Here is a 57,671-nt window from a genome sequence, read left to right as displayed (position 1 = left end):
TTTAAGATTCTCTATTGGTATTTCTTTGAGTGTGTTTCCCTGCTTCAGGAAAGCTGTCTTTGGTGATAAATTACCTAATGCTTTGATAGATTTTTCAGCTCTATTCATGGCGTAATGTTCTAAAGCATGCCCCAAACTAAATAGGAATAACAAAAGTGAGCCTTCTGCCCAACTTCCAATATAGGCTGCTCCTAGAGCCGCTGCAATCATTAGAAAATCGATTTCAAACAAGCCTCTTCGTAATTTATGATATGCTTCAATGCTAATAAAATAGGCGCCAAAGCCATAGGAAATAATATAGCTAACTACAATTAAGGTATCAGATAGCTGGCTCAATTTATCCAATAAAAAACCGGTTGCCAGAAAGACTCCGCATAAAATTGAGAAATACAATTCGGTACGCTTACCAAATATTAAGAGTGTATGTTTATGATTTTCTGACATGGTTTAATGAATTAGTGACTGTGGCCACCTTCAGCCTCATTAAGTAGCATACTCGTGCCTTTAATAATTATGTTGCTTTTAGTGAGCTTTTCAGGATGTAATATTTGTAAATAATTTTCTGTTTGCTTGCCAATTGCTACTTCTTTTTTGTGAAAAATGTAACCGTCCTGGGTTTGTTTATCCAAGACTAAAATATAATTTTGATTACCTGATTCAATAACTGCTTCTTCAGGTAAAGCCCATGCAGTTGCTTGATTTAAATGAATGTCTGCTTCTACAAACATACCAACGATAAAATTAGTTTCTTCATTATTAAGATGGCCATGAACTTTAACGCGTCTGCTAGTTTCATCTATTGTGGTGCCAACCAAATGCACATCAGCTGTATAGACTTTGTCAGATGCTTCAGGAATTGTAAACGTTATTTTCTGACCTTTTTTTATTTTCATAATGTCCTTTTCAAATACCGATAGCTCTAAATGAATGTGGTCTACATCTACAAGTTCCATAATTTCATCGCTAGCAGAAACAAACATGCCATTACTAACATTTACTCTAGTTACAGAACCTTCAATAGGCGCATAGATATTGATAGTTGTTGTAATACGACCATCTAAAACTGCCTTCGGATTTAAATTAAGCATTTCTAACTTTTTTGCCAATCCATTGGCATGGGCTAAACTACTTTTGTATGTACTTTCGGCTTTCAGATAGTTTTTTTCGGAGGTTATCTTTTCATCAAACAAGGTTTTTTGACGTGTATATTCATTTTTTAAAAAGTCTAATTGTTCGGAAACCTGTAAATATTCTTGTTGCAATTCTACATATTCCGTGTTTTCCAACGTTACTAATAATTGCCCCTTTTTAACACGGTCGCCAACCAATAAAGGTGTTTTGGTAACATAACCACCCATATAAGTGGTTATACGAGATTTGTTATGTGGAGGTACATCAATCATCCCGTTTACTCGTACTGTTTCATCAAAAGCGTGTTCGGATAGAGTACCAAGTTCCATACCTTCGCTTTTAAATTGAGCGTTTGTTATTTGAATTTCATCAGTGTGAGTGGCCGATGTTTCTGTTATCTGTTCTGTTGTTTCTGTATTTCCGCAAGCTGTTAAAAGTCCAGAAATTAGAATTATATATAAGTTTTTCATCGTTTTCTATGTTATAAAATTAAGTAATTTAAGGTGATAACCGTTTGATTATATGTATTCAAATTGTCAAGATATTCTAATTCCATATCTTTTGCCGTTTCAATACTCTGTATGTATTGAAAGAAGTCAATTTCACCTTCTTGAAAAGAGCGATTGGCAGTTTTTATAATTTCTTCTGAAAGTTTTTCGCCTTGAGTTTCGTAGTATAAAATGGCAGCATGATGCTGTTCTAACTGTTCCAATAATTTTTGATAATCACTCTGTAGCTTTAACCTATAATCTATTTGTTGCATGCTTATAACCTCTTCAGCTATTTTTGAAGCTTTTATTCGTGATGCATTTCCAGAGAAGATTAACGGAATTTTCAATCCAATTTGATAGCCTTGAATATTGGTGTTAAGTCCACTATTACTTCCTACAAAGTATTCTGCTGAAATGTCTGGTAATAACGCCTGCTTTTCTTTGTTTTTAAGCGCTTGATAATAGTTTTTAGTTTCTTCAAAATAGGCTAAACCAGGATTATTATCAGAAATAGGTAATGCCGTTACTGTAAGTTTTTCTAATGGTTCTGATATTGTTTCTAAAGAATCTGTTTGGACTACTTTAAGTAATTGCTGTTTTTTAACTAAAACATCTTGCTTGGCTTGAATGTAGCGTGTTTGCATTTGCCGTTCTTTAGATTCGGCTGTTATCATTTCCAAATAATTGGTTTCTCCTAATTCAAAACGTCGTTTCGCATTTTTAGAAAATTGCTTGTAAAGGCTATCTAAAAATTGATAGGTTTTAGCCTTATTTTTTGCATAACTTAATGCGTAATAATTAGAATAAACCTCCTGCTTCAATTTTAAAAGCGCCATATTATGTTTGGATAGTTGCATATTATATACCGCTTTATTTACCCGTTTTTCAGCAAAATATCGTGTTGGGAATAGAAAATCTTGCGAAACACCAAATACTTTTAACGGTTCATTATTTATAGCTAAATTATTTTCGTCATAGCTGTAATAAAAGGCTGTTTTATCAAAACTGAAAGCGCTTTCAATGCGTGCATCTAATTCGTCTATTTCCAAATTAGAAACTTTGATAGCTGCATTATTTTTGACAGCCAATGCTAATGTTTCTGAAATATTCAATGGGTTTTCTTGAGAAAAACCTACCATTGATATTAGTAGAATAACGACTGTTGACATTTGTTTTTTGTTCATTTTAAGTTGTTTTCGTTCTTCAATCCATGCATATAAAACTGGTAAAACTACCAAGGTTAAAAGGGTTGCTGTTATTAAACCGCCAATGACAACTGTTGCAAGAGGTCGTTGTACTTCGGCTCCTGCATTTGTAGAAACTGCCATTGGAAGAAATCCTAAAGCTGCTGCTAAAGCGGTTAATAAAACAGGACGTAAACGCTCTGTTGTTCCGCGTTTTATGCGTGTTTCAATATCTGTTACACCTTTTAATTTCAGGTCTTTAAAATGTTCAATAAGTACAATGCCATTTAAAACGGCAATACCAAACAACGCAATAAAACCAACACCTGCAGAAATGCTAAACGGCAAATCTCGTAGCCAAAGTAGAAGTATACCACCAACAGCAGCCAAAGGGATAGCTGAATAAACCATTAAAGCATCTTTTACAGAGTTGAAAGCAAAGTAGAGCAGAATAAAAATGAGTACGAGCGCCACAGGAACTGCAATTAATAATCGGTCTTTAGCACTCTGTAAATTTTCAAATTGACCACCATACGTTATATTGTAACCTACAGGTAATTGGATGCTTGAATTAATACGCGATTGAATATCATTGACAACCGATTGTAAATCTCTATTTCTAACATTTACGCCAACAACAATTCGGCGTTTGGTATCATCTCTCGAAATTTGAGCAGGACCTGTTGTGTATGAAATATCGGCTAACTCGCTTAATGGTATTTTTCCTCCTGAAGGTATGTCTACATATAGATTTTGCAAATCTGTTAGATTTTGTCTGTTTTTTGCATCGAGTCGTATTGCTAAATCAAAGCGTTTTTCGCCTTCAAAAACTTGACCAACTACATCTCCTGCAAAACCCATGGAAATAATCTGGTTTAAATCGGCAATATTTAGTCCGTAACGCGCTATTTTAGAACGGTTATAATTCACGCTCATCTGTGGTAAACCTTCTACTTTTTCAACAATAATATCTGACGCTCCTTCTACATCGCTAATGGCTGTTTTTATGGCTTCAGCTTTGGTGGCAAGTATTGATAAATCTTCACCAAAAATTTTAATAGCTACATCAGCGCGAACACCAGTAATAAGTTCATTAAAGCGCATTTCAATAGGTTGAGTGAATTCCAGTTCCATATTAGGAATGATTTCTAAAGCTTCTTTAAATTTTTCAGCAAGTTCATCTTTACTAGAAGCAGAAATCCATGTGTTTTTAGGATTTAGTTTTATAATCACATCACTTTGCTCCATGGACATGGGGTCTGTTGGAACTTCGGCAGCGCCAATACGGCTCACCACTTGGGCTACTTCAGGGAATTTATCTAGTAGGATGTTTTCAATTTTAGTGGTAATTTCAATGGTTTTGCCCAATGAGGTTCCTGTTTTTAAAACGGGTTGAATTACAAAATCACCTTCATCTAAAGTTGGTACAAATTCACCACCCATTTTATTAAAAATTCCAATGCTAACCATTAAAAGTACTGCAGCCAAACCAACAACTAAACGCTTGTTCTGTAAAGCCCAATGAATAATTGGGCTGTACCATTTATTGATGGTGTTCATAAGTTTAACCGAAATGTTTTTAGGCGATGGTTTAGAAGGTTTTAAAAATAAAGACGATATAACAGGAACATAGGTTAAACATAACATCATGGCGCCAACTAAAGCAAAACTGAAGGTTAGAGCCATAGGTTTAAACATTTTACCCTCAATTCCGCTTAAGGATAGAATAGGAATAAAAACAATAAGAATAATGAGCTGACCAAAAATTGCAGAATTCATCATTTTAGAGGCACTCTGTAAGGTGATACTATCAATAGCTTCCTTTGAAATTGTTTTTAATTTAGCGCTTTGAGCCGTAATTTGAAAGGCTATAAATTCGACTATAATCACAGCGCCATCAATAATAATTCCGAAATCGATAGCGCCTAAACTCATTAAATTTGCATCCACTCCAAAAATGTTCATGAGTGAAATAGCGAAAAGTAAACTTAACGGAATAACGGAAGCTACAACCAATCCGGAACGCCAATTACCAAGTAATAAAACCACTACAAAAATGACGATTAATGAGCCGAGAATTAAGTTTTCGGCAACGGTAAATGTTGTTTTATTTATAAGCTCACTACGTTCTAGAAAACCATTGATATAAACACCTTCTGGAAGTGTTTTTTGAATGCTTGTAACGCGTTCTTTTACAGCATCAATAATTTGTTTGGAATTTCCGCCTTTCAGCATCATAATTTGTCCAAGAACTTTTTCGCCTTCACCATTTCCTGTAATGGCGCCAAATCTGGTAGCGTGACCAAAGCCAACGTTGGCAACATCTTTAATATAAATTGGTACGCCATCATTTTTTACAACAATGTTTTCAATGTCCTTTAAGGAGGATACCAATCCCTCACCACGAATAAAATAAGCTTTATTGGTTTTTTCTATATAGCCACCTCCAGCAACACTGTTATTTTTTTCTAAAGCTTCATATACAGACGAAATAGAAATATTCATGGCTGTCAACTTTTTCGGGTTGATAGCCACTTCATATTGTTTTAAAAAACCTCCCCACGTATTGACTTCAACCACACCAGGAATTCCCGATAATTGGCGCTTAACTACCCAATCTTGAATACTGCGCAAATCGGTAATGGTATATTGGTCTTTGAATTCAGGTTTAACATCTAATATGTATTGATAAATTTCACCTAAACCTGTGGTAATAGGACCCATTTCTGGTACACCAAAACCTGCTGGAATTTTTTCGGTAGCTGATTTTATTTTTTCAGCAATCAGTTGACGCGGTAAATAGGTGCCTAAATTGTCATCGAAAACAATGGTAACCACTGAAAGTCCGAATTTTGATACGGAACGAATTTCTTGAACACCAGGTAAATTGGCCATCTCTAATTCTACGGGATACGTAATAAATTGTTCTACATCTTGGGTAGATAAATTTCGCGATGTGGTAATTACCTGTACTTGGTTATTGGTTATATCTGGAACGGCTCCAATAGATATTTGGGTTAGGGATACCATGCCAAAACCTACAATGGCAAGTACACCTAATAGAATTATCAGCTTATTCTTTAAGCTGAATTTTATGATTTTTTCTAACATAATTCATTTTAAATAGTGTTGCTAGCTATCCAAAAATGAATAGACTAGTGATTAAAAAAGATAAAACGGAATTATGCTAATTTGGGTGGTTGAAAAACGGATGGTTTTTCGAATAAGGAAACAGACTCCTGATAATGAGAATTAAGTCTGATTTCAATAAAAGGCTCATGAGAAATATGATAGTCTTGAGCAGTTAAGGTAAAAACAATAGCGCTATGGGCACAAGCTTGATGATGTTCCTTAAAGGGTAAGTCTTCATGCTCTTTATGGGAGCTAGCTGGGTGAAATGCTGAATCACCATAATGCTCGGCTAAAAATTCAAAAAAGGAATCGCCATATTGCTTTTGGTGATAGTCTGCATGGTCTAGCAAGACGCTTAAACGTGAAAAATCTTCAAAAGAAATATTAAAGCTCTGAAAAAGAACTAAAAAGGAAAATGATATGGCTACTAATTTTTGCATGCTAAACAAATGTACAAAATTTTTTGAGCTCATCTGTAACATCTGTTACATGGTTTAGAAATAAGCTTTTAATTGTACATTACCTGTATGAATTACTTTGCTCGTTTCGCTTTTTCTGCCGTAATAGGTAAGGTTTAAATCTAAAAAGCTGGTTAGTTTTTTCTGTGCTAAAATACTCCATGTATAGTTTTTTCCAGGTTGCAATCCCTCCATCATTTGGTAAGCTACAGCTGTATTGGCGCTTCCTGTAAAATTATTATCAAAATAGTTGAATTCGCCACTTATGGCTGCTTGTTGGTAATTAGCAAAGGTAAACGCAGCTCCATATTTCTGTTGTTTTAAAGTTTCAAAATTGCTAATAGTGTTTTCTTTGCTTGTGTATTGATAAAACACATCAAAGCGTGTATTATCATTCAATAAATAGGAAATTTTCGGATTGATATTGGATTCATTAATATCAAAATTTTTACTGGCATAATTCTCGCTTATACTAATGTTGTTGTTGAAACTCGATTCCAAATTGGCTAACCAACTTGTTGCAAATTTATGTGTAAATTGTAATTTGTGACTTTGTAAATCGTTTTCAATAAAACCAAACGACAAGGTATTCTGCGATTTATTACTTAAATATGTGTAAGATGTTGTGTAACGCTGTTTACCACGATTAAAAAATAGTACATTTCTAAAATTTAATTGTAATGCTAATTTGTCTGCTTCATTACCTTCAAAGGGGTTTAAATTGAAACTGCTTCCAGAACGTCGTTCTTTTCGGTCAACTAAATAAGAGGTTTGGTTATGAAAGTGTGAAAGGAATTTTTTAAAACCGTTATCGCTGTCAATCCATTGCTGTGGATTTAACGTTAATAATTGACTCAATCTATTTTGATGGGTTTTAATGAACACTTGGTTGGGCAATAATACACGAATAAAATCAGCTTCATCTGGAAATTGTGAAATTTCAAACTCCTCTAATTCCTGAATGCCGTTATTGTTGTAGTCTATCCATGTGTAAATTCCCTGTCCAGATTCAACTTCTACGTATGTAAATTCTTGTTGCGGAAGCGTTCCAGAATTGGTTTCAAAAACTGTATTCCAATAAATGAGTTGCCCTATAAAACGTTGGCTAAAAATGAGGCGTGAGTTTAATGAGTTTTCATTATTTTCGGTGTTTTCTACATCTTTTAATATTCTGTAATTAGCAAAAATGGATAAGTTTGTTTTAGAATTTTGAATTATACGTGAATCTATATAAAAGGTATTCGACGTATTTACTTTCTGTAAATTTCCATTTCGAATACTGTCGTTTACACGATGTTTGTATCCAATTTCGGCAAAAACTTTTGTGCTATCGCCAATTCCTGAAAAAACTTCATAAGATTCAAATCGCTGACTTAATGCTGTGTATTCATTGGTAATTTTGCTTTTTTGTTCATTGTCTTCTAGTGCTAACCTGGTGCCAATCCAAGCCTTATTTAAACTATAAGTAACCCGATTATAGGAACGTAGAAAGTTGGATGTTGAGCTAGTAGAGTTAGCCGTTAAATAACTGGAATTTGAAAGAATTTGCCAGTTATTCAAACGTAAATCAGCAAAAGTAATGTGTCTGTTACCGTTAAAATTATCGGTGTAATTCAGGTGTTCAAATTGATAACTTGCTAGCCCCTTTTCTGGATGAAAGGTGCGTAATCCTGTTTTAAAAAATAATTGATTTCCAGGCTCTTGGATTCTTTGGTTGGCAGTTGCTTGGTCTAGATTCCAATCCCGATTAAATTCTGCATTGTAAATACGTTGTATGGATCTAAAATTTTCTTGAATATAATCTGTGTCCACCATTGCGTTTAAGTTCCATAAACTATCTTTTTTTATGATGGCTTGATCAACTTGTATTTTCCCAGCAAAACCATCGTTATCATTATTGTCAATATCTGAAAATAGGTTGAGGTCATTTTTGCTCCCTGCCAACTCAAAACCGACCTTGGTTTTTTCAGTTGGTGTAAAAAGGCCATTAACAATTGCTAATTGTAATTTGGTAGGTGCCACCAATTGAATAATTGGCTCAAAATTTCCTTGTGGTTGGCCAGCAATGGGTTCAACGTATTTGTAAATGGTGGAAATGGCATTAATTTGTTCGCCGTTAAATTCATTATCAATGATATAATTTCCTTGATTATCGCCAACTAACGTAAACTGAACACTAAATAATTCATCGTCTGGATTATTTGAAAACACAAAGGCTTCTACGCCATTTATGACTTCTTTTTTATATAGAATTCTATTTTCATTATAGGCTTCTGGTGAGCTTGAAGGGGCAACCATTAGACTTCTGTCGTCTCCTGCATTTGCAAGAATTTCTACCTGTTCTTCAGATAGGTTTTGTTGCAGTGGACTATTTTTTGAATCATTTTCACTGTATATTGAAAAACCAAGTTTTAATTTTTCGCTGTTATAATTGCTCCCACCATAAACAACTAACCGGGAATAATTACGCTCGCTAAACTGATAGTCAACCGTAATGCGCATTTCAGAAGTTATGGGAAATGTTGGGTTGAAGATAATTTCGCCAGCATTATAATTAATGATATAATCTTTATTTTCGCCACGTTCCAACGGAATACCATTAACATAAACAGTTTCACTACCTGAAACGATTAAAACATACAATTCTTCATTAGGCCCTTTTAATTTATAAGGCCCTTGATTGCCTTCTTGGGCATTAAATTGACTGGTTGTAAACTGGCCACGGACCAAAGCACCAGCCGCAAATAGGTTGGTGGTTGATTCTGGATGATTTAATTTGGCATTAACAGATAAGCCTTGAACGCGTTTGCTGAAATTTCCAAAGTAAGAAGTCGTGTTTTCCAAATCCACATCACCAGCCCTAATTTTCCAGTTATCGCTAAATAATTCTATAAAAACCTGATCAAATTCGTCCAAGCGTTGCGAATATCCTGATTCTTGAAGTGGTACGTTGGCATCTTGAATAGATGCGCGAAGTGATACTTTATCATTGAGTTTCCCTGTAATTTGTAAATCCAATTCGCTATTTAAAACCGAGTTTTGATTATTTCCAATAACGACACCCCTGGAAATACTGCCTGTTGTTGTTAAACCATCAAACGGTTTGAAAGTTGATTTTTCGCTTGCTTGACTTAATTTATAAAGTTGTTGTTGTTTATTGGTATTTGCTAAAATGACGTTATCATCTAATTGGCGATAGGTTTTTGTTAAGAATTCAGGGTAAGCCAAGTAATTGATGACTATAGAATCCGCCTCAATAGGTTTTTTGAGTTTTAGAAGGGCTTTGGTGAAATCTACTTCATAAAATGATTCATCAACAAAAGTAGCATCTAATGTTTTAAGTGAAAAAAAGCTAGAATTGATACTCACACTATCAATAATTATGGAATCTTTTACAGCAACTGTTTTTGTTTTGTAATTAGAATCTGGCTCTTGCGCAAAAGCACAAAAGCAGATAAATAATAAGAAACAAGTAAAACTGTATTTCATGTTCTTCTAAAACTGCGTAATCTGGATTTTATTTTGTTGATAGTTTATGTTAAATCGGCATTAAATTAATAGTGTAAAAGTAACGCATTATTTATTTTAGCTGAAATTAATTCGGTATGCCTAAAAAAGCATCGGTAAAGGCGCAGTTTAGCGCAAAAAAATAGAAGATTCATGAAGATTATTTCTTACAACGTAAATGGAATTCGCGCAGCATTAAATAAAGGGTTTATAGATTGGTTGGTAGCCGCAAATCCAGATGTTATTTGTTTACAAGAAATAAAAGCCAACAAAGAGCAATTAAATTTAGAGCTCTTTGAAGAAGCAGGCTATATTTATCATTATTGGTTTTCGGCAGAAAAAAAAGGATATAGCGGTGTGGCTATTTTAAGTAAAATAGAACCCAATCATGTGGAGTATGGAACTGGTATAGAATCCATGGATTTTGAAGGTCGAAATATTCGTGCTGATTTTGACAGTGTTTCCATTATGAGTTTGTATTTGCCATCTGGGACTAATGACGCCCGTTTACAACATAAGTTTGATTATATGGATATGTTTCATGAGTATGTAAATAACCTACGGTTAAAAATCCCGAACCTTGTTATCTGTGGCGATTATAATATATGTCATGAAGAAATTGATATTCATAATCCGAAAATGAAAGGTGTGTCTGGATTTTTGCCAGAAGAACGTGACTGGTTAGGTAATTTTATAGATAGTGGATTTATTGACTCATTCCGGTATTTACATCCTGACGAACAAGTGTTTAGCTGGTGGAGTTATCGTGCTAATTCCAGAGCAAACAATAAAGGTTGGCGTTTGGACTATGCTATGGTTTCAGAACCCTTACAAGAAAAGATAAAAAGAGCCGTTATACTTACGGATGCCGTTCATAGCGATCACTGTCCCATTTTATTAGAACTAGAAAAGTAACACCCCAAATTAAAAAATTAAAATATGAAACATTATATATTAGTTTCGGTACTTGTAGCTGCTTTAACAACGGCATGCGTATCACCAAAAGTTTACAATGATTTAGAAAGTAAGTATAATACGCTTAAAAAGCAGAATAGTAAATTATCTGCGGATAATACTGATTTGACTTCGGCGAAAAATAAAGCCTTGAATGATTTAGACGCACTTCAAAAAAACTACAATGAAACCGTTGCCCAACGTGATAAACTGCAAAAAGACTACGATGGTTTAAAATCTCAATTTGATGTGCTAAAAGCTTCGTATGATGCTTTAGAAACAAATAGTTCAGCTTCTATTGCAGAAAACACAAAAAAGAATCGCGAATTATTAGCGCAATTGGAAGCTAAAGAACAAGCTTTGGCTGCCGAAAACGCACGTTTAGAAAAACTTAAAAAAGAATTAGGTGAACGCTCCAGTCGTGTAGCCGAATTAGAAGGTATGATAGCGGCCAAAGATGCCGATATGAAACGTTTAAAAAATGCTATTTCTAGTGCCTTAACGGATTTTGAAGGTAAAGGTTTAACAGTAGAGCAGCGTGGAGGAAAAGTATATGTGTCCATGGAAAATAAATTGTTATTTCAATCTGGAAGTTGGGCCGTTGGAACGCAAGGAAGACAAGCCGTAAACCAATTAGGAGCTGTGTTAGCTGATAATCCAGAAATCGCCATTTTAATTGAAGGTCATACAGACAATGTGCCTTACAGTGGAAATGGCCAATTAAGTGGTAACTGGGATTTATCAACCAAACGCGCAACAGCCATTGTAAACATATTACGTGAAAATGACGCTATTAATCCCGAGAATTTAACCGCTGCAGGACGTGGTGAATATGCACCTATAGCAACCAACGACACAGCTGAGGGTAAAGCAAAAAATAGACGTATAGAAGTGATTCTAACACCTAAATTGGATGAAATTTCTAAATTATTGAATGATATATAATCAATTCCTACGTATGCAGGAATCTCTAAAATAAGAAAGCCTTAATAAGCATTTAAATTTTTAAAAGGTTTTTTATAGACAAATAAATTAAGTTTAATTAAAAAGGACTCCTGTTTTCACAGGAACTAAAGATGAAATACACGACCTTACCACAAACCGATATAAAAGTCAGTAAACTTTGTTTAGGAACCATGACTTGGGGTAATCAAAATACCCAAGCCGAAGGGCATGAACAAATGGATTATGCATTGGATCAGGGAATTAATTTTTTTGATACGGCTGAATTGTATCCGGTTCCGGCTACTGCTGAAACCTATGCTGAAACCGAACGGATTATTGGAAACTGGTTTCAAAAAACAGGTAATCGTGATAAAATAGTATTGGCTTCAAAAATAGCAGGTCCTGGAGATTACACAGCCCATATTAGAACCAATGGTTTTAGTCCCGATGCTTTAATAGATGGTGTCAACCAAAGTTTAAAACGCTTACAAACGGATTATATAGATTTGTACCAACTGCATTGGCCAGAGCGTCAAACCAATACTTTTGGAATTAGAGACTATAAACATCATTTAGAAGACCAGTGGCAAGATAATTTTAATGAGGTACTAAACACGCTTCAAGGTCTTATCAAATCTGGAAAAATTAGGCAAGTTGGTATTTCAAATGAAAAGGCTTGGGGAACGATGCGTTATCTGGAAGAATCTAAAAAGCATGATTTGCCAAGAATGATTACCATTCAGAATGCCTATTCCTTATTAAATCGGGTTTTTGAAGGTGATATGGCAGAAATAGCTATTCGTGAAGAAATTGGTTTATTAGCATATTCGCCTATGGCTTTTGGTGTATTATCAGGAAAATACATTAAAAATGAGGCAGCCGAAAATGCACGATTAAAACTCTTTCCACGTTTTTCAAGATACAGTAGTCATCAAGCAACGGAAGCTACAAAGCTGTATTTAAAGGTGGCAGAAGAATATAATGTAAGTTTGGCGCAAATGTCATTAGCATTTGTAACGCAACAGCCCTTTATAACCAGCAATATTATAGGTGCGACTAATATGGATCAACTTAAAGAAAATATAGAAAGTATTCATTTAGAATTGAATGATTCTTTATTAGCATCCATTAATAAAGTTCATGAAATTTTCCCCAATCCGGCACCTTAATTTCAATTTTGCACGAAATCTTCGATGAACTGTATGATTTCATCGAAGCTTTTTTCAATTCATCGATTAAATAAGTAGTTAATCTATTAACCTTATGTTAAATGATTGTTGACAGAGTTTTTTTATAATTTTAGGAATTAAATTATGAAAGAATCAACAATATAAATTAAAGGACATTGTCTTGTTTTCCCTCAAATTTGGAGCCATTCAGCGTGTGTTTGTTAATTTATAATTTGATAATCAATTGATTAACTAACTTATATTTAAACAATGAAAAAAATTACCCTTTCAATTCTATTTGGAATCATATCCTTCTGCGGATTTTCTCAAATTGGATTAGTTGAAAATTTCGATGCAGGTTTAACTTTGCCTCCAGGATGGACAGGGAGTGGCTATACGGGATCCGTATTCCAACCTTGTAGTGTTGTTTCCTTAAGAGCTAATTTAAGTCCCGATAACTTAACCGATGATTTAGTATCACCTAATATAGTTGGTCAATCAAATGGTACAGATTTAACAGTCGCTTTTGATTATAAGATTGTAGATTGGGCAGCTGCCGTAGATCCTACAAACCCTGGTTGGGGAGAACTTAATGTTGATTACTCTACCAATGATGGTGGTACTTGGACTACTATGGGTACAATTAATGATGCAAATCACCAAACTGCAAATACCTGTGCAAATATAAGTTTTGTTTTACCTGCAGCTAGTGTGCCGACAGGGTCAGATATCAAATTAAGGTTTGTTAATACTTATTTTTCAGGTAATTATTATTTTTATATTGATAATGTAACTGCAACACAAGTAGTTGTAGATCCGCCGTCGTGTTCAAATTTAATTGAACCAACAAATGGTCAAACAGGTGTTGCCATTACGTCTAATTTAAGTTGGCAACCTGCCACTGGTATTCCATCAGGATATACGCTATCTGTAGGTACAACACCAGGTGGAACGGAAATTGTTGACAATTTAAATGTTGGTCTTTCAACCACATATGACCTTCCAGAATTAGAATATTCAACGACCTATTATGTTACCATAACACCATTTAACAGTAATGGTAATGCCACTGGATGTACCGAGCAAACGTTTACAACTGGAGCAGATCCTAATGCGCCAGTAGATTGTGGTTCAGGAATTCCAATAAACACCGTTTTTTGCTACACAAATAATGATACAACAACCTTTAGTTTTGCTAGTAGTGACGGTTCACCATTAGTAGTTGTATTTAATTCAGGTAGTACTGAAAACAACTGGGATGAATTAGTAGTCACGGATTCTGATGGCACACAATTATATAGTGGTTATGGAAATGCTGGTAATTTAGCTGGTTTAACATTTACGTCATCGGGAGATACCATTACTATTGGTGTAACGTCAGATGGTTCAGGTGTGAGTTGTACCAATAATCCATGGAATTTTGATGTGTCTTGTTTAGATACAACAGCAGTTCCAAATTGTAATGCGGTTTTAACAGCGCCTGTAAATGGTGCAGTTGATGTTAATGAAAATATTGATTTAACTTGGAGTTCGGCAACTATTTTTGTGACAGGCTATTTCATAAATATGGGAACAACGCCTGGTGGAACTGATATTGCAAATAATGTGGATTTAGGTGATGTGTTAACTTACGATCCTGGAACTTTGGATTATGACCAAACATATTATGTAACTATTATTCCATACAACGATAACGGACCAGCAACAAATTGTAACGAAGAGAGCTTTACAGTACGTTCCGATCCAAATCAAATTATCGATTGTGCTGCAAATCAAATCTTAAATACGGTTTTCTGTTATGAAAATGGGAACAATGCTTTCCAAGAGATTTTTAGTTTCCAAAGTTCAGATGGAAGCCCATTAAATATGTTCTTTAATTCTGGAACTATTGAATCGTGCTGTGATAATATTAGAATACAAGACGGAAATGGAACGATTATTTTTGAAGGTAACAATGGTGGCGATTTAGCTGGATTATCCATTGTTTCCATAACAGATAGATTGGTGATGTTCTATGAAGCCGATAGTTCTATCAGTTGTGAAAGTGGTTCAAGAACACCTTGGGATTTTGATGTGTCTTGTGTGGATACAACCGCTGTTCCAAATTGTAATGCAGTGCTTACAGCACCTTTAGATGGTGAAGTTGGCGTGGACGAAGATGCAGATTTAACTTGGAGTGCAGCAAGTATTTTTGTTACGGGTTATACCATTGATATGGGAACCACTCCTGGTGGTACCGATGTTTTAGACGGTGTAGATGTAGGAAACGTTTTAACTTACGATCCAGGTACATTAATGTATGAAACAACTTATTATGTAACTATTATCCCTTATAATGATAATGGTCCTGCAACAGGTTGTATAGAAGAAAGCTTTACGGTAAGAGCAGATCCTAATCAAGTTGTAGACTGTGACTCTAGCCAAATAGTTAATACCGTTCACTGTTATGAAAACGGAAATAATCAATATGTAGAGATATATAGTTTTGTAAGTTCCAATGGTAATCCATTAAATATTTTCTTTAATTCAGGGACTATAGAAACCTGTTGTGATACTATAAGAATTGAAAATGGTGATGGAACGGTAATATATGAAGGTACAGGAGATGGTGCTGGAAACCTTGCAGGTCTTTCTTTTAATTCAACAGGAGACACGATAGTCGTTTTCGTGGAAGCTGATGGTTCTGTTAGTTGCGAAAGTGGTGCTGATGATGAGTGGGATTTTGATGTATCATGTATTGACACAACTGCGGTTCCGAATTGTAATGCAGAATTATTAATACCTGCAAATGCATCTGTTGATATAGATGAAAATACAGATTTAACATGGAGTCAAGCTTCTGTTATCGTTACAGGTTATTTCTTATCAATTGGAACAACACCAGGCGGTACTGATATCCTTAATAATTTTGATGTTGGTAACGTTTTAACATACGATCCTGGAACGTTAGCTTATGACACCACTTTTTATGTAACTATTACACCTTATAATGATAATGGTTCGGCAACTGGCTGTACGGAATATAGTTTTACAACAAGACCAGATCCAAACCAAATTGTAGATTGTGATTCTGGTGTTCCTTTAAATACAACATATTGCTACACGCCTAATGATGATACAGAATTTAATTTTGCTAGTTCTACTGGTTTTCCATTAGTTTTAGAATTTAACGCTGGTCAAGTTGAAAATAATTGGGATGAATTAATCATATTGGATTCTGATGGAACGGAGCTTTATAACGGTTACGGGAATGCGGGAGATTTAACAGGTTTAACGTTTACATCTTCTGGATCTACTTTAACTATAATCATTCAATCAGATGGTTTCGGAAGTTGTTCAACTAGTGGTTATACACCTTGGGATTTTGATGTGTATTGCCAAACATGTTTACCACAAACGGTACGTTTTGATGTGGTGAATGGTGATTGTATAACAGATCCTAATAACCCTGTTTTTGAAGTAGAAGTAGATATTACAGATTTAGGAGATGCAACGAGCTTAACACTAACTGATAATCAGGGTAGTGCTCCAGTTGTGGTTACAGAAACAGGAATTTTAAACTTTGGTCCATATACAGCTGGTACAAATGTAGTTGTTACAGTTGCTAATACAAACGATCCTAACTGTACAGTTATAAGTAACCCATTAGCGTTCATATGTCCACCACCACCAAATCCGTGCTCTATTGTTTTTGCCGGTGATGATACGGGTGTAGATTGTAATACGCCAGAAGTTACACTATCAGGAAACTTCCATTTGTATGGTCAAGACACGAATAATTATGAAATAAACGCTATTGATACCTGTCCAACACCTCCAGTGGATGGCGCAACACCAACAAGTATAAACGTTGATGATACATGGTCTGACGTTTTAGAACTTGGATTTGATTTCTGTTTCTATGGTGGTGTTTATGACCAAGTAATTATTGGCTCTAATGGTGTTATTAGTTTTGAGGTAGAGAATGCAGGTGGATTTAATGGATGGGCACTTGGTGCTGGAGATACTTTGCCAAATGCTACAAACGCAACGATTACAGAAGCAAATATTTTCGGCGTAGGTCATGATATAGACCCTTCGGTTTGTGGTAGTATAGATTATGTAGTTTTAGGTTCTGCGCCTTATAGACAGTTTGTTGTAAACTATAATGCTGTTTGTCATTTTGGTAGCCAATGTAATTCAAACACATCTACATCTCAAATCATACTTCACGAATCATCAAATAATATTGATATTCATGTATTAAGCAAGCCAACTTGTACGTCTTGGAACGGTGGTAGAGCTGTTATTGGATTGCAAAATGTTGATGATACCGCTGCTACAACACCTCCAGGTAGAAATACGGGTGTTTGGACAGTGACGCAAGAAGAATCTTGGAGGTTTTCACCGTCAGGAGTTCCAAATTACGCATTACAATGGGTAGACCCTGCAGGAAATGTAATTGGGACAGAAGACACCGTAACAGTGTCTCCAACTCAAAATTCAACTTATACCTTTGAAGTAACATATGATTTATGTACGGGTGGTCAAGCTACTGTTGTAGATGAAGTTGAGGTTACTTACACCAACCTTTCTACAGCTGATGGAACATTTGAAATGGATTTAGACTGTACGGGAGCAACTGCTACTATTCTTGGAGACACCGGAGGAACATTTGCTTTCAACCCAGAACCTACGGATGGCGCTATTATTGACCCAACAACCGGAGAGATTACTAATGGTACCTCTGGAACAACTTATAATGTACAATATACAGTAGGAGAGGCTGGTTGTCCGGCTATTGTTACGGAAATTATAACATTGCCAGCGGCAGGAGATCCATCATTTACGTTAACACCTACATGCGATGGTGCTACCGCAACTTTAGTAGGCGATTCTGGTGGTGAATTTACCTTTAACCCAGAGCCTAACGATGGTGCAACTATAGATGCTACTACAGGTGAAATATCTAACGGTGTTAGTGGAGCAACCTATACTGTAGATTACACGATTTCTGGAACTTGTCCAGTAACACAAACAGAGTCAGTAACGGTATTAACAGGTAGCGATGCCTCCTTTACAATGACGGCAGACTGTGATGGTGCTATAGCTAATATTACGGGTGATTCTGGTGGTGTATTTGCTTTTAATCCAATACCTACAGATGGTGCAACTATCAATCCTGTAACAGGTGAAATTTTAAATGGTATCCCAGGCACAACATATACTGTAGAATATACAACAGTAAGTGCGTGTCCTGCAACAACCACTCAAATGGTAACAATCCAAACTATAGCAGATGCGTCCTTTGAAATGACAACTTCTTGTACTGGTGCAACTGCTACGATACTTGGTGATACTGGAGGAACCTTTACATTTAATCCATTACCAACTGATGGTGCTGTTCTAGACGCAACAACTGGAGAAATTACAAATGGTGTTCCAGGAGCAACTTACACAATTGAATATACTGTAGGTGTGGATAGCTGTGAAGCTGTAACCACAGAGACAATTACCTTACCAACCGTAGGTGATGCCTCATTTACCTTAACCGCTAATTGTACTGGTGCTACGGCAACGATAACAGGTGATACAGGTGGTACATTTACATTTGACCCAATGCCAACGGATGATGCTTCAATAGATGCTGTAACTGGAGAAATAACAAATGCTACAGGAGGAGAAACTTACACAGTTGTTTATACAACATCTGGGGTTTGTGCAGAAACAGAAACGCAAACTGTAACGGTATTATCTGGTGGTAACGCTTCGTTTACCATGACAGCAAATTGTGATGGTGCTGTTGCTACCATAACAGGAGATGTTGGAGGTGTATTCACATTAAATCCAATACCTACTGATGGTGCAACAATAGACGCTAATTCGGGTGATATTATGAATGCTACACCAGGTGCTTCGTACACTGTTGAATATACAACTGTAGGAGCTTGTGCAACTACAGAAACAATGACAGTATCGATTCCAAATGAAGAAAATGCAGCCTTTACTCTAACACCTAATTGTGGTGGAGCTACTGCAACAGTGATAGGAGATACTGGAGGTACTTTCTCATTTGGGAATAATCCAACAGATGGTGCTCAAATTGATTCAGACACTGGAGAAATAACTGGAGCTTCTGGAAGTAATTCTTACACAGTTGTATACACTACTGGTGGTGATTGTCCAGCTACAAGTTCAGAAACTGTTAGACCTGAAAATTGTGTCATTCCACAAGTTATTACACCAAACAACGATAACTTTAATGACAGCTTTGATTTAAGTGGTTATGATGTGAGTAGTTTAGAAATATTTAACCGTAATGGAACGAAAGTATTTAGTAAAACAAATGGATACACTAACGAGTTTAGAGGAATAGCAGACAATGGAGATGAACTTCCAGTAGGAACCTACTTCTACGTCATGAAATATCAAGGCGGTAAAGTGAAATCGGCATGGGTATATATCAACAAGTAAACGAACACAACCAAAATTTAATAATGAAAAAACTATATATAATTTTCGTATTCTTATTGTCAGCATCCTTTATGCATGCACAACAAGATCCGCAGTACACACAGTATATGTATAATATGAATGTGGTTAACCCAGCTTATGCTGGTTCCTTTGAAGGAATTGCCATTGGTGCACTCTACAGAAGCCAATGGGTTGGTTTAGAAGGTGCGCCTAACACGGGAACACTTTCTATTAGCGCACCTGTTGGGAAACGTGTTGGTCTCGGTTTGTCATTTATTAACGATGAAATTGGACCAGTAAGAGAAAATAACGCCTATGCCGATTTCTCATACACCTTACCTTTAGGTGGCGAGCATAAATTAGCCTTTGGTGTTAAAGCTGGAGCAACATTTCATAAAGTGGGATTAACTGGTCTAGCTGTACTTGACACTGGCGATCCTTTTCTTCAAGAAAATGTAGATGGTGTAACACCAAACATTGGTGCTGGTCTTTATTTATATAAACCAGACAGGTATTATGTATCGGTATCTATGCCAAACATGCTTAATTCCGTTCATCTAGATGCTACAAATGGAGTAAAAGTAGGTTCTGAAACACAACATTTATTTGCAGGTGCTGGTTATGTGTTTAATTTGTCAGATAATTTTGCATTAAAACCACATGGTATGGTAAAAATGGCATTTGATGCGCCTGTTAGCTTTGATGTAAATGCAAATCTTTTCATGTTTAATATTATGGAAATTGGAGCAGGATATCGTTTAGACGATTCCTTTACTGGAATGATAAACTTTATGATATCCCCTAATTTAAGAATTGGTTACGCCTACGATAGTGTTCAATCAGAATTAAATTATGTTACCACTTCATCACACGAGATATTTATAAACTTCGATTTCAGTTTTACGAAAAAAGTATCACGTTCACCACGTTATTTCTAATCACTTAAGCTAAACATAATGAAAAACATTAAAATATTTATAGCACTTATAGTCATGAGTAGTTTAAGTGCGACTGCTCAAAATAAAGCTACGGAATCTGCCGATAAGCATTTTGCGAAATACGAGTTTGTTGAAGCTATTGAAGATTATAATAAACTGGTGGAAAATGGTAAAGCAGACACCTACGTATACGCACAATTAGGAGAAGCTAATTACAATATTTTTAATACCGTTGAGTCTGAACGTTGGTATGCAAAAGCTTTAGAAACATCTGAAGATGCTGAAATGGTTTACAAATATTCACAAATGCTTAAAGCAAATGAAAAATATCAAGAGGCTAATGCACAAATGGAGCGTTTTGCTCAACTAAAACCACGAGATGATCGTGCAAAAGCGTTTAAGTCAAATCCTGATTATTTACCTTCAATATTAGATAAGGCAAAAGAGTATACCATTCAAAATCTAGAAATTAATACAGAAAATTCTGATTTTGGAGGCGCAGTTTATAATAGTCAATTGTATTTTACAACGGCTAGAAACAATGCCAGACGTAATTATGGTTGGAATGATCAACCCTTTTTAGATGTGTATGTCTCTAATATACTTACTGATGGTACATATCAAGAAGCCGATCCTGTAAGAGGTGATATCAATACCAAGTATCATGAAGGAACGGTAGCGTTTAGTCCTGATGGAAACACCATGTATTTTTCTCGTGAAAGCTATTTTGATGGCGAATTTGAAAAAGATTCATTATCTAACACTAAATTCAGTATTATACATTTGTACAAAGCGACAAAAGAGGGTGATAAATGGCGTAATGTGGAAGCATTATCATTAAACAATTCAAACTATAGCGTAAACAGTCCAGCATTAAGTGCGGACGGAAAAACATTGTATTTTCATTCAAATATGCCAGGTGGCTTTGGGTTGTTTGACCTTTACAAAGCTCCAGTAAATGACGATGGTACTGTTGGAGAACCAGTTAATTTGGGCGATAAAGTAAATACCGAAGGAAATGAGAAGTTTCCGTTTTCAAGTTCTAATGGAACTTTATACTTCTCTTCAGATGGTCATTTAGGACTTGGAGGATTAGATGTCTTTTATATGTCTGAAACTGGCGATATTGTTAATGCAGGAGTTCCTGTAAATAGTAATGTAGACGACTTTGCATTTACTGTAAACGAGGAAACTGGTGAAGGCTTTGTGTCTTCTAATCGTTCAGGAGGTAAAGGTGGTGATGATATTTATGCATTGAAACGCTTAGTACCTTGTAATGTTAATGTTATTACAACAGTAGTAGATAATGACACGAATAACCCATTAGCTGGTGTAGCAGTTAAAATAACAGATGCGTCAGGTCGCGTTTTATTGTCACAGACTACAGATGCAAATGGACAAGTAGAATATACAGTTTCATGCGATAAATCTTTAGAAATTTCAGGTGTATTAGAAGATTATGCTAGTAATACTTTAAGTTTTGCAGGAAGTAAAGAAAAGGAAGTGTTGTTACAACTTAATTTAGACCCTCTTGATAAGATTATTGTATTAGACAGAGTGGTATTAAATCCAATACTCTTTGATTTTGATAAATCTAATATCACACAACAAGGAGCCTTTGAGTTAGATAAATTAGTGTCTGTTATGCAGAAATACCCAAATATGGTTATTTTGGCGGAATCTCACACAGATAATAGAGGTCCAGCATCATACAATGAAAGATTATCAGATAGACGTGCAAAGTCTACCGTACAATATGTTATTTCTAAAGGAATCGATGCTTCTAGAATTTCTGGAGTAGGTAAAGGTGAAAACGAACCTAAAATAGACTGTAAATCGAAATGTACAGAGGCAGAACACCAAACAAATAGACGTTCAGAGTTTATTATTGTTAGTGGAAATCCTGCTGGAGAATAATAAAAGCTAATAGCCAGTAACAAAAAAAGCCTTGCTAATTTCAATAGCAAGGCTTTTTTGTTTATGGTTCAAGTTGGATAACCCTCAAACAGTTTGATATTCTAAATGATGAGAAAAACAGGACTACCTATAGAATCATATTTTTAAAAATAGATTCAATTAAGTTAACCTAGTTGGTTCTTAAAAGCTATTAGTGTGCTATTCAAAACTAATAATTGTTGTTTAAAATTTGCGCATAAAAAAAGCTCCGAAGAAATTCGGAGCTTTTTTTATTTAATTTGTTTACCATCTTTATCAAAAAAGTGGTACTCTAAATATGTGTAAGCATCTCTAGGTAATATTTTGACCCATTTTTTATGTTCAAAAAACCATTTTGAACGTATTGATGGAATGCCTTTTGTTAAAAAGGCTGCTATAAAAGGATGTGTGTTTAAAGTCACCTTTGTATAGTCTTTTTTTAATAATTGTTCAAGGTCGTGAGTAATTTTCGGCACAATACTAATTGGTGCTTCAACATCGGCTCCATTAATGGAATCCGGATTTTCCTCGCGCGTTTTAATGTTCATTTCTGGACGGACGCGTTGCCTTGTAATTTGTACTAAACCAAATTTACTTGGTGGTAGTATTTTGTGTTTCGCTCGATCATCTTTCATTTCATCACGAAGATGATTGTAAAGCGTTTTTCTGTTTTCTGCTTTCGTCATATCAATAAAGTCAATAACGATAATGCCTCCCATATCACGTAAACGAAGTTGTCTAGCAATTTCAGTTGCAGATATCATATTAACTTCCAATGCAGTATCTTCTTGGTTTTTTGCTTTATTGGAACGATTGCCACTGTTTACATCTATAACATGAAGCGCTTCAGTGTGTTCTATTACCAAATATGCGCCTTTGGACATAGAAACAGTTTTTCCAAAGGATGTTTTAATCTGTCGTTCTACACCAAATTTCTCAAAAATGGGAACATTGGATTGATATAATTTCACAATTGATTCTTTTTTTGGTGCAATTTCTTGCACATAGTCTTTAATTTGAATGTAAAGTTCTTCATCATCAACATAGATATTTGTAAACGTATCGTTAAAAATATCACGTAAAATTGATGAAGCCTTATTCAATTCACCAAGTACCTTACTTGGGTGGTGAGCTTTGTCTAGTTTTTTACACATTGCAGTCCAACGACCAAGCAAATTTTGTAAATCTTTATCTAGCTCTGCTACTTTTTTGCCTTCTGCTACAGTTCGTACTATGACACCAAAACCTTGAGGAGTAATACTCTTTACAAGGCGTTTTAAGCGGTCTTTTTCTTCTCTGTCTTCTATCTTCTGTGAAATAGAAATACGATCAGAAAAAGGCACTAAAACAATATATCTACCAGCAATGGACAGCTCGGAACTAATCCGTGGTCCTTTAGTAGAAATGGGCTCTTTTACTATTTGTACGAGTGTAGATTGATTTGATTTTAAAACGTCAGAAATTTTGCCGTCTTTATCAATATCTTTTTCAAATGGGAAATTCTTTAAAGAATAGTCTTTTAGTTTACCTGTGCTTACACGTTTTGTGAATTTTAAAAGGGAAGGGAGTTTGGGTCCTAAATCATGATAATGCAAAAAGGCATCTTTTTCGTAGCCTACATTTACAAATGCAGCGTTTAAACCCGGAACAGCTTTTCGTATTTTGGCAATAAACACATCGCCAACTGAAAAGTTGTTACCACCTTCATCTTTCTGTAATTCAACTAGTTTTCCATCTTTTAATAAGGCAAAATCAACAGCGTCTGAACCAGACCGAATAATTAATTCTTTATCCATTTTGTTAATTTTTATCTACCATACCAAAGGTATGACAGATGGATTAATACTATTTTTCCTACTGTTTAAAGCAAACAATAGAAGAATACCAAAACTATAAATTGCTAATAAACAATTTATAGTTATGGTATTTCACAGGATTTTTTAAATCCGAAGAGCAACTCTAAACACAACATAATGTATTTAGAGAAACTCAATTTCAAAGAACTCTTTGTTTTAAAAACCAAAAAAGTAGTTAAATAACTACTTTTTTTAGTTTACTTCTTCTTTTTGTGACGGTTAGCGCGTCTTCTTTTTTTACGCTTATGCGTTGCTACCTTGTGTCTCTTTCTCTTTTTACCACTTGGCATAAGTTACTTGTTTTAAGTTAATAATTTAATGTTTTTACTTGACGTCAACATTCGTTTTAACACCTTCTACAAATACTTTTGCAGGTTTAAATGCAGGAATATTGTGAGCAGGTATTTTGATCGTTGTATTTTTAGAAATATTTCTTCCAGTTTTTTCAGCTCTAGTTTTTATTATAAAGCTACCAAAACCTCTTAAATAAACATTATCTCCACTCTCTAATGAAGTTTTCACTTCCTCCATAAATGTTTCAACAGTTGCCTGTACATCGCCTTTTTCAATTCCTAATTTTTCAGAAATTTTTGCTACTAAATCAGCTTTTGTCATGATACTTATTTTATTATATTGCTATTAATCTATTAAGGGATGCAAATATAGGAATTTAAAATTCAATATTTCAAACCTAATTCATTAAAATTTAAGAATATAAACCATTATTTTCGCCATTCGTATATTTCTTAAATGCAGATAACTAAAACTTTAATAAGCTGGTATTCAAATAATAAACGCCAATTGCCATGGCGAAATACCAAAGACCCATACTATATATGGCTATCTGAAATTATTTTACAACAAACCCAAATTAAGCAAGGTTTACCTTATTATGAGGCTTTTATAGAACAATATCCTACCGTTTTTGATTTAGCTAATGCAGATGAAGAAGCTGTTTTAAAACTATGGCAAGGTTTGGGGTATTATTCTCGTGCTCGAAATTTACACGCCACTGCCAAGTATATAGCATCTGAATTACATGGTGTTTTTCCAAATAGCTATTCCGGTTTATTGAAACTTAAGGGTGTTGGAGATTATACAGCAAGTGCCATAGCCTCCTTTTGTTTTAATGAGGTTGCTGCTGTTGTAGATGGTAATGTATATCGTGTTTTGGCACGGTTTTACGGCATTCAGACACCCATAAATACAACTGATGGTAAAAAAATGTTTAAAGCTTTAGCTTCGGATATTATAGATAGTAAAAATCCAGCCGATTTTAACCAAGCAATAATGGAGTTTGGTGCGCTTCAATGCAAACCAAATAATCCAAATTGTTCTGTTTGCCCACTAAAAGAGAATTGCGTTGCATTTCGAGAAAATACAATTAGTTTACTACCTGTTAAATTAAAAAATAACAAACCAAAAAAAAAGTATTTCAATTTTTTGGTATATATAATTAATGAACAACAAACAATTATAGAAAAAAGACATGGTAAGGGTATTTGGCAAAATCTATATCAATTTCCATTATTGGAATCCAAGCATAGCCTAGATGAAGTCGCGTTTTTGAAAGAATTACAGACTCGAGAAGAATTGGTTTTTGATGATTTAACTTTATTTAATTCAGTTGATATTGTCCATAAGCTATCGCATCAACATCTGTATACCAAGTTTTGGGTAATAAAGACATCTGTTATTCCTAAAAATAATAAACCAATTGCTATTTCTGAAATAGAAACTTTTGCGGTACCAATCCTTATTAAAAACTTTATTGATGTGTTCAATTTTCAATCTGAAATTTAGCGAGCTCATATTTTTTTATTAAATTTAAGTTTATGAATTGCAAAAGCGTAATTTTGCCAAACAAATAAAGTAACATGTCAGGAACATTAAATAAAGTCATGCTAATAGGGCATTTAGGAGATGAAGTAAAAATGCACTATTTTGAAGGTGGTGGCTGTATTGGTCGTTTTCCATTAGCAACAAATGAGACCTACACGAGTAAGCAAACTAATGAGCGGGTTACCAACACAGAGTGGCATAATATAGTTGTAAGAAATAAAGCTGCCGAAGTCTGTGAGAAATATTTAGGGAAAGGAGATAAAGTTTATATTGAAGGTCGGATAAAAACCAGAAAGTGGCAAGATGAAAGTGGAAACGACAGGTATTCTACAGAAATTCAATGTACAGATTTTACGTTTTTAACTACTAAAAATGATGGTGGAAACGCATCATCAAATCAACAACAGTCACAACAAAATCAATCCTCGCAAAGTGCAAAACCACGTCAAGAGCCAATTACTCCTAAACCAGAAGTTGATATGCCTGACGACGATTTACCATTTTAAACGTCATTAAAACTAACAATCATTGGACCTAGAACCTCCCAGTTTTTTATCATTAATTATTTCCGTTGATTATTCCATGCTATTTGGAATCGCATTACTGTTTTTATTATTATTGTGTTCGGCACTAATTTCTGGAGCCGAAGTGGCTTTATTCTCACTTACCAGAACGGATATTGAAAATGAAACAGAATCCAATGCAACGGCAATCAACATTATTTCTAAATTATTGGAACGGCCTAAAAAATTATTAGCAACCATACTCGTAGCTAATAATTTTATCAATATTGGCATTGTTATTCTCTTTGCTTATCTGGGTGAATTTATTTTTGAAGGAATTCAATCGGAACTTCTCCAATTTCTATTGGAAGTTGTTGTAATTACCTTTCTTATCTTATTGTTTGGTGAAATTTTACCAAAAATTTATGCCAGTCGCAACCGGATGAAATTTGCTCTATTTATGGCTTTCCCATTACGCGTTTTAGATGTGGTTTTTTCACCATTAAGTTTACCCATGCGAAGCATTACTTTAGGAATTCACAATAAATTAGGTAAACAGAAGTCGAATTTGAGTGTCGATCAATTATCGCAAGCACTGGAGTTAACTAGCGAAGCAGACACCACCAAAGAAGAACAGAAAATTTTAAAAGGCATTGTGTCCTTCGGTAATACAGATACCAAACAAGTTATGAGACCTCGAATTGATATTTTTGCTCTTAATATCAATCAGAAATATTTAGAAATTATTCCAGAAATTGTAGATAATGGCTATTCTAGAATTCCTGTTTTTGAAGAAAATATAGACAAAATAAAAGGTATTCTTTACGTAAAAGACTTATTGCCATTTCTAGATAGAAAACAATTTGATTGGACCAGCTTGTTGCGAGAGCCGTTTTTTGTTCCAGAAAACAAAAAACTAGATGATTTAATGGTGGAGTTTCAAGAAAAGAAAGTGCATTTAGCCGTTGTTGTTGATGAGTATGGTGGTACATCTGGGTTAATTTCATTAGAAGATATTATTGAAGAAATTGTAGGCGATATTAGTGATGAGTTTGATGATGAAGATTTGGTGTTCTCTAAACTAGACAATAATAATTACGTTTTTGAGGGAAAAACAGCTTTAAAAGATTTTTATAAAATTATAAAATTAGAGGATGATAGCTTATTTGAAGCTGAAAAAGGTGAAGCGGAAACCTTGGCTGGCTTTATTTTAGAATTCTCAAAAAGTTTTCCCAAACAGGGCAGTAAAATATATTTCGGAAATTACGTTTTTATCATTGAAGCATTTGATAAAAAACGGATTACTCGTGTGAAGGTGACAATACCTTAAAGTTAGCAATAATTAAGACAAAATGAGAAAATTAACTTCAGTATTTACATTCGCTTTATTATTTAATTTAATTTTTGGTTGTAGCTCTCTCACTGGAGAAGAAATAGCTCGACTTCCAATAAATCAACTTACTATAAGTGATGATAATTTAATTAGTAAGGAGGCAACTCTTTCTTTGAAAAAAGGGGAGGAAATAGCTGTTTGGTCAGAAATGGATATAGAATACGAAGGAAACGTAGATCTGAGATTCCAAATAGAGGTTTCTAAGAACGGTGAAAATATAGGAGTACTTGAAATTGACCCTACGGACAAAAACATAACAATTGGAGAACTAAAATCTTCAATAAATAATAAAACAAGCTGGAGTTTTACTGGTAAAAATTCAGAAATAACAATAGAAGATAATGGAGAATATACTTTCAAGGGAATTTTAATTGCATCTGAAAATCCAACTTTAAAAATAGATAAAGCTGAGATAATACTAAAAAAATAAACTACTGCTAACTTAAGTTGTATATAAAAAATTGCTAGTTTTAGCTTAACCAATGTGGGTTTCTTTGTATGTTAGCTTCTGATTTTCCTTCAGAAAATCTATGCACTCAAACTACGCAACTTTTCAAGAACTGTGTTAGAAAACAACAACTTAAGTTATACAAAACTATTATTCATTAATATTAATATTGTATGAAATTAAATAATATTCTCATTGCAATTCTAGTCATTACAATTACAGCATGCGGTAATGACACTTTACCAAAACCTGCGGCACATTTACGATTAGAATATCCTAAAGCCGACTATAAAAAACTAGAAGCTGGTTTTCCATTTACCTTTGAAAAAAACGAATTGGCCACGCAAATTAAAGCGCGAACTATTGGAAATGATTCTAGTAGTTATGGAATAGATTTAATGTATCCTGCATTAAAGGGCACCATTTATTTAACCTATAAACCAATTAACAATAATAAAGAACGGTTATTAACCTTGCTTAAAGATGCGCAAGGATTTACACAAGAGCATACCGTAAAGGCAGATGAGATTGCGGAGCAACTTTACGAGAATAAAGAGCGAAAGGTTTACGGCATGTTTTATGAAGTTGGCGGTAATGCAGCATCACAATCCCAGTTTTATGTAACGGACAGTACCAGTCATTTTTTAACAGGATCCTTATATTTTTATGCAAAACCTAATTTCGATTCTATTTTACCTGCAGCAAAATATCTGCAAAAGGATATCCAACATATTATGGAAACCGTAACCTGGAAATAAAAAAAGCCACTCATTTGAGTGGCTTTTTGATATTATAAAATTGTAATTAAGCCTTCGCTTTATCTGCACAACATGCCATTTTACAGTCTTCAGCACAAGCTGTTTTTTCAGCCTCTGTTTTGTCTGCACAACAGGCTTTTTTACAATCCTTATCACATGCTTTTTTTGCTGTAGTACCATTTGGGTTTGCTTCTGAATCAAAACTATCTACCGTTTTCATATCTTTTACTGAATACACATCGCCAGCCTTTTTAACAACTTCTTCCAAACTTGTTGGTGTTACTTTAGCTTCATCATATTCTACCATAGCAATACGGGTGTCAAAATCAACTTTAGCCGATTTTACACCATCCATTTTAGCCATTTTCTTTTCAATGGTTTTGGCGCATCCCATGGCGCATGTCATACCTTCAATGGTAAATTCTGCCTTGGCATATGTGGCATTAGGGTCTAATTCAGCAACGGCAACTTCAGTAGCTTCTGTTTCAACCGTTACAACTTCAGGAGCTGTTTCATTTTTACAACTTGCAAATGCAAGCATCAGCACAGCAAGTGTCATTATATTTTTAATTGTTTTCATTATGATTAAATATTAAGTTCATTACAAAATTACTAAATATTGCTATTTATTGCATTTAAAATTGGAATTTTGTGCCTTGAAAGATTCCTATATGAAGCAAATTGATAGTAAGTGGTTGTATTTAGTCGTCCTTTCCGTGATTTGGGGTACGTCGTTTATTTTAATTAAAAAGTCACTTTTAGGGTTAACGCCCTATCAATTAGGGGCTATAAGAACTATTATTACTGGAATTTTCTTACTTATTGCCGGTTTTAATAAGCTTAAAACCATTGATAAACAGCAGTGGAAATGGATAGGACTTTCGGGTTTGTTAGGTTCTTTTTTTCCTGCCTTTTTATTTGCTATTGCTGAAACCGAAATTGATAGTGCTGTAGCGTCAATTTTAAATTCATTAGTGCCTTTAAATACAATCTTGTTGGGATTTGCAGTATTTAAAATTGCTTCAACCAAACGGCAAGTATTAGGTGTTATTATTGGGTTTATTGGAACAGCAATTCTTATTTTAAAAGGTGCCGAGTTAAACCCAGAACAAAACTATTTATATGCTGGGTTTGTTATTATTTCAACTATCATGTATGCCGCCAATGTGAATATTATTAAACGGTATTTGCAAAATGTGAAACCATTGGCTATTGCTGCAGGTAATTATGCGGTAATTATTATTCCTGCTTTAGTCGTTTTATTTTGTGCGGATTTTTTTACTTCTGAAACTCTTGAAAACCCAAATTTAAAAATGGCTTTGTTGTATGTTACCGTCTTATCTTTTTTTGGGACTGCTTTAGCTAAAGTACTTTTCAATAAATTAGTGCAAATATCAACGCCTGTTTTTGCGTCGTCTGTTACGTATTTAATGCCAATAATTGCTTTGGTTTGGGGTGTTTTAGATGGTGAAGGTTTTAGTGTTTGGCAAGGTTTAGGGTCGCTTATTATTTTAATTGGTGTTTATTTATCGCATAAGCGAAAAAAATAAAAGCCTGAAGTTTCCTTCAGGCTTTAAAACAGTAATTGTTAATTTCTATTATTCGAAATCGGCATCTGTAACGCCTTCATTTACTTTAATTTCTTTTACAATAAAGTCAATTGTTCTTGGGCCCATTGTTTGTGAAATTTTAAAAGGAAATTTAATACCTGAAACATCTTTATAATTACTATAAAATGTAGCTGATTGTCCCATTTCTGAAGCTTCTACTTCTTTAATTTTTAAACCAGTTTCTACACTGTAATATAAGGAGGTTTTTTCGTCAACTTTTATTTTATAAGCGTTTTCGCCATCAATTTTTTCAATTTTTTCTAGAGTAACACCGCCATTTAAGTAATTAACTTCTGGGAAAGGAGACGATTCAACTTGAGCAACCTTTACTTCGTCTTCTGTCATGTCTTTACGTTGTCCTTGAGCAAGTGAATATCCAACATTTCCGTCTAAAACTTGTTTTTGAGTTTGACCCATAACGCTGATTTGTTGTAAAGATTGATTTTTAATGGTTTTCTTCATTTCTAAATTAATAACCACTCCAGGTTGCAATTCAGCTTCAGCTGTTATATAAACAGAATTAACTTTATCTAAATTAACTTTACCACCAATAGCATCAATATAGGCATTTAGCACTTTATTGGCATTCATATCAGCTGGCATTTCAATTTCGTATTCTGGTTTCTCTGTTAAATCTGCATATTTATCATAATAGCGAATTGGTAAACCAACCTTTTCAAGATTTTCAAGAACTTCACTTCCGTTTCCAACTACAATAACGCGTGCATTTTCTGGGCGCATGTATTTTTTTGCAGCAGCTTGCACATCAGCAATGGTTACGTCATTGACTTTTTGAAGATAGGTTTCGTAAAAATCTTTTGGTAAATTATTTAACTTGATATTTAAAGCGTAATTGGCAATAGTTTGTGGGCGCTCAAGTGCCATAACAAAGTTTCCAGTATATTTTGCCTTAACATTACGTAATACTTCGGCATCTACTGGTTCGTTATTAATGCGTTTAATTTCTTTTAAGGTTTCAACAACTGCACTATCAGTTACAGCATTTCTTACTTTAGCTGTTGTGCTAAATCGGCCCATTCCATATCGATTGGCTCCAAGACTAGAATAAGAACCGTATGTATAACCATGCTTTTCACGAAGGTTTAAAAATAAATAACCTTCACCACCACCACCTAGAATTTCATCTGCAATTAGGGCGGAAAAATAATCGGGATCATTCATTTTTAATGATACGTTGTTGGTTACGGAAATATTAGATTGGGTAGCACCTGGTACATCAATAAAATTAATTTGTGGAACAGGCAAGCTTTCAGCTGGTTTAGGAATTGTGCTTGATACACTTGCGCCAGTTTCCCAATTTTTAAAGTACTTTTTTACTTGTTTTTCAATCGTTCTAAAATCTACATCACCAATAACCACTAAATAGGCATTGGTTGGATTCATGTATTGCTGGTAATATGCTTTTACATTATCGAATGTGATATTGTTGATAGTTTCAATGGTTGTAAATTCACCATATGGGTGTTCTTTACCAAATGATAGGGCACTTCCAACTCGACCAGCAATGGCATCTGGATTTTTATCGCTGTTTTTTAAGTTTTCAATTAGTTTTGTTTTTTCGGCTTCAAATTCTTCTTCTGTTAATAAAGGATTGATAACTGCATCAGCCATTAACTCTAAAATACGCTCAGAGTATTTTGATAAGGAACTGGCATAACCATTTCCAAAACCTATATTAAGGCTAGCGCCAAGAAAGTCTATTTCCTCATTAAAAGCATCTTTAGGGATTGAGGTTGTTCCGTTACCTAACATAGCACCTAAAACACTGGTTACTCCAGCTATCTCACCTTCAAAAATTGGATTGTTATCAATTCGTAAAGAGTAGGATACGCGTGGTAATTTATGATTTTCAACAACTAAAACTTTTAAGCCGTTTTTTAATTCAAATTCACCAGGTTCTTCTAATGTAATTTTTGGAGCTGGTCCTGCTTTAGGTTGTTTTGATCGGTCTATTTGAGCTGATATGCTCAAAGTGATAAAGAACAGGATTACAAAAGCAGATAATTTCGTTTTTATTGTATATGTATTCATCTTATTGATCGTCTTTTTTTGGTAAGTAATCTATTTCTACACGTTGATTAGGACTTAAATATTTTTTTGCAACGTTTTGTATCTCTTCTCTTGTTATTGAGCGGTAAATATCTATTTCATTATTTATAAGGTTTACATCGCCATATAATAAGTAATAAGAAGCCAACGATTCGGCAATTCCAGAGATACTAGAGTTTGAATTTACGAATTGATTTTCAAACTGGTTTTGAAGTTTTTGATAATCGCGTTCTGAAATTAATTCATTTTGAATTTTTACAATCTCTTCATCCATTTCGGATAATAAGGTTTGAATCGTAACTTGATCACCTAATGGTAAAGCGAATAAGGCAAAAATATTATAATCAACTTGCGGAATGTTTACAGCTTGAACTGTTAATGCTTGTTTTTGTTCGTCTACTAATTTTTTATATAACACCGAACTTTTTCCACCACTTAAATACGTAGAAATCATATCCAACACACGTGCGTCTCTGGTTGCCATGCCTGGAGTTCTATAAGCAGCAATGATAGCAGGCGTTTGAATGTTTTTATCGTAAGTTGTTGCTTTTATAGTTTTCGTAATTGGTTCTTCAACTGGAAAATCACGAACGACTTCTGGTCCTTTTTTAACGGCACCAAAATAATCTTTTACTAACGTTTTTGTTTTTGCAATATCAATATCTCCAGCAACAACTAAAACAGCGTTGTTAGGTACATAATATTTATCAAAGAATGCCATAAACTCATCCAGAGTAGCTGCGTCTAAATGAGCCATTTCACCAATATTAGACCCTTTGTAAGGGTGAACGGAGAATAAATTCTCACCAATAGTATTTAATAGCTGGCCATAAGGTCTGTTATCAAAACTTTGACGTTTTTCTTCCTTGACAACTTCGTTTTGTGTGTCTACACCAACTTGATCAATAACAGGGTGTAGCATGCGCTCAGATTCTAACCATAAGCCTAACTCTAATTTATTAGATGGAAATACCTCAAAATAGTACGTTCTGTCTTGTGATGTGTTTGCATTAAAAGTTCCTCCATTGGCTGGAATTATTTTCATGAATTCGCCACGCCCAATGTTTTCGGTTCCTTCAAACAATAAGTGTTCAAAAAAGTGGGCAAAACCAGTTCGGTTTCGATCACCATCTTTACCGCCTACATCATACATTACTGAAGTAGATACTACAGGAGCTGTATTGTCTTGATGCAGAATAACGTGTAATCCATTATCTAAATCAAATTCTTCAAATTTCACTTCTTGTGCAACACTAGTCAGGATGGCTAGCAAACATGCAGAAAAAGTTAATAATCCTTTTTTCATGTGTTTGTGTTTTTGTTTAATGACATCTAATATGTCTGTTATGTATTCAATATGTTACAATTTTTCAAAAATAAGAAATACTTACCGCTTTTATATCAATTGTTAAAAAAACATAAACAAATTATTAATTGCCATAATTTTTTACGAAATTTAAGAACCAATAAAAAATTGATATATGAAAAACTTAATATTACCAGTAAGATTTGGCCTTATTACTAGTGCTGTATTAATTGCTTATTTTTTAGTTTTGGCACTCTTTAATAAGCATACAAATCCAGCTTTTAGTTTTTTAAATGCAGTTATTACTGCTTTTGGTATTTTTGAAACCATACGGTATTATAAATTAGAACAAGGTGCTAACTTTACGTATTCAGGTGGTTTTATTGCTGGCTTAATAACAGGAATTATTGCTACTGTCCTTTTTACGCTGTTTTTTCTACTATACATAACAGAAGTTAATGCTGATTTTGTGTCAGAGGTTTTAACGCTTGTAGACTTTGGATCGCCAGTTAGCGTAGGTGTCATGACCTTTGTAGTTGGTATTATGGGAGTAGCAACAACAGTTATATCTGCTTTTACAGTTATGCAGTATTTCAAAAAAAGTTGGAATATTTCTTAATTTAAATAAAACGTTTGTAGTTTAATTATTTAGCAGTATATTTGCATCCGCTTTCCGTAGGGTTAGCAATGTTAATATACTAATTTAATAAAAACGTTACGCTATGTACGCAATTGTAGAGATAGCAGGGCATCAATTTAAAGTTGAAAAAGACCAAAGAGTTTTTGTTAATCGTTTAGCAGCAGAAGAAGGTAAGGAAGTTTCTTTCGATAACGTTCTTTTAGTAGCGGATGGTGACAATATAACTGTAGGCGCCCCAGCTATAACTGGAGCTCAAGTAGGAGCAAAAGTTTTAAAGCACCTTAAAGGTGATAAAGTTATTGTTTTCAAAAAGAAAAGACGTAAAGGTTACCGTGTTAAAAACGGACACAGACAATCTTTAACTGAAATTGTAATTGAAAGCATTGTGGCTTCAGGAGCTAAAAAAGCTGAAAAAACTGAAAAAGCAAAACCAGCTAAAGCAGAAAAAGCTGCTCCAGCAAAAAAGGAAGCTAAAAAAGCTGCTCCTAAAAAATCAACTGCAAAAGCAGACGATTTAAAGAAAATTGAAGGTGCTGGACCAAAAGCTGCCGAAGCATTGGTAAATGCAGGATTTGAAACATTTGCTAAAATAGCAAAAGCGAAACCAGAAGCATTAAGCGCTGTATTAACAGAAGCAAGTTCAAGATTAGCTCACATTGTGACAGACACTTGGCCAAAACAAGCGGCTTTAGCTGCTGAAGGTAAGTGGGATGAACTTAAAGAATTACAAGATAAATTAGACGGCGGAATCGAGAAATAATTTCGCTATTATTAATAACATAAAACCTTAAGACAATGGCTCATAAAAAAGGAGTTGGTAGTTCGAAGAATGGTAGAGAATCAGAATCAAAACGTTTAGGCGTTAAGATTTTTGGTGGACAAGCTGCTGTTGCTGGAAATATCATCGTAAGACAAAGAGGTAATACACATCACCCAGGTGAAAATGTGTATGGTGGAAAAGACCACACGTTACACGCTAAAGTGGACGGACTAGTGAAATTTACAAAGAAAAAAGATAACAAATCTTATGTTTCTGTTGAACCTTTCGAGGCTTAAGAAACAATTTCTTGAATGTATTTAAAAACCCTTTCCAGTTTGGAAAGGGTTTTTACTTTTTGAAAATTTAGTTTTATTTTAATGTTATTACGTGTTCATTAATAAAAGTGTTTCTAAGATGTTTATTAAGTTAATATAGGATAACGTAATAATTATAAAATGCTCTGTCCACTAGAGGTATAAATAATTAAGTTCCAATTATCTTCATTCATCCTAAATTTACCTTTTCTTCAAAATATCACATATAATCTTTACATGATGATGGGTGTGTAGTTCTAAAAATCGATAAATTCTTTTTTTGTTTACATCGCCAAAAAATGGGTGCTTAAAAAAGGCATTTTTATCTAAATTAGGAATGGTGTCAATATTTGTCCTTGCTAGTTGCAATTGATTTACTAGGTCTCCTTTTATAATTGTTTCTGGTGGTTTAACGTTTTTTGGTGCTTTTGCCTTTCCTCTCGGGAAAAACCCTAGCGTAAAAAACAATTTGCCCATGAAACTAAAATCATTTTTATACAAAGTAGGGTCTGAAGACTGTAAAGTTATTACAACTTGATTAATAACTTTACAGCTATGGTCTATGTGCCAGCCAACACTTGCTTTTGAAATTTTTGAGTTAGCAACCTCATACTGATTTATATGGTTTTCTAAACTGTCTATTAATACATGCAATTTTTTTGAGCTCATAGATATAGTGTTTTTGCAAAACGAAGTTACGTATTTAAAAGCTATGGTTTAGTTGCTTTTTGCGATAAGGATTACTCTTGCATTTCTACTTTAATAAATAAGAAATCGTGAATGCTATGCGTTTGTAACGGCATTCTTTTTTGAGGTACGATAAAAAGATACAGTGGAAGGCCTGGTACTACTTAGCTTTTAGCGAAGTGGCAATTGCCCAAAAAAAATCCCAAACATAACAGCTTGGGATTTTATATTACAAGATTTCTGCCTTCACAGGAATTAATTAGTATCTGTAGTATTCTGGCTTATAAGGGCCTTCAACGGCTACACCAATATATTTGGCCTGATCGTCTTTAAGTTCAGTAAGCTCTACACCAATTTTTTCTAGGTGTAATTTAGCTACTTTTTCATCTAAATGTTTTGGAAGCATATATACTTGGTTTTCATAAGCTTCTTTATTTGTCCATAATTCAATTTGTGCCAGCGTTTGGTTTGTGAACGAATTACTCATTACAAAACTTGGATGTCCTGTTGCACAGCCTAAATTAACTAAACGTCCTTGCGCTAAAATAATAACGTCTTTTCCATTTACGGTATACTTATCAACTTGTGGCTTAATAACATCTTTGGTGTGACCATGGTTTTTGTTTAACCAAGCCATATCAATTTCGTTATCAAAATGCCCAATGTTACAAACAATGGTTTTATCTTTCATAGCCTCAAAATGCTCACCACGAACAATGTCTTTATTACCTGTAGTGGTAATTACAATGTCGGCATTTTCAACAACGGTTTCTAATTTTTTCACTTCGAAACCATCCATAGCAGCTTGAAGCGCACAAATTGGATCGATTTCTGTAACAGTTACAATACTTCCAGCGCCTTTAAAAGAGGCTGCAGTACCTTTTCCAACATCACCATAACCACAAACAACTACGCGCTTTCCAGCTAACATAATATCTGTTGCACGACGGACAGCATCTACCGCACTTTCTTTACAGCCGTATTTGTTATCGAATTTTGATTTAGTAACCGAATCATTTACATTAATAGCAGGCATAGGTAATGTTCCTGCTTTTACACGTTCGTATAAACGGTGAACACCTGTAGTGGTTTCTTCTGAAAGACCATTAATACCTGCAGCTAATTCTGGATATTTGTCTAAAACCATATTGGTTAAGTCGCCACCATCATCTAAAATCATGTTTAGTGGTTTTCTGTCTTCACCAAAAAATAAGGTTTGTTCAATACACCAATCAAACTCTTCTTCAGTCATGTCTTTCCAAGCATAAACTGCAGTTCCTGCTGCTGCAATAGCTGCTGCAGCCTGATCTTGTGTTGAGAAAATATTACATGAGCTCCACGTTACTTCAGCACCTAAAGCTTGTAATGTTTCTATTAAAACTGCCGTCTGGATGGTCATATGCAGACAACCAGCAATACGTGCACCTTTTAATGGTTGTTCATTTTTATATTCTTCACGAAGACTCATAAGTCCTGGCATTTCTGCTTCAGCTAATTCTATCTCTTTTCGTCCCCAAGCCGCAAGCGACATATCTTTTACCTTATTTGGTACGTAAGCAACTGTTTTTGTAGTCATAGTATTATTTTTCTTATTTTTTTTATGCCCTAACAACTTTGGCAATAGGACTTAAAATAGTTAAATTCGCTTGTCACTATTGTTAAACCTGCTTTAGGCAGTGCAAAGATAACTAATAACTTTTAGAATATTAAATGCCGCTTTATAAAACCCTTATTCCCAACTCACAAACTACTGTTAAAATCTGGAAGATAGATGAATCCTTTGATGATTTATTAAAACCAATTTTTTTAAAACCTGAAAGTTTAAATCGTGTTTTAGGTATGAAAAGTGAGCTGCACCAACGTGGTTTTTTAAGTGTTAGGCATTTGCTAGCTGAATTTGGTTATACCGATTCTGATTTGTTTTATGATGACAATGGAAAACCTCACTTAAAAGACGGCAAGCATATTTCCATAACGCATTCCTTTACATTTTCTGGAGTTGTTGTCAGCGAAAATGTAGTAGGAATTGATATTGAAAAGCAACGTGATAAAATAGGCATCATTGCTCATAAGTTTATGGATTACGAAAACCAATATTTGAATAGAGATGCCGATGATTATATTCGGAAATTGACCGTTGTTTGGTGTATTAAAGAATCGCTTTACAAATTGTTTGCCACTCCAGGATTGAGTTTTTTACAACATACATTGGTTATTCCATTTGAATTAGTAGATACCGAAACACGTGCTTGGATAGATTATGATAATAAAAAACATGGTTACGATACCACTTTTTTAGAGTTTGAAGGTTTTACCTGTGCGTTTGCTTTACCAATTTCTTAATGAAAACAATTTACAAACACATATTACAAGATGCTACGTCTGGTAAAAAAATATTAGCTGTTTTAATCGATCCTGATAAAATAGCTATAAAGCACATTCCCAGTTTTATGGGAAAAGTAAATAAATCTGTAGCGAATTATGTTTTTGTAGGTGGAAGTGATGTTGCCGAACAACAAACAGAAATTGTTGTACAAACAATTAAAAAGCATACTCGTTTACCAATTGTTTTATTCCCAGGCGATATAACACAAATAACGAACCAAGCTGATGCGCTCTTATTTTTATCACTAATTTCAGGCAGAAATCCAGATTATTTAATTGGTAAGCATGTTGAGGCTGTTTCTAAATTGAAAGATTCAAATTTAGAAATTATTTCAACCGGTTATATTTTAATTGAAAACGGTAAACAAACAGCAGTACAACGTGTAACTGAAACCGTTCCATTACAGAATAACAATATTCAATTAATAGCCGACACAGCAAAAGCAGGGGAGTTACTCGGTATGAAACTCATATATTTAGAAGCAGGAAGTGGTGCGTTGCAGCCTGTATCCAAGGAAATAATTAAAAAAGTAAAAACCAACATTAGCATACCATTAATTGTGGGAGGTGGAATTAGAAATTTAAAACAATTAAAACAAGCCTACCAGGCAGGAGCCGATTTAGTAGTCATTGGAACTGCTTTTGAAAATGATGAATCTTTTTTTGATGAACTTCAAGATTGATACTGTCACCGCAAACGTAGTCGAGAGGCTTTAAATTTAAAGTAAGTATAAATATGAAAATATCCGTAGAGTTAACCTTAACACCGTTGCATGATGACTACGAACCAGCCATCATTCACTTTATTAAAAAGTTACGAGCGTCAGATTTAAAAGTTCTTGAAAACCCATTAAGCACCCAGGTTTATGGGGATTATGATGCGGTAATGGAATTATTAACCGTAGAAATAAAAGAAGCCTTTGAGCTCATTGAACGCGGTTTGCTTCACATGAAAATAGTGAAATCAGATAGACAAGATTATGAACCTCATTTTTGATTACCTGTTTGGTCAATACAGCAATTATGCTACTCTAGATATTGTACTCGAAATAATAGCGGTTATTTTCGGATTTCTATCGGTTTGGTACTCGAAACAGAACCATATTTTTGTGTTTCCAACAGGAATTATTAGTACAAGTATTTTTGTATATCTATTGTTTCAATGGGGATTATTAGGCGATATGATTATTAACGCCTACTATTTTATAATGAGTATTTATGGTTGGTATATTTGGACACGTAAAATAGATGATACGCAAGAAACACCAATTACATCATGGAATAAAAGGGATAAACAGATTTCAATTGGAATTGCCGTTGCAGCGGTAGTTTTTGTTGCTGTTATTTATCAAATTTTTAATAAATGGAGTAGTTGGGTGTCGTATGTTGATATTCTAACAACTGCCATATTTTTTGCCGGAATGTACCTCATGGCAAAACGAAAAGTTGAAAATTGGATTTTCTGGATTATTGGCGATATTATTTCGGTGCCATTATATTTCTACAGAGGATTTACATTTACTAGCCTGCAATATTTAGGTTTTACAGTTTTAGCAATTTACGGTTATTTAGCATGGAAGAAATACTTAAACAAGACGAGAGTCATTGCATAAAAATTGTGCTATTTGGTCCTGAATCTACTGGAAAAACCATACTAGCTAAAAAATTGGCTGCATATTATAATACACTATGGGTTCCGGAATATTCCAGGATTTATGCCGAAAATAAAGCCAAAATGCATGAGGTATTAACCCAAGATGATGTATTGCCAATAGCGGAAGGGCAAATGGCATTAGAAAATAAATTGACTAAACAAGCCGATAAATTACTAATTTGCGATACTGATTTACTGGAAACAAAAGTTTACAGTGAAGCTTATTATCAAGACTTTACTTCAGTACGCTTAAATAAATTTGCCATAGAAAATTACTATAATCTTTATTTTTTAACTAATATTGATTTACCATGGGAACCTGATGGCATTCGCGATAAACCGCATGAAAGAGAACCTATGTTTCAAGCTTTTCAAAGTGCGTTGGAAACCCATCAAAAACCATATGTATTATTAAGTGGTAATCTAACAAATCGGTTTGAAGTTGCCGTAAAACATATTAATGAATTATTAAATAAATAATAGATGACTTTTTCTGAAAAGGACATAAAACAAATAGAATCCAAAGGACTAACCGTTGAAAGTGTCAATAAACAACTGCAAACGTTTCAATCTGGTTTGCCATTTTCAAATTTGGTAGCAGCGGCAACTATTGATAATGGGGTTTTACGGCTTAATGTTTCAGAAATCGATAAATTAATAGCTCTTTTTGATGCAAAAAAAGACCAATTTGATATTATCAAATTTGTTCCAGCCTCTGGAGCAGCTACCCGAATGTTTAAATTTCTATTTCAGTTTTTAGAAGAATATGATCCAGCTGTAGAAACAATTAATTCATACATGAATACGCGTGACGATAAGAGTTTGCACATATTTTTTGTAGGTATTGAAAAATTTCCATTTTATAGTGAGGTCATGGACTTACTTCTTAAAACGTATCCTGATTTTTCAAATTTAGATGATAGTTTCCGCTCGCAACTATTTGTAAAAGCTATGTTAGATGAAAACGGCTTAAATTATGGTAATTCGCCAAAAGGATTGTTGCCATTTCACGAATATAAAAACAAAATCATCTCTACTGCTTTTGAGGAGCATTTGTTTGAATCTGCTTTATATGCGTCTTGTAACAAGCGTGCTAAACTACATTTTACCATTTCAGAAAACCACAAGGACAAATTCAGTAACGAATTTTTAAGAATTGAAGAAAAAGTGGAACGCAAAACGGATTCTCAATTTGATATTTCGTTCTCTTATCAAAAAGAATCAACAGATACCATTGCTGTAACACCAAAAGATGAGCCTTTCAGATTGGAAAATGGTGATCTATTATTTCGTCCATCTGGACATGGTGCACTAATTGAGAATTTAAACGATTTAGATGCCGATATTATTTTTATTAAAAACATTGATAATGTAGTCGTTTATAAATACAAGGAAGAGGTTGCCAAAAACAAAAAAATATTGGCTGGGATACTGATGGAAATTCAACAACAAGCGTTTCAATATCTAGAGCAGATAGAGAAAGGCCAACTAACGCACAAAGAAATTGTTGAGATAGCTGAATTTTTAACCAATAAAATGCAGGTAAAAATTTCAACTGAATTTGAAAAATATGCTGAAAAGTATCAAATTGAATACCTTCAAAACAAATTGAATAGACCCATTCGCGTTTGTGGCATGGTTAAAAATGAAGGTGAACCTGGTGGTGGGCCATTTTGGGTAAAAGATGAAGGAGGAACCGTTTCACTTCAAATTGTTGAGTCGGCTCAAATAAATCAGAAGAATAAACACCAGAAAAGTATTTTAAAGAATGCCACACATTTTAATCCTGTTGATTTGGTTTGTGGTGTAAAAGATTACAGAGGCCGTAAATTTGATCTCACCCAGTTTGTTGATGATAAAGCGGCATTTATTACCAAAAAAACACGTTTAGGAAAAGAATTGAAGGCTTTGGAATTACCGGGTTTGTGGAATGGTAGCATGGCCAATTGGAATACAATTTTTGTTGAAGTGCCACTCATTACCTTCAATCCAGTTAAAACAGTAAATGATTTATTAAAATCGCCACATCAAATTAAATAATATGTTTGATGCAGCTTTACTTATTACAGAATTATCATTTAAAGCGGTAAGAAGTTCGGGTGCTGGAGGGCAGCATGTAAATAAAACATCCTCTAAAGTGGTATTGAATTGGGATTTACCAAATTCGCAGGTATTTTCGGAAAATCAGAAAACACGACTTTTTAAAAGCCTAAATAACCGGTTAACAACCGATGGTGTATTAATTCTCTCTAGTGACGATAGTCGCAGTCAACACAAAAATAAAGACTTGGTTATTAAGCGCTTTTTAGAGATGATAAAGATAGGATTAATCGTGCCTAAAAAGCGAAAACCGACTAAAGTTCCGAAAGCTGTAAAGCTTAAAAGACTTTCCTATAAGAAAAAAAATGCTGAAAAGAAGGCTAATAGAAAGCCACCTGAAGTTTAGCAGAATAATTATACATTATCCTTTTTTAATTATGCATTGTTAATTACATTTGCAGCGTTCTCATAAAGGGGTGCCCAATAACGGCTGAGATCATACCCATTGAACCTAGAACAGGTAATGCTGTTTAGGAAAATAACAATAATTTTGTCATGTTGTACGTAGATACGTATGGCAACAAATAAACTAATTTTTTAACCAGAATAATCACCTCTTTTTATTCGCTAAATTTATTTTATCGAATGAAATTTTTATTCAACAACGCGTCAGTTTTTCGCTGGCAACATCTTCAAAAAGCAGGATTGCTTTCCTTTTTTTTAACAACGTCTTTTGGAATGTTTTCACAAGAAAAACCACAAGATTCTACGAAATTAGAAACTTTAGACGAAGTTTTAGTACGATCGGTTCGTGTACAAGCCGATTCGCCAATTACCCATTCCAATCTTTCAAAAGAAGAAATAGAGCAACGTAATTTGGGTCAAGATATTCCTATTTTACTTAATTATTTGCCATCTGTAGTTACCACATCAGATGCAGGAGCAGGTGTTGGTTATACTGGTATTCGCGTGCGTGGTATTAATGCACAATCTACTAACGTAACTATTAATGGTATCCCTTATAATGATGCGGAATCTTTAGGTACATTTTGGGTGAATTTAAACGATTTTGCCTCGTCGGTAGAGAGCCTGCAATTACAACGTGGCGTTGGGACATCTACCAATGGGTCAGGAGCATTTGGAGCGAGTATAAACGTATTAACGGATGCTGTTTCCAACGAGGCTTATGGCGAATTTGCTAATTCATTTGGGAGTTTTAATACCCGTAAGCACACCTTAAAATTTAGTACAGGTTTGCTAAATGATCGCGTAGAATTTGCTGGACGTTTATCAAATATAAAATCGGATGGTTATATAGATCGTGCTTCATCCGATTTAAAATCGTATTTCCTACAAGGATCTTATAAATCGGCAAATACCTTGATAAAAGCCATTACATTTTCGGGCAAAGAAATAACCTATCAGTCTTGGAACGGCTTGGAAGATTTAGAGAAATTAGAAAATGATAGAACCTATAACACAGCAGGTGAATATACAGATGAAAATGGCAATACCCAGTTTTACGAAAATGAAGTAGATAATTATCAACAGGACCATTATCAACTCCATTGGAACCAACGTTACGATAACAATTGGTCTACCAACATGGCGTTCAATTATACCGCAGGACGTGGTTATTTTGAGCAATATAAAGAGGATGCCGAGTTTGCCGATTATGGTTTAAATGAGATTGTAATTGCAACGGATACGATTTCGGAAACGGATTTGGTAAGACGTCGTTGGTTGGATAATGATTTCTATGTAGTGAATGCCAATGCGAACTACAAAAATAATCAGCTAGATGTGATTTTTGGTGGTTCTTATAGTTATTATGATGGTGGTCACTTTGGTGAGATTATTTGGGCACAATTTGCCAGTAATAGTATGAATACCGATCGTTATTATGAAAGTACTGGAATAAAATCGGATCTGAATTTTTTTGGAAAAGGAACGTTTAAATTGAATAAGAACATTAGCCTCTTTGCAGATTTGCAGTTGCGACTCGTGGATTATACCATTGATGGTTTAAATTCGGATAGAATCCCATTTGATGTAGATGAAAATTATGCCTTTTTTAATCCAAAAGCAGGAATTACCTATTCGTTCAATTCAAACAATAGTATGTATTTCTCGTATGCACGTGCCAATCGTGAGCCAAGTCGCGATGATTTTGAAAATAATGCAGACGTAAAACCAGAGCAATTAAATGATTTTGAATTAGGTTGGCGACATGATACTGAAAAATTTCGTTTAAATGTGAATGCCTATTACATGTTGTATAACGAGCAATTAGTTTTAACAGGAAACATTGATCAGTCTGGAAATCCAATTCGTACCAATAGTGGTGATAGTTACCGTTTAGGTTTGGAAGTGGAAGCTGCAGTACAAATTGGTAACAAATGGCGCTTACAACCTAGTATAACTTGGAGTTCCAATAAAAACAAAGAGACAATTACGGAGTTTGATGGTGGTTTGGTAAATTTCGGTAAAACTGATATTTCCTTTTCTCCAGAGTGGATTGCATCCAATGCGTTAACATTTCAACCAGTTACTAATTTACAATTAACCCTTTTAAGTAAATTTGTTGGCGACCAGTTTATGAGTAATACAGAGGCGGAAGCCTCCAAATTGGATAGTTATTTTATTAATGATTTTAATGTTAATTATGAGTTATCCTTCCAAAGAGATGAAAATACTAAACCATTTTTAAAATCAATTTTGTTTTCTGGCCTTGTAAATAATATTTTTAATGTCAAGTATGAATCCAATGGTTACTATTATACCTATGATGATACCTGGTCTAATCCACCACAAGTGTCAACTATTGAAGGTGCTGGTTTTTATCCACAAGCAACTACTAATTTTTTATTGGGAATGACCTTGAAGTTTTAAGAAGATTATGTGTGTAAAATAATCTCATAAATTAAAAAACTGCCTAAAACAAATTATCGTTTTTAGGCAGTTTTTTAATTTTCTCAATTTATAAATGAAAAACGCTATGCTTTCTAATTATTATAAACCCGAATAATATTTCCTGTTTTTTCAACAAAATAGCGTTTCAAACCATATTGTCCTGTAGTGCCTTCTTGTGGTTGGCCTGTTAAAATATCATAGGAATTATCATCATCACAAGTACAAGAAGCAATAACGCCTGTAACGGTTAATTTCGAGCAATCGCGAATAACATGATTTGGGTCAGATAGTTCAAAAGCATTATAATTATTGCCACCTGCATAAAAAACCACCACACCATTAATGCCGTAATTATTATTTAATATCACATAATTATTTGGGAATTCCATATCACTATACTGTGGTAAATTGGTGTTTATTAAAGTACCTGTATCAAAATTGTAGTTAGGTAAAAATTCATTTTGGCGCACTATATCATCATCATTTTTATTACAAGACGTAAAAAAAACAGATGCAAAAACAAGTAAAAACAGATATTTCATAACCAATTATTTTTTGAAGGCAATTTACAACAAAAACCCAAGCGTATAAAAAATTTCGTATATTTAGCTGACTTGCATATTGCTGTTCAAATCGATTAAAGTCTAGCTACTTATCATAGTATTAACAAGTGGTAAACTTACAAGAATCAAAAAAATTGTGTAGCTTTGTATTTATATCTCGTGCAAGCGGGATTTTTTTATGCTGAACAGATTTGGCGCTAACAGTCCATTTGTTTTCAGCATCTTTTTATTATTATAAAACATGACGTTATGAGTAAAGTATCTTATTATACACCCGAAGGATTAAAGAAATTACGTGAAGAGTTACGCCAATTAAAAGATGTTGAGCGTTCAAAAGCATCTCAAGCCATTGCAGAGGCCAGAGATAAAGGTGATTTAAGTGAAAATGCCGAGTATGATGCTGCTAAAGAAGCCCAAGGTATGTTGGAGATGAAAATATCTAAATTAGAAAGTGCTTTAGCTGGCGCCAGAGTTATTGACGAATCGCAATTAGACAACTCTAAAGTATTGGTGCTTTCCAAAGTGAAAATAAAAAATCAAACCAACGGCATGGAAATGACCTATACCTTGGTTGCCGATGGTGAAGCCGATTTAGCTTCCGGAAAGTTATCTGTTAACTCACCAATTGGTAAAGGTTTGTTGGGCAAATCTGTTGGCGAAGTTGCCGAAGTGCAAGTGCCAAATGGCGTTATGAAATTTGATATTTTAGAAATATCTAGATAATAAGCTCGCTTCCCATTACGGGAGGAACGATAAATAGTAACCACGAAATTATTCTTGAAAAGATTCCCTTAAAGCGGGAATCTTTTTATATTTACAGGTATACTAATAGCATACTATGGCAACACTGTTCACAAAAATAATTAATGGCGACATTCCGTGTTATAAAATTGCGGAAACTGAAGATTATTTCGCTTTTTTAGACATTAATCCTAATGCCAAAGGGCATACGCTCTGTATTCCAAAACAGGAAGTTGATAAATTATTTGATTTAGATGAGGTTTCTTATCATGGTTTGTTAGAGTTTTCTAGACAAATAGCATTAGCCATTAAAAAAGCTGTGCCTTGTAAACGTGTTGGTTTAACCGTTATTGGTTTGGAAGTTCCGCATGCACACGTGCATTTAATTCCATTAAATACCATGGAAGATGCGCGCTTTATTTCTAAAGAGAAATTAACAGAAGAAGATTTTGAAAACGTAGCGAAAGCAATTAGAGCGCATCTGTAACTTAATTAAAGAACACGGTTGCTGCAATTCCAACGGCTATAATTCCAATTAGAATGCCAATAGCTAACCAAGCTGTTTTTTTTAATTTAAAGGACGCTTTTTTAGGAACATAAGCGCGTTGTTGGTATTCAAAAACCCGATCAATATCATCGGTCCAATTTACAGGGTAAATGGTTGTTTCACAGGTTTTACAATTAAGTTCGTGGGCTGTTTCGGTAGTTAACGATTTGTAAAAGGAGGTTTCTACAAATTTCTGCTTAAACGTAAAATGTAAACCATTGGTGTTATAACATTCTGGACAGTTATTATTAATGGCCACTTCTTTAATTGTTATAAATCTATCATCCATAATTAGGTTGTTTTTAAAAGGATTTGCATGCTAGTCCCTTTATCAATTTCAGATTCAAGCACATAAATTTTTCCGTTGTGGAATTCTTCAATAATTCGTTTGGCTAAAGATAGGCCCAATCCCCAACCACGTTTTTTTGTTGTAAAACCAGGGTCAAAGATACGTTTAAATTGATTTCTAGTAAGTCCTTTTCCAGTATCTGTAATCTTTATTTTTACATTATCTTCTAATTGCGAAATGATTATTGTTAATTTTCCTTTGCCACGCATGGCATCGATGGCATTTTTTACCAAATTTTCAATAGTCCAACTAAAAAGCTGTTTGTTTAGTTGTACATAAATAGGGTTTTCTGGTACCGAAATGTCAAATTCAATAAGTTTAGATGAACGCGTTTTTAGGTAGTCATAAGACTCTAATGTTTCGGCCACAATATCCGCTTTTTCTAGTTTTGGTAAGGAGCCTATTTTACTAAAACGTTCCGTTATAGTTTGCAGGCGACTAATATCTTTTTCTATTTCTAGAATGTATTCCGGATTTACCTGTTCGGTTTTAAGTATTTCTGTCCAGCCAATTAAAGATGATAATGGTGTTCCTATTTGATGCGCTGTTTCCTTGGCCATTCCAGACCATAATTTGTTTTGTGTGGCAATTTTTGTACTCCGGTAAAAAAAGTAAGCAACAGCACCAAATAATATAATAATCAGTAATAAAGCAAGTGGGTAGTATTTGAGTTTCGTAATTAAAGGTGAATTACCATAGTATAGATAACCACCATGAATTTTCTGATTAGTTTTAGGGTCTATATAAGAAAGTTCAATAGGTTTGTTTTCAGTAGCTAACTCAGCGATGAGTTTATTTGTGCTTTCTTCATTTTTAAGTTGGTTCTCTTCAATATTATTGGTTAAGCCAATAACCCCTTCAGCATCAACAACTACTATTTGGTTGTCGTTTTTGCTAATTAATACTTTAGATACCATAGGGTTTACGTCATCATCCAGCATGTTTTTTTGAAACTCTGTTTGTGCAAATGCCCAGATGTCCATTTTTTGACGTTGCTCTTCTTTAAAATATTGAAAAAACACAAAAGTATTCCACAGAATTAAGGATATAATAACAAAACTTGCGGCAACAATGATATAACGAGTAAGATTTCGGTATTTGGAAAAAAGCATAGGTTTATTTTGGAATGTTAATATAATGGAAATCTGTTAATAATATTGTGTGAGATGATAACCAAATCGTTTTTAGTTCGTTATTAGATTAATTACATTTGTGCAAATTAATAAAGTTTTCATGATTTCATTTGAACCTAAAGAATTATCAACAGGCAAGTTACACGGTTATCTGTTAAGTGCTGTAGCTCCAAGGCCTATTGCATTTGCAAGTACAATGGATGCGGATGGAAACCCTAATTTATCGCCTTTTAGTTTTTTTAATGTATTTAGTGCTAATCCACCGATACTCATTTTTTCTCCTGCTCGTCGTGTTCGAGACAATACTACCAAACATACATTAGAGAACGTTTTAGCTACAAAAGAAGTAGTAATTAACGTGGTAAGTTTTGATATGGTTCATCAAATGTCATTAAGTAGTACGGAGTATCCGTTAGGCGTTAATGAGTTTGATAAGGCAGGTTTTAGCATGTTGAAATCTGATTTGGTAAAACCATTTCGCGTAGCTGAATCGCCTGTTCAATTTGAATGTAAGGTAAATGAAGTGGTTCATTTGGGAACTGAAGGAGGCGCAGGTAATCTAGTTATTTGTGAGGTTGTAAAACTTCATATGGATGAAGATATATTGGATGAAAATGGACAAATTAATCAAGAAAAGCTCGATTTGGTTGCCAGAGCAGGTGGCAGTTATTACAGCCGTGCAAAAAAAGGGTTTTTTGAAATCCCGAAGCCATTATCAACGTTAGGAATTGGTGTGGATCAAATGCCAGATCATGTAAAGAATAGTATGATTTTAACCGGAAATGAACTAGGTATGCTGGCAAATGTAGAAGTTTTACCAACAGCAGAAGCTGTTCAAGAATTTTTGGAATCAGTTAGTGAGCATCATCCTAATATTAAAGATGCTAATCACAGAAAAAAACATAAATTGGCAAAAAACTATTTGAGCTTTGGTGATTTGGATAGTGCCTGGAAAATATTATTATCATAACACAGAAAATTAAATTTAACAATGGAAGTACAAGGAAGAATTAAAGTTATTGGAGAAACACAATCGTTTGGTAGCAATGGCTTTAGAAAAAGGGAAGTAGTCGTTACAACAGAAGAGCAGTACCCACAACATATTATGGTAGAATTTGTTCAAGATAAAACGGATTTATTAAATAGTTTTCAAGTTGGACAACAAGTAAAAATAAGTATTAATTTACGTGGTCGCGAATGGGTAAACCCACAAGGTGAAACGAAATATTTTAACTCCATTCAAGGATGGCGTATTGAAGCAGCTCCAGCAGATGCTTCTAACCCAGAGATGCCACCAGTACCTCCTGCGAAAGCATTTGCACCTGCAGACGATTTAAACGAAGAAGATAACGACGATTTGCCATTTTAATTATTGGTAAAGACTGCGTATAATAAACCTCAATGTTTTTTAATGTTGAGGTTTTTGTTTTTATAAAGTAAAAGTTTGTTTTGAATATAAGTTTTAATTGCGCTTATGTATGTCTGTTTGAGCGTAGTTGAAACCTATTTGAAAAGTCAAAATAATTCCCGACTGCCCTCGAATTGTCAACTAGATATTTTATTGTTTTTTTATGCAATTTCTAAATCAAGACTTATGGTTTCCGCCAGTCACTCAAGCAGATGAAGATGGCTTACTGGCCATTGGAGGCGATTTATCCGTTCCACGATTACTGTTGGCCTATCAATCGGGCATTTTTCCTTGGTTTGAGGGCAATCAGCCAATTTTATGGTGGTCGCCAGACCCACGTTTTGTTTTATTTCCCGAAAACTTAAAAGTGTCTAAAAGCATGAAACAGGTATTACGAAATGCCAACTTTACCGTGTCAATTAATCAGGATTTTAATCAAGTCATTACCGAATGCTCTATAGCCAAACGGAACGGTCAAGCAGGAACTTGGATTACAGAAAGTATGATAATGGCATATAATGAATTACATCAGGCTGGCTACGCAAAATCTGTTGAGGTTTGGCAAGAAGGTGAATTAGTTGGTGGGTTTTATGGTGTCGATTTAGGAAATGGCGTTTTCTGTGGCGAAAGTATGTTTGCTAAAGTTAGCAATGCCAGTAAAGTAGCCTTTATCACCTTTATTCAAAATACCGATTATCAATTAATAGATTGCCAGGTGTATACCAATCATCTGGAACGATTAGGTGCAGAAGATATTTCGAGAGATGTGTTTATGGGCTATCTGAAGTAAATATTTGGATGCTTATTTTAAACCTCCTTGTGCCTAAAACAAGCAACTTCATGATCATTTACCAAACCGGTTGCTTGCATAAACGCATACATAACGGTAGATCCTACAAACTTAAAACCACGCTTTTTTAAGTCTTTACTAATCGCATCTGAAATAGCAGTTGTGGCTGGTGCTTCTTTGTAATTTACTACCTTGTTGGTTATCGGTTTTCCATCAACAAACTTCCAAATATAGTTGCTAAAACTTCCAAATTCCTTTTGAATATCCATGAATAATTTCGCATTGGTAACGGTTCCATTTACTTTCAATTTATTACGTACAATTCCAGGATCTTGTAATAAACTATCAATTTTAGACTGCTTGTAGTTGGCTATTTTTTTATAATCAAAATCATCAAACGCTTTTTTAAAATTTTCGCGTTTGCGTAAAATGGTAATCCAACTCAATCCCGCTTGAAAGGTTTCAAAAACTAGGAACTCGAAAAACGTGTCGTCATCATAAACGGGAACGCCCCATTCTTCGTCGTGATAGGCCTCGTATAAATCGTCGCCAACACACCAAGCACATTTATGTTTTGTCTTCATACCGCAGATTGTAAGTTTTCAGATTAAAGATAGACATAGATATGACATTAATCATATATCAAGAAAAAAAATCCAACTATTTTTGCATGCTATGTAATAATGGTTACCGATGATTAATTGGGTGCAAGGTATTTTTGCACCATCATATAATGAGATAAAAATTATGGAAACAATAAACGATACGAATATTTCTAATATTATAAAAGCGAGTTTAAAAACGAGTTATACTTATGCAGATTATCGCGATTTAGTAACGGATTTGGTAGGGCGTGAATCTACTACAGGCAACGATAAATCTGAAGATATGGTAGAATACACGAAGTTGAATGATAAGCGCATGAAACGTTGGGATAAAACTATTAAATTAACAGAAGATTCCATAACACGTTTATCAAATTTCAAAGGTAAGGTGACTTGGATTGTAATTACAGAAAGTTGGTGTGGTGATGCGGCTCATGTGGTTCCTGCAATTGCTAAATTAGCAGAACAATCAGATACCATTTCATTGAAATTAGTTTTACGCGATACCAATGAGGACTTAATGAATCAGTTTTTAACCAATGGCGGAAAATCCATTCCTAAATTAATTATGGTAGATAATGAAACAGGAGAGGTATTAGATACGTTTGGTCCAAGGCCTGTTGCTGCAACGAAATTAGTAGCAGATTATAAAGCGGCTCACGGTATTTTAACACCCGAATTTAAGGAAGATTTACAGGGTTGGTATAATAAAGATAAAGGTCAGAGTACCATGGAAGATTTACTAACGATGTTGGGTGTTTAATTCTTGCCTTCAAAATAAAAAGTAATAGAACCGAGTTGTGTTTTTTTGGAATTATCCACATTAAAACGCGACTCGTTCGCATATTCTAGCGCGTGTTCGTGTAAACAATCATTGTCTGTTGAAGCGGCTGTGTTAATGGTTGATTTTATAACAGCTCCTTTATTATCAACCGTAATATTTACAACAACCTTGCCGCCATCATCACACAAATAAATAGGTGTTGGTAAATATTTATGCGTTCTATTCACTAATGAATAATGCATAGAACTTTTTTTGTTTACCGATTGTGAAGAGGGGTTACTTTGTTGTTGTTTGAGTACCGAATTTATATTGTTATAGGAAGATAGTACATCTTCATTTATTTCAGAACTAGAGCCAACTCCGTTATTTTCATTAGCTGTTTCCTCGGCTGGAGAATCAGGTCTTGTAAATTCGAAATCTTTTGGAGGAGCAATAGGCTGATAAGCTTGTGCAAATTTCTTATAATCTTCTGTTTCGTTATAGGCTTTATTGGTTTCAGCTTTTTCAGTCTGTTCCGCAGCCATTTTTTCAAGTGCTTCGGCATCCAGTTCATCTTCAGGTTGTGGCTCCAGGAGATAATAACTTTCAGCTAATTTTTCAGCATGTTGGGTAATCTGAAAACTGAATAGCATCATTAAAACCGTAGCCGAAATTAAGCCCGTTAAGAGTAATGCTTTATGTTTATCTGAAATCTCCAATACGTGAAATGATGTTTATAAGATTGAATTATCCAGTTAATATACGTAAAAAGAAGCTATTTAGTTGTTAAGCTTTCTATAAAGGCTTCGGGTGAAAGCGCATTATCAACATGTAAGTCGCCAATTTTAGTGCGACGTAAAACGGACAAGTGCGCTCCAGAATTTAAGGCTTTACCAAAATCATGAGCTAAAGAACGAATGTAAGTTCCTTTGCTACAAACCACGCGGAACTCAATGTTTAAACCATCAATTTTGGTAATTTCAAATGTAGATATTTGAATCCGTCGTGAATTAATTTTTACTGCTTCACCTGCTCGTGCAAACTCATACAAACGTTTGCCTTCTTTTTTGATTGCCGAAAAAACAGGAGGAAACTGATCAATTTCGCCAATAAACTGTTTGGTAGTTTTATAAATTAAATCTTCTGAAATATGTTCAGTTGGGAAAGTAGCATCAATAGCTGTTTCTAAATCGTAGGATGGCGTGGTGGCTCCTAACACAATAGTTCCAGTATATTCTTTGTCTTGTCCTTGAAAGGTGTTTATTTGCTTGGTCATTTTTCCAGTACAAATAACCAGTAATCCTGTTGCTAAGGGGTCTAATGTTCCAGCATGACCAACTTTTATTTTTTTAATATTATAGGCATGACGAATTTCCCAGCGTAATTTATTTACAGCTTGAAAAGAGGTCCAGTGTAGCGGTTTATCGATTAATAGTACTTGTCCAGATTGGAAATATTCAGCAGTTTTCATATTAATTGGCAATTGAGTAACTAATAGCAATTACACCAACAATGGCACAATAAATAGCAAAATAGGAGAGCTTACTTTTTTTAACTAACGAAATCATCCAAGTACAAGCAAAAAGTCCAGCCACAAAAGCAGCAATAAAACCAACACTTAAATAAGTGAAATTAGAAGATTCATAAGTCAACTCGCCACTGACTAAGTCTTTAGCTATTTTTCCAAAAATAAGTGGCACAACCATTAAAAACGAAAAGCGAGCGGCTCGTGTTTTATCATTTCCTAATAACACCGAAGTAGAGATTGTAGCACCGGAACGTGAAATGCCTGGAAGCATAGCAATAGCTTGCGAAATACCAATGATAAAAGCATTTTTAAAACTCACTTTTTTATGGGTGTCTTTGGCCTTATCGGCTAGAAAGAGCAGAGCTGCTGTAATTATAAGCATGCAACCAACTAATAATATGTTTCCGCCAAATAGACTTTCTAGTTGCTCTTCAAAAAAGAGTCCTACAATGACTGCCGGAATCATGGATAAGGCAATTTTAGTAGCAAATTGCATATCGTCATTCCACTCAAATTTCAGAATACCTTTTAGCAATAACCAAATATCTTTTCTAAAAACAACCATGGTACTTAAGGCGGTTGCAAAATGTAAAACCACAGTAAAAAGCAGACTTTCTTTAGGAATAGAGTGATTGCCTAAAATAGCTTTACCAAGCTCTAAATGGCCACTAGATGACACAGGTAGAAACTCGGTAAGACCTTGAATGACGCCTAGAATAATTGAATCGGATATATCCATAGGGCAAAAATATTAAAATTGCTGAAGTAACCTAAATGCAGTCAGTAAAATGACTTATTTTTTATTTGGGTTCAGTAAAATGGCATAAATTTCAATAGCAAATCCAATTAACACTAACGTTGGTGCTAACCGAATACGACGGAAGTTGAATATTTCTGGGTTAAAAACATTGGGATCGTCGCTGCCACCTCCAGACATAAGGATAAACCCTAAGCCAATTACAGCAAGCCCTATTACCATGAATTTGTAATTTTTTCTTCCGAAGATAAATTCGGATTGAGAGTTTTCTTTACGTTTTTGTTCGCCCATAATTTTTAATTAATCTTCAGAATTTTCGGATTCTGGAGAAAATTCTGTAAAAATAATAACATCATTTACAGTTAATTGTGCAATATGTTCTGATGTGCCTAACCAATTTTTTGGTAAATGCAAAGTAACAGTTTTATTTAAAACTTTAGCGTTAAGAGAATCTAAAATTAAGTTTTGCTCCAATCCGCGGTTAATATAATAGGTTTCACCCTGGCTGTCTGTAAAAACAATATCATTGGTTGTGCCTTCATTTATTGCCGTAATGGTTACTGTTTTTACTGCCGCATCTTTTAGTTTAGGTTCTTTTATAAAAAGATCATCTATGGCAATTAAACCAAATAGCCCGACTAAAAAAGCTATGATAGCAGCTAATATAGTTCCTTTTTTCATGGTTAATAATACAATTGATCGGTTTTTAAATTCAAGAAACGTTGTGTAGCTATAAACGTGCTAATCCAAGTAATAATAATACCTAAAACAAACACACCTGCAAATAAAAGTCCTAATAACACGTGGTTGTTTAAAAGTTCTAATTCTGGAAAGGTTTGATTAATATAATATAATACCACAGCCATGCCAATCATGGCAAGTATAGCGCCTATAACCCCTAAACGAACGCTTTTCCATACAAAAGGGCGTCTAATAAATTGCTTTGTGGCACCAACCATTTGCATGGTTTTTATGGTGAAACGCTTGGAGTAAACCGATAATCGGATGGAGCTATTTATTAACAATACGGCAATTACCGTAAATAAACCACTAATGACTAAAATCCAGAAACTGATTTTCTTGACGTTGTCATTCATTAAGTTTACTAAATCATTATCATAGCGAACCTCGTCTACAAAACTTTTGGTAAGCGCTTCTTGGGCTATGCCATCTAATTGTTCGGCTGTAACAAAATCTGCTTTTACATGCACATCAATGGAGTTTTGTAACGGGTTATAACCTAAAAAGGCCATAAAATCTTCACCATTTTCGGCTTTCATAGATTCAGCAGCTTGCTCTTTAGATACAAATTCAGTCGATTTTACATAGTCAGCCATCGCCAAGCTTTTTTCTAGCTGTTTTGTTTCAACCTCTTTGGCAGAGTCTTTTAAATAAATGGTAACAACCACCTGTTCCTTAAAATGATCAGAAACTTTTTTGGCATTTAGAACTAACATACCCAATAAGCCTAATAGGAATAAAACCAAGCCAATACTCAATACAACAGAAAAATAAGAGGATATTAATCGGCGTTTTTGATACTTCTCAAAAGATGAACTCATAAATACGATGGGTTTATGCTGTAAAAATATAAAAGAAATCCAATTCCTTAAGGATTACAACGTTTAAACTTTCAACATTGTTATAATAAGTTTAAATTTGTGCCTTTACAAGTAGAAAAAAAACACATGCAATACAATTTCAACGAGATAGAAGCCAAATGGCAAAAATATTGGTCAGAAAACCAAACGTTTAAAGCCGAAAATCAATCAGATAAACCAAAATATTATGTGTTAGATATGTTTCCCTATCCAAGTGGAGCTGGTTTGCATGTTGGACATCCATTAGGTTATATTGCGTCCGATATTTATGCACGTTTTAAAAGACATAAAGGGTTTAATGTGTTGCATCCGCAAGGCTATGATAGTTTTGGTTTACCTGCAGAACAATATGCTATCCAAACGGGTCAGCATCCAGCTGTTACCACCGAGGAGAATATTAAAACATACCGACGTCAGTTAGACCAAATAGGCTTTTCATTTGATTGGAGTCGCGAGGTTAGAACATCAGATCCCAATTATTACAAATGGACGCAATGGATTTTTATTCAGTTATTTGAGTCTTGGTATAATAATGATACTAACAAAGCAGAAGCAATTGAAACGTTAATCTCAAAATTTGCTTCAGAAGGAAATGCACATGTAAATGCGGTTTGTGATGAGGATGTTGCCGTGTTTTCAGCTGAAACTTGGAATAACTTTTCAAGCAAAAAACAACAAGAAATACTATTACAATACCGCTTAACGTATTTAGCGGAAACCGAAGTGAATTGGTGTCCAGCATTAGGAACCGTTTTAGCAAACGATGAAATTGTCAATGGTGTTTCAGAACGCGGTGGTCACCCAGTTATTCGAAAAAAAATGACCCAATGGTCTATGCGGATTTCAGCTTATGCAGAACGATTGTTACAAGGATTAGATACGATTGATTGGACAGATTCTTTAAAAGAAAGTCAGCGTAACTGGATTGGAAAATCCATAGGTGCTTCTGTTTCTTTTTCAGTGAATAATCATGATGAGATAATAGAAGTTTTTACCACCAGACCAGACACTATTTTTGGCGTATCATTCATGACATTAGCGCCAGAACACGAATTGGTTTCTCAAATTACAACCGAGGAACAAAAAGCAGAAGTAGAAGCCTATATTGAAAAAACAGCCAAACGTAGTGAGCGCGATCGAATGGCAGATGTCAAAACCATTTCAGGTGTTTTTACTGGAGCTTATGCTGAACATCCATTTAGTAAAGAACCGATTCCAATTTGGATTGGCGATTATGTATTGGCTGGTTACGGAACAGGCGCTGTTATGTCTGTACCATGTGGTGATCAGCGCGACTATGCGTTTGCCAAACATTTCAATATTCCAATCCCTAATATTTTTGAAGGTGTTGATATTTCTGAAGAAGCCTTCTCTGATAAAGATAAAACTGTCATTGCCAACTCTGATTTC

52 protein-coding genes (2 of these 52 only partly in view) are annotated in these 57,671 nt (G+C 34.4%); 30 read left to right on the top strand and 22 right to left on the bottom strand.

The features are described from left to right. The 5 genes from BM239_RS01925 to BM239_RS01905 form a co-directional block, all read right to left on the bottom strand. Positions 1-444, bottom strand: partial view of a heavy metal translocating P-type ATPase gene (locus BM239_RS01925; protein ID WP_092205959.1) — the beginning only. 1,515 nt of this gene lie to the left of the window's left edge; the window shows 444 of its 1,959 coding nt (coding positions 1-444); it begins with the start codon at positions 442-444; its stop codon lies off the left edge, out of view. An 11-nt stretch (positions 445-455) separates the two neighbouring features. Then, on the bottom strand, positions 456-1,601 hold the full coding sequence (locus BM239_RS01920; protein WP_092205958.1) for an efflux RND transporter periplasmic adaptor subunit: 1,146 nt from the start codon (positions 1,599-1,601) through the stop codon (positions 456-458). 11 nt (positions 1,602-1,612) lie between these two features. Next, positions 1,613-5,917, bottom strand: a complete 4,305-nt coding sequence (locus BM239_RS01915) for a CusA/CzcA family heavy metal efflux RND transporter (RefSeq protein ID WP_092205957.1) — start codon at positions 5,915-5,917, stop codon at positions 1,613-1,615. A 71-nt stretch (positions 5,918-5,988) separates the two neighbouring features. Further along, the gene (locus BM239_RS01910) at positions 5,989-6,378 is read right to left on the bottom strand and encodes a hypothetical protein (RefSeq protein ID WP_092205956.1); all 390 of its coding nucleotides are present in this window, start codon (positions 6,376-6,378) and stop codon (positions 5,989-5,991) included. Between the two features lie 54 nt (positions 6,379-6,432). Beyond that, complete coding sequence (locus tag BM239_RS01905; protein WP_092205955.1) at positions 6,433-9,885, bottom strand: hypothetical protein; 3,453 nt, start codon at positions 9,883-9,885, stop codon at positions 6,433-6,435. Positions 9,886-10,056: 171 nt separating this feature from the next. Here BM239_RS01905 and BM239_RS01900 point away from each other — a divergent pair, with 171 nt between their 5' ends. The 6 genes from BM239_RS01900 to BM239_RS01875 all read left to right on the top strand — a co-directional run bounded on the left by BM239_RS01900 (position 10,057) and on the right by BM239_RS01875 (position 22,279). Beyond that, positions 10,057-10,818, top strand: a complete 762-nt coding sequence (locus BM239_RS01900; RefSeq protein WP_092205954.1) for an exodeoxyribonuclease III — start codon at positions 10,057-10,059, stop codon at positions 10,816-10,818. Positions 10,819-10,842: 24 nt separating this feature from the next. Then, a complete protein-coding gene (locus BM239_RS01895; RefSeq protein ID WP_092205953.1) occupies positions 10,843-11,802 on the top strand; it encodes an OmpA family protein in 960 nt (319 codons plus the stop codon). Between the two features lie 131 nt (positions 11,803-11,933). After that, complete coding sequence (locus BM239_RS01890) at positions 11,934-12,971, top strand: aldo/keto reductase (protein WP_092205952.1); 1,038 nt, start codon at positions 11,934-11,936, stop codon at positions 12,969-12,971. A gap of 270 nt (positions 12,972-13,241) precedes the next feature. Further along, a complete protein-coding gene (locus BM239_RS01885; protein ID WP_143094868.1) occupies positions 13,242-19,424 on the top strand; it encodes a T9SS type B sorting domain-containing protein in 6,183 nt (2,060 codons plus the stop codon). A gap of 23 nt (positions 19,425-19,447) precedes the next feature. Beyond that, the gene (locus BM239_RS01880; protein WP_092206745.1) at positions 19,448-20,362 is read left to right on the top strand and encodes a PorP/SprF family type IX secretion system membrane protein; all 915 of its coding nucleotides are present in this window, start codon (positions 19,448-19,450) and stop codon (positions 20,360-20,362) included. 18 nt (positions 20,363-20,380) lie between these two features. Further along, the gene (locus BM239_RS01875; RefSeq protein WP_092205951.1) at positions 20,381-22,279 is read left to right on the top strand and encodes an OmpA family protein; all 1,899 of its coding nucleotides are present in this window, start codon (positions 20,381-20,383) and stop codon (positions 22,277-22,279) included. Between the two features lie 269 nt (positions 22,280-22,548). Here the strand turns inward: BM239_RS01875 and BM239_RS01870 are convergent, their stop codons facing one another. Together BM239_RS01870 and BM239_RS01865 are read right to left on the bottom strand one after the other, a co-directional pair. Beyond that, positions 22,549-24,093, bottom strand: a complete 1,545-nt coding sequence (locus BM239_RS01870; protein WP_092205950.1) for an Rne/Rng family ribonuclease — start codon at positions 24,091-24,093, stop codon at positions 22,549-22,551. A gap of 384 nt (positions 24,094-24,477) precedes the next feature. Next, positions 24,478-24,768, bottom strand: coding sequence for an HU family DNA-binding protein (locus BM239_RS01865; RefSeq protein ID WP_019386001.1), 291 nt, complete (start codon positions 24,766-24,768; stop codon positions 24,478-24,480). A 135-nt stretch (positions 24,769-24,903) separates the two neighbouring features. On the opposite strand from BM239_RS01865, the gene mutY reads away from it, so the two are divergent. From mutY to gldD, 5 genes are all read left to right on the top strand, one after another. After that, complete coding sequence (gene mutY, locus BM239_RS01860; protein WP_092205949.1) at positions 24,904-25,956, top strand: A/G-specific adenine glycosylase; 1,053 nt, start codon at positions 24,904-24,906, stop codon at positions 25,954-25,956. A 74-nt stretch (positions 25,957-26,030) separates the two neighbouring features. Continuing rightward, positions 26,031-26,501, top strand: a complete 471-nt coding sequence (locus tag BM239_RS01855; RefSeq protein WP_092205948.1) for a single-stranded DNA-binding protein — start codon at positions 26,031-26,033, stop codon at positions 26,499-26,501. 22 nt (positions 26,502-26,523) lie between these two features. Then, positions 26,524-27,828 (top strand): gliding motility-associated protein GldE, encoded by a 1,305-nt coding sequence (locus BM239_RS01850; RefSeq protein WP_092205947.1) that lies wholly within the window; start codon positions 26,524-26,526, stop codon positions 27,826-27,828. A gap of 22 nt (positions 27,829-27,850) precedes the next feature. Further along, positions 27,851-28,321, top strand: a complete 471-nt coding sequence (locus tag BM239_RS01845; protein WP_092205946.1) for a hypothetical protein — start codon at positions 27,851-27,853, stop codon at positions 28,319-28,321. 191 nt (positions 28,322-28,512) lie between these two features. Beyond that, positions 28,513-29,097 (top strand): gliding motility lipoprotein GldD, encoded by a 585-nt coding sequence (gene gldD, locus BM239_RS01840; RefSeq protein ID WP_092205945.1) that lies wholly within the window; start codon positions 28,513-28,515, stop codon positions 29,095-29,097. A gap of 46 nt (positions 29,098-29,143) precedes the next feature. On the opposite strand, the gene BM239_RS01835 is transcribed toward gldD, so the two are convergent. Continuing rightward, a complete protein-coding gene (locus tag BM239_RS01835; protein ID WP_092205944.1) occupies positions 29,144-29,677 on the bottom strand; it encodes a heavy-metal-associated domain-containing protein in 534 nt (177 codons plus the stop codon). A 91-nt stretch (positions 29,678-29,768) separates the two neighbouring features. Between BM239_RS01835 and BM239_RS01830 the strand changes: the two genes are divergently transcribed. Continuing rightward, the gene (locus BM239_RS01830) at positions 29,769-30,647 is read left to right on the top strand and encodes a DMT family transporter (RefSeq protein ID WP_092205943.1); all 879 of its coding nucleotides are present in this window, start codon (positions 29,769-29,771) and stop codon (positions 30,645-30,647) included. A 48-nt stretch (positions 30,648-30,695) separates the two neighbouring features. On the opposite strand, the gene BM239_RS01825 is transcribed toward BM239_RS01830, so the two are convergent. After that, positions 30,696-32,759 (bottom strand): M16 family metallopeptidase, encoded by a 2,064-nt coding sequence (locus BM239_RS01825; RefSeq protein WP_092205942.1) that lies wholly within the window; start codon positions 32,757-32,759, stop codon positions 30,696-30,698. A 1-nt stretch (position 32,760) separates the two neighbouring features. After that, a complete protein-coding gene (locus BM239_RS01820) occupies positions 32,761-34,083 on the bottom strand; it encodes a M16 family metallopeptidase (RefSeq protein WP_092205941.1) in 1,323 nt (440 codons plus the stop codon). 175 nt (positions 34,084-34,258) lie between these two features. Between BM239_RS01820 and BM239_RS01815 the strand changes: the two genes are divergently transcribed. The 3 genes from BM239_RS01815 (at position 34,259) to rpmA (ending at position 35,779) form a co-directional block, all read left to right on the top strand. Next, entirely contained in the window at positions 34,259-34,702 is a 444-nt protein-coding gene (locus tag BM239_RS01815) for a DUF4199 family protein (RefSeq protein WP_092205940.1), read from the top strand. Positions 34,703-34,805: 103 nt separating this feature from the next. Beyond that, on the top strand, positions 34,806-35,483 hold the full coding sequence (gene rplU, locus BM239_RS01810) for a 50S ribosomal protein L21 (RefSeq protein WP_092205939.1): 678 nt from the start codon (positions 34,806-34,808) through the stop codon (positions 35,481-35,483). Positions 35,484-35,518: 35 nt separating this feature from the next. Next, entirely contained in the window at positions 35,519-35,779 is a 261-nt protein-coding gene (gene rpmA / locus BM239_RS01805; protein WP_092205938.1) for a 50S ribosomal protein L27, read from the top strand. 219 nt (positions 35,780-35,998) lie between these two features. Here rpmA and BM239_RS01800 read toward each other — a convergent pair whose 3' ends face one another. Beyond that, entirely contained in the window at positions 35,999-36,466 is a 468-nt protein-coding gene (locus tag BM239_RS01800) for a DUF1569 domain-containing protein (RefSeq protein WP_092205937.1), read from the bottom strand. Between the two features lie 277 nt (positions 36,467-36,743). Continuing rightward, positions 36,744-38,060, bottom strand: a complete 1,317-nt coding sequence (gene ahcY, locus BM239_RS01795; RefSeq protein ID WP_092205936.1) for an adenosylhomocysteinase — start codon at positions 38,058-38,060, stop codon at positions 36,744-36,746. Between the two features lie 134 nt (positions 38,061-38,194). Between ahcY and BM239_RS01790 the strand changes: the two genes are divergently transcribed. The 8 genes from BM239_RS01790 (at position 38,195) to BM239_RS01755 (ending at position 45,455) form a co-directional block, all read left to right on the top strand. Continuing rightward, the gene (locus BM239_RS01790; protein ID WP_092205935.1) at positions 38,195-38,827 is read left to right on the top strand and encodes a 4'-phosphopantetheinyl transferase family protein; all 633 of its coding nucleotides are present in this window, start codon (positions 38,195-38,197) and stop codon (positions 38,825-38,827) included. Further along, positions 38,827-39,552: a phosphoglycerol geranylgeranyltransferase gene (locus tag BM239_RS01785; RefSeq protein WP_092205934.1), complete on the top strand. Its 726-nt coding sequence runs from the start codon at positions 38,827-38,829 to the stop codon at positions 39,550-39,552. The genes BM239_RS01790 and BM239_RS01785 overlap by 1 nt, the downstream gene beginning before the upstream one ends. Positions 39,553-39,605: 53 nt before the next feature. Continuing rightward, a complete protein-coding gene (locus BM239_RS01780) occupies positions 39,606-39,866 on the top strand; it encodes a thiamine-binding protein (protein WP_092205933.1) in 261 nt (86 codons plus the stop codon). Beyond that, positions 39,850-40,482: a nicotinamide riboside transporter PnuC gene (gene pnuC / locus BM239_RS01775; RefSeq protein ID WP_092205932.1), complete on the top strand. Its 633-nt coding sequence runs from the start codon at positions 39,850-39,852 to the stop codon at positions 40,480-40,482. The genes BM239_RS01780 and pnuC overlap by 17 nt, the downstream gene beginning before the upstream one ends. After that, the gene (locus tag BM239_RS01770; RefSeq protein WP_092205931.1) at positions 40,443-41,003 is read left to right on the top strand and encodes an AAA family ATPase; all 561 of its coding nucleotides are present in this window, start codon (positions 40,443-40,445) and stop codon (positions 41,001-41,003) included. Before pnuC ends, BM239_RS01770 begins: the two co-directional genes overlap by 40 nt. A 3-nt stretch (positions 41,004-41,006) precedes the next feature. Continuing rightward, positions 41,007-42,563 (top strand): DUF4301 family protein, encoded by a 1,557-nt coding sequence (locus tag BM239_RS01765; RefSeq protein WP_092205930.1) that lies wholly within the window; start codon positions 41,007-41,009, stop codon positions 42,561-42,563. A 1-nt stretch (position 42,564) separates the two neighbouring features. After that, on the top strand, positions 42,565-42,969 hold the full coding sequence (arfB, locus tag BM239_RS01760; protein ID WP_092205929.1) for an alternative ribosome rescue aminoacyl-tRNA hydrolase ArfB: 405 nt from the start codon (positions 42,565-42,567) through the stop codon (positions 42,967-42,969). Positions 42,970-43,208: 239 nt separating this feature from the next. Further along, the gene (locus BM239_RS01755) at positions 43,209-45,455 is read left to right on the top strand and encodes a TonB-dependent receptor (RefSeq protein ID WP_092205928.1); all 2,247 of its coding nucleotides are present in this window, start codon (positions 43,209-43,211) and stop codon (positions 45,453-45,455) included. Positions 45,456-45,568: 113 nt separating this feature from the next. Here the strand turns inward: BM239_RS01755 and BM239_RS01750 are convergent, their stop codons facing one another. Further along, complete coding sequence (locus BM239_RS01750) at positions 45,569-46,018, bottom strand: hypothetical protein (protein WP_092205927.1); 450 nt, start codon at positions 46,016-46,018, stop codon at positions 45,569-45,571. Positions 46,019-46,288: 270 nt separating this feature from the next. Here BM239_RS01750 and greA point away from each other — a divergent pair, with 270 nt between their 5' ends. Together greA and BM239_RS01740 are read left to right on the top strand one after the other, a co-directional pair. Beyond that, positions 46,289-46,762: a transcription elongation factor GreA gene (greA, locus tag BM239_RS01745; protein WP_092205926.1), complete on the top strand. Its 474-nt coding sequence runs from the start codon at positions 46,289-46,291 to the stop codon at positions 46,760-46,762. A gap of 115 nt (positions 46,763-46,877) precedes the next feature. Next, the gene (locus tag BM239_RS01740; protein ID WP_092205925.1) at positions 46,878-47,267 is read left to right on the top strand and encodes an HIT family protein; all 390 of its coding nucleotides are present in this window, start codon (positions 46,878-46,880) and stop codon (positions 47,265-47,267) included. Position 47,268: 1 nt separating this feature from the next. On the opposite strand, the gene BM239_RS01735 is transcribed toward BM239_RS01740, so the two are convergent. Then, on the bottom strand, positions 47,269-47,616 hold the full coding sequence (locus BM239_RS01735) for a hypothetical protein (RefSeq protein ID WP_092205924.1): 348 nt from the start codon (positions 47,614-47,616) through the stop codon (positions 47,269-47,271). 2 nt (positions 47,617-47,618) lie between these two features. Further along, positions 47,619-48,788 carry a sensor histidine kinase gene (locus tag BM239_RS01730; protein ID WP_092205923.1) on the bottom strand — a complete coding sequence of 390 codons (1,170 nt, stop codon included), beginning with the start codon at positions 48,786-48,788 and terminating at the stop codon, positions 47,619-47,621. A 121-nt stretch (positions 48,789-48,909) separates the two neighbouring features. On the opposite strand from BM239_RS01730, the gene BM239_RS01725 reads away from it, so the two are divergent. The 3 genes from BM239_RS01725 (at position 48,910) to aat (ending at position 51,007) form a co-directional block, all read left to right on the top strand. Continuing rightward, on the top strand, positions 48,910-49,779 hold the full coding sequence (locus tag BM239_RS01725; protein ID WP_092205922.1) for a flavin reductase family protein: 870 nt from the start codon (positions 48,910-48,912) through the stop codon (positions 49,777-49,779). Positions 49,780-49,800: 21 nt separating this feature from the next. Next, a complete protein-coding gene (locus tag BM239_RS01720) occupies positions 49,801-50,178 on the top strand; it encodes a DUF3127 domain-containing protein (protein ID WP_092205921.1) in 378 nt (125 codons plus the stop codon). Between the two features lie 202 nt (positions 50,179-50,380). Further along, complete coding sequence (gene aat, locus BM239_RS01715) at positions 50,381-51,007, top strand: leucyl/phenylalanyl-tRNA--protein transferase (protein WP_092205920.1); 627 nt, start codon at positions 50,381-50,383, stop codon at positions 51,005-51,007. Positions 51,008-51,024: 17 nt separating this feature from the next. Here aat and BM239_RS01710 read toward each other — a convergent pair whose 3' ends face one another. After that, complete coding sequence (locus BM239_RS01710) at positions 51,025-51,591, bottom strand: DNA-3-methyladenine glycosylase I (RefSeq protein ID WP_092205919.1); 567 nt, start codon at positions 51,589-51,591, stop codon at positions 51,025-51,027. Positions 51,592-51,754: 163 nt separating this feature from the next. On the opposite strand from BM239_RS01710, the gene BM239_RS01705 reads away from it, so the two are divergent. Beyond that, the gene (locus BM239_RS01705; protein ID WP_092206744.1) at positions 51,755-52,375 is read left to right on the top strand and encodes a thioredoxin family protein; all 621 of its coding nucleotides are present in this window, start codon (positions 51,755-51,757) and stop codon (positions 52,373-52,375) included. On the opposite strand, the gene BM239_RS01700 is transcribed toward BM239_RS01705, so the two are convergent. Genes BM239_RS01700 through BM239_RS01675 form a run of 6 tightly spaced genes read right to left on the bottom strand, consistent with a single transcriptional unit; the run spans position 52,372 to position 56,222 of the window. After that, the gene (locus BM239_RS01700; RefSeq protein ID WP_092205918.1) at positions 52,372-53,094 is read right to left on the bottom strand and encodes a hypothetical protein; all 723 of its coding nucleotides are present in this window, start codon (positions 53,092-53,094) and stop codon (positions 52,372-52,374) included. The two genes, BM239_RS01705 and BM239_RS01700, sit on opposite strands and share 4 nt — an antisense overlap. A gap of 56 nt (positions 53,095-53,150) precedes the next feature. Beyond that, on the bottom strand, positions 53,151-53,846 hold the full coding sequence (gene truB / locus BM239_RS01695) for a tRNA pseudouridine(55) synthase TruB (protein WP_092205917.1): 696 nt from the start codon (positions 53,844-53,846) through the stop codon (positions 53,151-53,153). A 1-nt stretch (position 53,847) separates the two neighbouring features. Continuing rightward, positions 53,848-54,642, bottom strand: a complete 795-nt coding sequence (locus tag BM239_RS01690; RefSeq protein ID WP_092205916.1) for an undecaprenyl-diphosphate phosphatase — start codon at positions 54,640-54,642, stop codon at positions 53,848-53,850. 54 nt (positions 54,643-54,696) lie between these two features. Continuing rightward, a complete protein-coding gene (locus BM239_RS01685) occupies positions 54,697-54,951 on the bottom strand; it encodes a DUF3098 domain-containing protein (protein WP_092205915.1) in 255 nt (84 codons plus the stop codon). A 9-nt stretch (positions 54,952-54,960) separates the two neighbouring features. Further along, positions 54,961-55,341 carry a hypothetical protein gene (locus tag BM239_RS01680; protein WP_092205914.1) on the bottom strand — a complete coding sequence of 127 codons (381 nt, stop codon included), beginning with the start codon at positions 55,339-55,341 and terminating at the stop codon, positions 54,961-54,963. Positions 55,342-55,343: 2 nt separating this feature from the next. Then, entirely contained in the window at positions 55,344-56,222 is an 879-nt protein-coding gene (locus BM239_RS01675) for a cell division protein FtsX (RefSeq protein ID WP_092205913.1), read from the bottom strand. A 126-nt stretch (positions 56,223-56,348) separates the two neighbouring features. Here BM239_RS01675 and BM239_RS01670 point away from each other — a divergent pair, with 126 nt between their 5' ends. Next, positions 56,349-57,671: the start of a leucine--tRNA ligase gene (locus tag BM239_RS01670; protein WP_092205912.1), read on the top strand. Its footprint extends 1,662 nt past the window's final position; 1,323 of the gene's 2,985 nt are visible here — the first part of the coding sequence; the start codon lies at positions 56,349-56,351; its stop codon lies off the right edge, out of view.

It is taken from the genome of Algorimicrobium echini, assembly GCF_900115185.1.
Classification (GTDB): domain Bacteria; phylum Bacteroidota; class Bacteroidia; order Flavobacteriales; family Flavobacteriaceae; genus Algorimicrobium; species Algorimicrobium echini.
This window is presented reverse-complemented; position numbering and strand designations above follow the sequence as displayed.

Coding starts and splice junctions, on each gene's coding strand:
- BM239_RS01920 (WP_092205958.1), bottom strand. CDS start 1,601: ATGAAAAACTTATATATAATTCTAATTTCTGGACTTTTAACAGCTTGC.
- BM239_RS01915 (WP_092205957.1), bottom strand. CDS start 5,917: ATGTTAGAAAAAATCATAAAATTCAGCTTAAAGAATAAGCTGATAATT.
- BM239_RS01910 (WP_092205956.1), bottom strand. CDS start 6,378: ATGCAAAAATTAGTAGCCATATCATTTTCCTTTTTAGTTCTTTTTCAG.
- BM239_RS01905 (WP_092205955.1), bottom strand. CDS start 9,885: ATGAAATACAGTTTTACTTGTTTCTTATTATTTATCTGCTTTTGTGCT.
- BM239_RS01900 (WP_092205954.1), top strand. CDS start 10,057: ATGAAGATTATTTCTTACAACGTAAATGGAATTCGCGCAGCATTAAAT.
- BM239_RS01895 (WP_092205953.1), top strand. CDS start 10,843: ATGAAACATTATATATTAGTTTCGGTACTTGTAGCTGCTTTAACAACG.
- BM239_RS01890 (WP_092205952.1), top strand. CDS start 11,934: ATGAAATACACGACCTTACCACAAACCGATATAAAAGTCAGTAAACTT.
- BM239_RS01885 (WP_143094868.1), top strand. CDS start 13,242: ATGAAAAAAATTACCCTTTCAATTCTATTTGGAATCATATCCTTCTGC.
- BM239_RS01880 (WP_092206745.1), top strand. CDS start 19,448: ATGAAAAAACTATATATAATTTTCGTATTCTTATTGTCAGCATCCTTT.
- BM239_RS01875 (WP_092205951.1), top strand. CDS start 20,381: ATGAAAAACATTAAAATATTTATAGCACTTATAGTCATGAGTAGTTTA.
- BM239_RS01870 (WP_092205950.1), bottom strand. CDS start 24,093: ATGGATAAAGAATTAATTATTCGGTCTGGTTCAGACGCTGTTGATTTT.
- BM239_RS01865 (WP_019386001.1), bottom strand. CDS start 24,768: ATGACAAAAGCTGATTTAGTAGCAAAAATTTCTGAAAAATTAGGAATT.
- mutY (WP_092205949.1), top strand. CDS start 24,904: ATGCAGATAACTAAAACTTTAATAAGCTGGTATTCAAATAATAAACGC.
- BM239_RS01855 (WP_092205948.1), top strand. CDS start 26,031: ATGTCAGGAACATTAAATAAAGTCATGCTAATAGGGCATTTAGGAGAT.
- BM239_RS01845 (WP_092205946.1), top strand. CDS start 27,851: ATGAGAAAATTAACTTCAGTATTTACATTCGCTTTATTATTTAATTTA.
- gldD (WP_092205945.1), top strand. CDS start 28,513: ATGAAATTAAATAATATTCTCATTGCAATTCTAGTCATTACAATTACA.
- BM239_RS01835 (WP_092205944.1), bottom strand. CDS start 29,677: ATGAAAACAATTAAAAATATAATGACACTTGCTGTGCTGATGCTTGCA.
- BM239_RS01830 (WP_092205943.1), top strand. CDS start 29,769: ATGAAGCAAATTGATAGTAAGTGGTTGTATTTAGTCGTCCTTTCCGTG.
- BM239_RS01825 (WP_092205942.1), bottom strand. CDS start 32,759: ATGAATACATATACAATAAAAACGAAATTATCTGCTTTTGTAATCCTG.
- BM239_RS01820 (WP_092205941.1), bottom strand. CDS start 34,083: ATGAAAAAAGGATTATTAACTTTTTCTGCATGTTTGCTAGCCATCCTG.
- BM239_RS01815 (WP_092205940.1), top strand. CDS start 34,259: ATGAAAAACTTAATATTACCAGTAAGATTTGGCCTTATTACTAGTGCT.
- rplU (WP_092205939.1), top strand. CDS start 34,806: ATGTACGCAATTGTAGAGATAGCAGGGCATCAATTTAAAGTTGAAAAA.
- rpmA (WP_092205938.1), top strand. CDS start 35,519: ATGGCTCATAAAAAAGGAGTTGGTAGTTCGAAGAATGGTAGAGAATCA.
- BM239_RS01800 (WP_092205937.1), bottom strand. CDS start 36,466: ATGAGCTCAAAAAAATTGCATGTATTAATAGACAGTTTAGAAAACCAT.
- ahcY (WP_092205936.1), bottom strand. CDS start 38,060: ATGACTACAAAAACAGTTGCTTACGTACCAAATAAGGTAAAAGATATG.
- BM239_RS01790 (WP_092205935.1), top strand. CDS start 38,195: ATGCCGCTTTATAAAACCCTTATTCCCAACTCACAAACTACTGTTAAA.
- BM239_RS01785 (WP_092205934.1), top strand. CDS start 38,827: ATGAAAACAATTTACAAACACATATTACAAGATGCTACGTCTGGTAAA.
- BM239_RS01780 (WP_092205933.1), top strand. CDS start 39,606: ATGAAAATATCCGTAGAGTTAACCTTAACACCGTTGCATGATGACTAC.
- pnuC (WP_092205932.1), top strand. CDS start 39,850: ATGAACCTCATTTTTGATTACCTGTTTGGTCAATACAGCAATTATGCT.
- BM239_RS01770 (WP_092205931.1), top strand. CDS start 40,443: ATGGAAGAAATACTTAAACAAGACGAGAGTCATTGCATAAAAATTGTG.
- BM239_RS01765 (WP_092205930.1), top strand. CDS start 41,007: ATGACTTTTTCTGAAAAGGACATAAAACAAATAGAATCCAAAGGACTA.
- arfB (WP_092205929.1), top strand. CDS start 42,565: ATGTTTGATGCAGCTTTACTTATTACAGAATTATCATTTAAAGCGGTA.
- BM239_RS01755 (WP_092205928.1), top strand. CDS start 43,209: ATGAAATTTTTATTCAACAACGCGTCAGTTTTTCGCTGGCAACATCTT.
- BM239_RS01750 (WP_092205927.1), bottom strand. CDS start 46,018: ATGAAATATCTGTTTTTACTTGTTTTTGCATCTGTTTTTTTTACGTCT.
- greA (WP_092205926.1), top strand. CDS start 46,289: ATGAGTAAAGTATCTTATTATACACCCGAAGGATTAAAGAAATTACGT.
- BM239_RS01740 (WP_092205925.1), top strand. CDS start 46,878: ATGGCAACACTGTTCACAAAAATAATTAATGGCGACATTCCGTGTTAT.
- BM239_RS01735 (WP_092205924.1), bottom strand. CDS start 47,616: ATGGATGATAGATTTATAACAATTAAAGAAGTGGCCATTAATAATAAC.
- BM239_RS01730 (WP_092205923.1), bottom strand. CDS start 48,788: ATGCTTTTTTCCAAATACCGAAATCTTACTCGTTATATCATTGTTGCC.
- BM239_RS01725 (WP_092205922.1), top strand. CDS start 48,910: ATGATTTCATTTGAACCTAAAGAATTATCAACAGGCAAGTTACACGGT.
- BM239_RS01720 (WP_092205921.1), top strand. CDS start 49,801: ATGGAAGTACAAGGAAGAATTAAAGTTATTGGAGAAACACAATCGTTT.
- aat (WP_092205920.1), top strand. CDS start 50,381: ATGCAATTTCTAAATCAAGACTTATGGTTTCCGCCAGTCACTCAAGCA.
- BM239_RS01710 (WP_092205919.1), bottom strand. CDS start 51,591: ATGAAGACAAAACATAAATGTGCTTGGTGTGTTGGCGACGATTTATAC.
- BM239_RS01705 (WP_092206744.1), top strand. CDS start 51,755: ATGGAAACAATAAACGATACGAATATTTCTAATATTATAAAAGCGAGT.
- truB (WP_092205917.1), bottom strand. CDS start 53,846: ATGAAAACTGCTGAATATTTCCAATCTGGACAAGTACTATTAATCGAT.
- BM239_RS01690 (WP_092205916.1), bottom strand. CDS start 54,642: ATGGATATATCCGATTCAATTATTCTAGGCGTCATTCAAGGTCTTACC.
- BM239_RS01685 (WP_092205915.1), bottom strand. CDS start 54,951: ATGGGCGAACAAAAACGTAAAGAAAACTCTCAATCCGAATTTATCTTC.
- BM239_RS01680 (WP_092205914.1), bottom strand. CDS start 55,341: ATGAAAAAAGGAACTATATTAGCTGCTATCATAGCTTTTTTAGTCGGG.
- BM239_RS01675 (WP_092205913.1), bottom strand. CDS start 56,222: ATGAGTTCATCTTTTGAGAAGTATCAAAAACGCCGATTAATATCCTCT.